Origin of the sequence: Crocosphaera chwakensis CCY0110 (genome assembly GCF_000169335.1) — a bacterium.
GTDB classification, from domain to species: domain Bacteria; phylum Cyanobacteriota; class Cyanobacteriia; order Cyanobacteriales; family Microcystaceae; genus Crocosphaera; species Crocosphaera chwakensis.
The window spans coordinates 115,344-171,257 of the sequence record NZ_AAXW01000004.1 but is presented as its reverse complement, the minus strand read 5'-3'; the positions used below and the strand labels follow the sequence as shown (position 1 = coordinate 171,257).

At 39.0% G+C, this 55,914-nt stretch carries 66 protein-coding genes (2 of these 66 running past the window's edge); 26 read left to right on the top strand and 40 right to left on the bottom strand.

Annotated elements, in window-relative coordinates; all coding sequences use genetic code 11:
• The 5 genes from CY0110_RS04290 to CY0110_RS31330 all read left to right on the top strand — a co-directional run.
• Positions 1-1,937, top strand: the 3' portion of a protein-coding gene (locus CY0110_RS04290) for a transglycosylase SLT domain-containing protein (protein ID WP_008274074.1). 247 nt of this gene lie to the left of the window's left edge; the window shows 1,937 of its 2,184 coding nt (coding positions 248-2,184); its start codon lies off the left edge, out of view; the stop codon is at positions 1,935-1,937.
• Between the two features lie 105 nt (positions 1,938-2,042).
• Positions 2,043-2,240, top strand: coding sequence for a hypothetical protein (locus CY0110_RS28355; protein WP_198139093.1), 198 nt, complete (start codon positions 2,043-2,045; stop codon positions 2,238-2,240).
• Between the two features lie 121 nt (positions 2,241-2,361).
• Complete coding sequence (locus CY0110_RS04285; protein ID WP_008274072.1) at positions 2,362-3,279, top strand: hypothetical protein; 918 nt, start codon at positions 2,362-2,364, stop codon at positions 3,277-3,279.
• A gap of 30 nt (positions 3,280-3,309) precedes the next feature.
• The gene (locus CY0110_RS04280; protein ID WP_008274071.1) at positions 3,310-4,035 is read left to right on the top strand and encodes a TspO/MBR family protein; all 726 of its coding nucleotides are present in this window, start codon (positions 3,310-3,312) and stop codon (positions 4,033-4,035) included.
• A 139-nt stretch (positions 4,036-4,174) separates the two neighbouring features.
• Entirely contained in the window at positions 4,175-4,306 is a 132-nt protein-coding gene (locus tag CY0110_RS31330) for a hypothetical protein (RefSeq protein ID WP_269719898.1), read from the top strand.
• 157 nt (positions 4,307-4,463) lie between these two features.
• Here CY0110_RS31330 and CY0110_RS04275 read toward each other — a convergent pair whose 3' ends face one another.
• The 3 genes from CY0110_RS04275 to CY0110_RS04265 form a co-directional block, all read right to left on the bottom strand.
• Entirely contained in the window at positions 4,464-5,549 is a 1,086-nt protein-coding gene (locus tag CY0110_RS04275) for an AI-2E family transporter (RefSeq protein ID WP_008274069.1), read from the bottom strand.
• A 145-nt stretch (positions 5,550-5,694) separates the two neighbouring features.
• A complete protein-coding gene (locus CY0110_RS04270) occupies positions 5,695-6,987 on the bottom strand; it encodes a Glu/Leu/Phe/Val family dehydrogenase (RefSeq protein ID WP_008274068.1) in 1,293 nt (430 codons plus the stop codon).
• Between the two features lie 313 nt (positions 6,988-7,300).
• On the bottom strand, positions 7,301-7,933 hold the full coding sequence (locus tag CY0110_RS04265; RefSeq protein WP_008274067.1) for a phosphoribosylanthranilate isomerase: 633 nt from the start codon (positions 7,931-7,933) through the stop codon (positions 7,301-7,303).
• A gap of 112 nt (positions 7,934-8,045) precedes the next feature.
• Here CY0110_RS04265 and psaK point away from each other — a divergent pair, with 112 nt between their 5' ends.
• The gene (gene psaK, locus CY0110_RS04260; RefSeq protein ID WP_008274066.1) at positions 8,046-8,321 is read left to right on the top strand and encodes a photosystem I reaction center subunit PsaK; all 276 of its coding nucleotides are present in this window, start codon (positions 8,046-8,048) and stop codon (positions 8,319-8,321) included.
• A gap of 242 nt (positions 8,322-8,563) precedes the next feature.
• A complete protein-coding gene (locus CY0110_RS04255; RefSeq protein ID WP_008274065.1) occupies positions 8,564-9,001 on the top strand; it encodes an FHA domain-containing protein in 438 nt (145 codons plus the stop codon).
• A 156-nt stretch (positions 9,002-9,157) separates the two neighbouring features.
• Here the strand turns inward: CY0110_RS04255 and fdxB are convergent, their stop codons facing one another.
• The 26 genes from fdxB to nifB form a co-directional block, all read right to left on the bottom strand.
• On the bottom strand, positions 9,158-9,454 hold the full coding sequence (gene fdxB / locus CY0110_RS04250) for a ferredoxin III, nif-specific (RefSeq protein ID WP_008274064.1): 297 nt from the start codon (positions 9,452-9,454) through the stop codon (positions 9,158-9,160).
• An 18-nt stretch (positions 9,455-9,472) separates the two neighbouring features.
• Complete coding sequence (modB, locus tag CY0110_RS04245) at positions 9,473-11,428, bottom strand: molybdate ABC transporter permease subunit (protein WP_008274063.1); 1,956 nt, start codon at positions 11,426-11,428, stop codon at positions 9,473-9,475.
• A 29-nt stretch (positions 11,429-11,457) separates the two neighbouring features.
• Positions 11,458-12,270: a sulfite exporter TauE/SafE family protein gene (locus CY0110_RS04240; protein WP_035798480.1), complete on the bottom strand. Its 813-nt coding sequence runs from the start codon at positions 12,268-12,270 to the stop codon at positions 11,458-11,460.
• Between the two features lie 46 nt (positions 12,271-12,316).
• Positions 12,317-12,571 (bottom strand): FeoA family protein, encoded by a 255-nt coding sequence (locus tag CY0110_RS04235; RefSeq protein ID WP_008274061.1) that lies wholly within the window; start codon positions 12,569-12,571, stop codon positions 12,317-12,319.
• Positions 12,571-14,034, bottom strand: a complete 1,464-nt coding sequence (locus tag CY0110_RS04230; protein ID WP_008274060.1) for a nucleoside recognition domain-containing protein — start codon at positions 14,032-14,034, stop codon at positions 12,571-12,573. Before CY0110_RS04230 ends, CY0110_RS04235 begins: the two co-directional genes overlap by 1 nt.
• Positions 14,000-14,626 carry a FeoB small GTPase domain-containing protein gene (locus tag CY0110_RS04225; protein ID WP_008274059.1) on the bottom strand — a complete coding sequence of 209 codons (627 nt, stop codon included), beginning with the start codon at positions 14,624-14,626 and terminating at the stop codon, positions 14,000-14,002. Before CY0110_RS04225 ends, CY0110_RS04230 begins: the two co-directional genes overlap by 35 nt.
• A 253-nt stretch (positions 14,627-14,879) precedes the next feature.
• Positions 14,880-15,233 (bottom strand): hypothetical protein, encoded by a 354-nt coding sequence (locus tag CY0110_RS04220; protein ID WP_008274058.1) that lies wholly within the window; start codon positions 15,231-15,233, stop codon positions 14,880-14,882.
• Positions 15,223-15,651 carry a hypothetical protein gene (locus tag CY0110_RS04215; RefSeq protein WP_008274057.1) on the bottom strand — a complete coding sequence of 143 codons (429 nt, stop codon included), beginning with the start codon at positions 15,649-15,651 and terminating at the stop codon, positions 15,223-15,225. Before CY0110_RS04215 ends, CY0110_RS04220 begins: the two co-directional genes overlap by 11 nt.
• 96 nt (positions 15,652-15,747) lie before the next feature.
• Complete coding sequence (locus CY0110_RS04210) at positions 15,748-16,089, bottom strand: 2Fe-2S iron-sulfur cluster-binding protein (protein WP_008274056.1); 342 nt, start codon at positions 16,087-16,089, stop codon at positions 15,748-15,750.
• A 99-nt stretch (positions 16,090-16,188) separates the two neighbouring features.
• Positions 16,189-16,548, bottom strand: coding sequence for a HesB/IscA family protein (locus CY0110_RS04205; protein ID WP_008274055.1), 360 nt, complete (start codon positions 16,546-16,548; stop codon positions 16,189-16,191).
• A 46-nt stretch (positions 16,549-16,594) separates the two neighbouring features.
• A complete protein-coding gene (locus tag CY0110_RS04200) occupies positions 16,595-17,410 on the bottom strand; it encodes a HesA/MoeB/ThiF family protein (protein ID WP_008274054.1) in 816 nt (271 codons plus the stop codon).
• A gap of 93 nt (positions 17,411-17,503) precedes the next feature.
• A complete protein-coding gene (gene nifW, locus CY0110_RS04195) occupies positions 17,504-17,854 on the bottom strand; it encodes a nitrogenase-stabilizing/protective protein NifW (protein WP_008274053.1) in 351 nt (116 codons plus the stop codon).
• Positions 17,851-18,087, bottom strand: coding sequence for a CCE_0567 family metalloprotein (locus tag CY0110_RS04190; RefSeq protein WP_008274052.1), 237 nt, complete (start codon positions 18,085-18,087; stop codon positions 17,851-17,853). Before CY0110_RS04190 ends, nifW begins: the two co-directional genes overlap by 4 nt.
• A gap of 76 nt (positions 18,088-18,163) precedes the next feature.
• Positions 18,164-18,637, bottom strand: coding sequence for a NifX-associated nitrogen fixation protein (locus CY0110_RS04185; protein WP_008274051.1), 474 nt, complete (start codon positions 18,635-18,637; stop codon positions 18,164-18,166).
• Between the two features lie 187 nt (positions 18,638-18,824).
• A complete protein-coding gene (gene nifX, locus CY0110_RS04180; protein WP_008274050.1) occupies positions 18,825-19,238 on the bottom strand; it encodes a nitrogen fixation protein NifX in 414 nt (137 codons plus the stop codon).
• Between the two features lie 54 nt (positions 19,239-19,292).
• Positions 19,293-20,657, bottom strand: coding sequence for a nitrogenase iron-molybdenum cofactor biosynthesis protein NifN (gene nifN / locus CY0110_RS04175; RefSeq protein ID WP_008274049.1), 1,365 nt, complete (start codon positions 20,655-20,657; stop codon positions 19,293-19,295).
• Positions 20,658-20,766: 109 nt separating this feature from the next.
• Complete coding sequence (nifE, locus tag CY0110_RS04170) at positions 20,767-22,185, bottom strand: nitrogenase iron-molybdenum cofactor biosynthesis protein NifE (RefSeq protein WP_008274047.1); 1,419 nt, start codon at positions 22,183-22,185, stop codon at positions 20,767-20,769.
• Between the two features lie 62 nt (positions 22,186-22,247).
• Positions 22,248-22,547, bottom strand: a complete 300-nt coding sequence (locus CY0110_RS04165) for a Mo-dependent nitrogenase C-terminal domain-containing protein (RefSeq protein ID WP_035798442.1) — start codon at positions 22,545-22,547, stop codon at positions 22,248-22,250.
• A gap of 234 nt (positions 22,548-22,781) precedes the next feature.
• Complete coding sequence (gene nifK / locus CY0110_RS04160; protein WP_008274045.1) at positions 22,782-24,317, bottom strand: nitrogenase molybdenum-iron protein subunit beta; 1,536 nt, start codon at positions 24,315-24,317, stop codon at positions 22,782-22,784.
• Positions 24,318-24,498: 181 nt separating this feature from the next.
• Positions 24,499-25,941, bottom strand: a complete 1,443-nt coding sequence (gene nifD, locus CY0110_RS04155) for a nitrogenase molybdenum-iron protein alpha chain (RefSeq protein ID WP_008274043.1) — start codon at positions 25,939-25,941, stop codon at positions 24,499-24,501.
• Positions 25,942-26,098: 157 nt separating this feature from the next.
• Entirely contained in the window at positions 26,099-26,971 is an 873-nt protein-coding gene (nifH, locus tag CY0110_RS04150) for a nitrogenase iron protein (protein WP_008274042.1), read from the bottom strand.
• A 316-nt stretch (positions 26,972-27,287) separates the two neighbouring features.
• On the bottom strand, positions 27,288-28,169 hold the full coding sequence (gene nifU, locus CY0110_RS04145; protein ID WP_008274041.1) for a Fe-S cluster assembly protein NifU: 882 nt from the start codon (positions 28,167-28,169) through the stop codon (positions 27,288-27,290).
• Positions 28,170-28,336: 167 nt separating this feature from the next.
• Positions 28,337-29,539: a cysteine desulfurase NifS gene (gene nifS, locus CY0110_RS04140; protein WP_035798440.1), complete on the bottom strand. Its 1,203-nt coding sequence runs from the start codon at positions 29,537-29,539 to the stop codon at positions 28,337-28,339.
• Between the two features lie 90 nt (positions 29,540-29,629).
• Positions 29,630-29,992: a 4Fe-4S binding protein gene (locus CY0110_RS04135; protein WP_008274039.1), complete on the bottom strand. Its 363-nt coding sequence runs from the start codon at positions 29,990-29,992 to the stop codon at positions 29,630-29,632.
• An 18-nt stretch (positions 29,993-30,010) separates the two neighbouring features.
• Positions 30,011-30,211 carry a hypothetical protein gene (locus CY0110_RS04130; protein WP_008274038.1) on the bottom strand — a complete coding sequence of 67 codons (201 nt, stop codon included), beginning with the start codon at positions 30,209-30,211 and terminating at the stop codon, positions 30,011-30,013.
• A gap of 3 nt (positions 30,212-30,214) precedes the next feature.
• Positions 30,215-31,690 carry a nitrogenase cofactor biosynthesis protein NifB gene (gene nifB, locus CY0110_RS04125; RefSeq protein WP_008274037.1) on the bottom strand — a complete coding sequence of 492 codons (1,476 nt, stop codon included), beginning with the start codon at positions 31,688-31,690 and terminating at the stop codon, positions 30,215-30,217.
• A gap of 954 nt (positions 31,691-32,644) precedes the next feature.
• Here nifB and cysE point away from each other — a divergent pair.
• The 8 genes from cysE (at position 32,645) to CY0110_RS04080 (ending at position 37,346) form a co-directional block, all read left to right on the top strand.
• Positions 32,645-33,355: a serine O-acetyltransferase gene (gene cysE / locus CY0110_RS04115; RefSeq protein ID WP_008274035.1), complete on the top strand. Its 711-nt coding sequence runs from the start codon at positions 32,645-32,647 to the stop codon at positions 33,353-33,355.
• A gap of 16 nt (positions 33,356-33,371) precedes the next feature.
• Complete coding sequence (locus tag CY0110_RS04110; protein WP_035798437.1) at positions 33,372-33,656, top strand: Asr1405/Asl0597 family protein; 285 nt, start codon at positions 33,372-33,374, stop codon at positions 33,654-33,656.
• Between the two features lie 306 nt (positions 33,657-33,962).
• A complete protein-coding gene (locus CY0110_RS04105) occupies positions 33,963-34,175 on the top strand; it encodes a DUF2949 domain-containing protein (RefSeq protein WP_008274033.1) in 213 nt (70 codons plus the stop codon).
• 28 nt (positions 34,176-34,203) lie between these two features.
• A complete protein-coding gene (gene nifV / locus CY0110_RS04100) occupies positions 34,204-35,337 on the top strand; it encodes a homocitrate synthase (RefSeq protein ID WP_008274032.1) in 1,134 nt (377 codons plus the stop codon).
• Positions 35,324-35,668, top strand: coding sequence for a nitrogen fixation protein NifZ (locus tag CY0110_RS04095; RefSeq protein WP_008274031.1), 345 nt, complete (start codon positions 35,324-35,326; stop codon positions 35,666-35,668). Before nifV ends, CY0110_RS04095 begins: the two co-directional genes overlap by 14 nt.
• Before the next feature lie 124 nt (positions 35,669-35,792).
• Positions 35,793-35,993, top strand: a complete 201-nt coding sequence (gene nifT, locus CY0110_RS04090) for a putative nitrogen fixation protein NifT (protein WP_008274029.1) — start codon at positions 35,793-35,795, stop codon at positions 35,991-35,993.
• Positions 35,994-36,321: 328 nt separating this feature from the next.
• Positions 36,322-36,918 (top strand): (2Fe-2S) ferredoxin domain-containing protein, encoded by a 597-nt coding sequence (locus CY0110_RS04085; RefSeq protein ID WP_008274028.1) that lies wholly within the window; start codon positions 36,322-36,324, stop codon positions 36,916-36,918.
• On the top strand, positions 36,918-37,346 hold the full coding sequence (locus CY0110_RS04080; protein ID WP_008274027.1) for an ArsC/Spx/MgsR family protein: 429 nt from the start codon (positions 36,918-36,920) through the stop codon (positions 37,344-37,346). Before CY0110_RS04085 ends, CY0110_RS04080 begins: the two co-directional genes overlap by 1 nt.
• Positions 37,347-37,575: 229 nt before the next feature.
• Here CY0110_RS04080 and aroF read toward each other — a convergent pair whose 3' ends face one another.
• The 4 genes from aroF to CY0110_RS04060 all read right to left on the bottom strand — a co-directional run bounded on the left by aroF (position 37,576) and on the right by CY0110_RS04060 (position 40,426).
• The gene (gene aroF / locus CY0110_RS04075) at positions 37,576-38,634 is read right to left on the bottom strand and encodes a 3-deoxy-7-phosphoheptulonate synthase (RefSeq protein ID WP_008274026.1); all 1,059 of its coding nucleotides are present in this window, start codon (positions 38,632-38,634) and stop codon (positions 37,576-37,578) included.
• A gap of 225 nt (positions 38,635-38,859) precedes the next feature.
• Positions 38,860-39,333, bottom strand: coding sequence for an SRPBCC family protein (locus CY0110_RS04070; RefSeq protein WP_008274025.1), 474 nt, complete (start codon positions 39,331-39,333; stop codon positions 38,860-38,862).
• Between the two features lie 41 nt (positions 39,334-39,374).
• Entirely contained in the window at positions 39,375-39,914 is a 540-nt protein-coding gene (locus CY0110_RS04065; RefSeq protein WP_008274024.1) for a helix-hairpin-helix domain-containing protein, read from the bottom strand.
• A gap of 101 nt (positions 39,915-40,015) precedes the next feature.
• Positions 40,016-40,426, bottom strand: coding sequence for an NINE protein (locus CY0110_RS04060; RefSeq protein WP_008274023.1), 411 nt, complete (start codon positions 40,424-40,426; stop codon positions 40,016-40,018).
• A 195-nt stretch (positions 40,427-40,621) separates the two neighbouring features.
• On the opposite strand from CY0110_RS04060, the gene CY0110_RS04055 reads away from it, so the two are divergent.
• The gene (locus CY0110_RS04055) at positions 40,622-40,939 is read left to right on the top strand and encodes a DUF1825 family protein (protein ID WP_008274022.1); all 318 of its coding nucleotides are present in this window, start codon (positions 40,622-40,624) and stop codon (positions 40,937-40,939) included.
• A gap of 200 nt (positions 40,940-41,139) precedes the next feature.
• The gene (lhgO, locus tag CY0110_RS04050) at positions 41,140-42,330 is read left to right on the top strand and encodes an L-2-hydroxyglutarate oxidase (RefSeq protein WP_008274021.1); all 1,191 of its coding nucleotides are present in this window, start codon (positions 41,140-41,142) and stop codon (positions 42,328-42,330) included.
• A gap of 223 nt (positions 42,331-42,553) precedes the next feature.
• Here lhgO and CY0110_RS04045 read toward each other — a convergent pair whose 3' ends face one another.
• A complete protein-coding gene (locus CY0110_RS04045; RefSeq protein ID WP_408605568.1) occupies positions 42,554-43,030 on the bottom strand; it encodes a hypothetical protein in 477 nt (158 codons plus the stop codon).
• A 43-nt stretch (positions 43,031-43,073) separates the two neighbouring features.
• Here CY0110_RS04045 and CY0110_RS04040 point away from each other — a divergent pair, with 43 nt between their 5' ends.
• The 4 genes from CY0110_RS04040 to atpC all read left to right on the top strand — a co-directional run bounded on the left by CY0110_RS04040 (position 43,074) and on the right by atpC (position 46,432).
• Complete coding sequence (locus CY0110_RS04040) at positions 43,074-43,700, top strand: low-complexity tail membrane protein (RefSeq protein WP_008274019.1); 627 nt, start codon at positions 43,074-43,076, stop codon at positions 43,698-43,700.
• Positions 43,701-43,791: 91 nt separating this feature from the next.
• Positions 43,792-43,983 carry a hypothetical protein gene (locus CY0110_RS04035; protein WP_008274018.1) on the top strand — a complete coding sequence of 64 codons (192 nt, stop codon included), beginning with the start codon at positions 43,792-43,794 and terminating at the stop codon, positions 43,981-43,983.
• A gap of 502 nt (positions 43,984-44,485) precedes the next feature.
• Positions 44,486-45,937: a F0F1 ATP synthase subunit beta gene (gene atpD, locus CY0110_RS04030; RefSeq protein ID WP_008274017.1), complete on the top strand. Its 1,452-nt coding sequence runs from the start codon at positions 44,486-44,488 to the stop codon at positions 45,935-45,937.
• A gap of 84 nt (positions 45,938-46,021) precedes the next feature.
• Positions 46,022-46,432, top strand: a complete 411-nt coding sequence (gene atpC, locus CY0110_RS04025; protein ID WP_008274016.1) for an ATP synthase F1 subunit epsilon — start codon at positions 46,022-46,024, stop codon at positions 46,430-46,432.
• Positions 46,433-46,547: 115 nt separating this feature from the next.
• Here atpC and CY0110_RS04020 read toward each other — a convergent pair whose 3' ends face one another.
• Positions 46,548-46,931, bottom strand: a complete 384-nt coding sequence (locus tag CY0110_RS04020; protein WP_083794049.1) for a carboxymuconolactone decarboxylase family protein — start codon at positions 46,929-46,931, stop codon at positions 46,548-46,550.
• A 94-nt stretch (positions 46,932-47,025) separates the two neighbouring features.
• Between CY0110_RS04020 and CY0110_RS04015 the strand changes: the two genes are divergently transcribed.
• Complete coding sequence (locus tag CY0110_RS04015) at positions 47,026-47,646, top strand: DUF1003 domain-containing protein (RefSeq protein ID WP_008274014.1); 621 nt, start codon at positions 47,026-47,028, stop codon at positions 47,644-47,646.
• Entirely contained in the window at positions 47,639-47,812 is a 174-nt protein-coding gene (locus CY0110_RS29810; RefSeq protein WP_008274013.1) for a hypothetical protein, read from the top strand. Before CY0110_RS04015 ends, CY0110_RS29810 begins: the two co-directional genes overlap by 8 nt.
• Before the next feature lie 3 nt (positions 47,813-47,815).
• Here the strand turns inward: CY0110_RS29810 and CY0110_RS04010 are convergent, their stop codons facing one another.
• The 5 genes from CY0110_RS04010 to CY0110_RS03990 all read right to left on the bottom strand — a co-directional run bounded on the left by CY0110_RS04010 (position 47,816) and on the right by CY0110_RS03990 (position 52,543).
• The gene (locus CY0110_RS04010) at positions 47,816-48,445 is read right to left on the bottom strand and encodes a precorrin-8X methylmutase (protein ID WP_008274012.1); all 630 of its coding nucleotides are present in this window, start codon (positions 48,443-48,445) and stop codon (positions 47,816-47,818) included.
• 21 nt (positions 48,446-48,466) lie between these two features.
• A complete protein-coding gene (locus CY0110_RS04005) occupies positions 48,467-49,279 on the bottom strand; it encodes a TPM domain-containing protein (RefSeq protein ID WP_008274011.1) in 813 nt (270 codons plus the stop codon).
• 83 nt (positions 49,280-49,362) lie between these two features.
• Positions 49,363-49,761 carry a hypothetical protein gene (locus tag CY0110_RS04000; protein WP_008274010.1) on the bottom strand — a complete coding sequence of 133 codons (399 nt, stop codon included), beginning with the start codon at positions 49,759-49,761 and terminating at the stop codon, positions 49,363-49,365.
• Between the two features lie 8 nt (positions 49,762-49,769).
• Positions 49,770-50,114, bottom strand: coding sequence for a YtxH domain-containing protein (locus CY0110_RS03995; RefSeq protein ID WP_008274009.1), 345 nt, complete (start codon positions 50,112-50,114; stop codon positions 49,770-49,772).
• Positions 50,115-50,599: 485 nt separating this feature from the next.
• Positions 50,600-52,543, bottom strand: coding sequence for a hypothetical protein (locus tag CY0110_RS03990; RefSeq protein ID WP_008274008.1), 1,944 nt, complete (start codon positions 52,541-52,543; stop codon positions 50,600-50,602).
• 474 nt (positions 52,544-53,017) lie between these two features.
• Here CY0110_RS03990 and CY0110_RS03985 point away from each other — a divergent pair, with 474 nt between their 5' ends.
• From CY0110_RS03985 to CY0110_RS03975, 3 genes are all read left to right on the top strand, one after another.
• Positions 53,018-54,040, top strand: coding sequence for a glycosyltransferase (locus CY0110_RS03985; protein WP_008274007.1), 1,023 nt, complete (start codon positions 53,018-53,020; stop codon positions 54,038-54,040).
• 52 nt (positions 54,041-54,092) lie between these two features.
• The gene (locus CY0110_RS03980) at positions 54,093-55,610 is read left to right on the top strand and encodes an NAD(P)/FAD-dependent oxidoreductase (protein WP_008274006.1); all 1,518 of its coding nucleotides are present in this window, start codon (positions 54,093-54,095) and stop codon (positions 55,608-55,610) included.
• A gap of 97 nt (positions 55,611-55,707) precedes the next feature.
• A protein-coding gene (locus tag CY0110_RS03975; RefSeq protein WP_008274005.1) for a glycosyltransferase crosses the window boundary here: on the top strand, positions 55,708-55,914 show its start. 711 nt of this gene lie beyond the right edge of the window; 207 of the gene's 918 nt are visible here — the first part of the coding sequence; the start codon lies at positions 55,708-55,710; its stop codon lies beyond the right edge, outside the window.

Sequence of the window (55,914 nt, the reverse complement as noted above, 5' to 3'; positions counted from 1 at the left end):
CCCTCGAAAGAAGTCGGGCCCGTTATTTACTGGCTAATGATCTCCTCGAAGAATACGAAGGCGGCCCAGCATTAAGGCAACTAGAAGGCTTAGAAAATGAATATCCGACCTTAGTTCCCTATATTCTCCTCAAACGGGGTAGAGGCTATGAATTAACCAATGAGACGGAATTAGCTCAAGAAACTTGGCAAGAATTGATAGAAACCTATCCCGACTCTTTAGCTTCTGCTGAAGCTTTATATCAACTGGGAAAATATGACGCAAGTTACTGGGATCAAGCCATAGAAAAATTTCCCCAACATCCCAGTATTCAAACGGTGATTCGTGAACAGTTAAAAGAAAACCCGAAACAACCAAAATTATTATTATTGTTAGCTAAATATGCAGCCAATGAACCCCAAACCAATGCTATCCGCGATCGCTTAGTAGACGAATATGCAGGCGAACTTACCCCCGAAGACTGGCAAGTGATCGCCGACGGTTACTGGGAAGTTAATGACTTTTATAAAGGGGCTATAGCTTACAAAAAAGCGGACAAAACCCCCCAAAATTACTATCGCATTGCTAGGGGACAACAAGTCCAACCCCCAGGGGAAAATAAAGAAACGGTGATTGCTGCCTATCGCCAGTTAATGTTCGGTTTCCCCAAAGCAGAAGAAACCGCCCTAGGTTTAAAACGATTGGCTCAATTATCTCCACCACAGACCGCAATTACTTATTTTGACGAAATTATCCAAAAATTCCCCGAACAAGCTCCAGAAGCCCTTCTAGATAAAGCTGCGTTGCTTGATAAGTTGAATAGGAAAGCAGAAGCAGCTAAGGTACGTCAAACCCTTTTATCCAAATATCCCAACTCGGATGCAACGGCGGAATATCGTTGGCAAGTTGCCCAAGAAGCAGCCGAAAAAGGAGACGCGCTAAAAGCCTGGACTTGGGCCCAACCCATCACCACCAATAACCCTGAGAGTTCCATTGCCCCGAAAGCAGCTTTTTGGGTCGGAAAATGGGCGCAAAAGTTAGGGAGAATAGAAGATTCTCAATCCGCTTTTGAACACGTGGTGGCCAGTCATCCTGAATCATACTATGCTTGGCGATCGGCCGTACAGTTAGGCTGGAATGTGGGAAACTTTAACAATATTCGTCAAATGTTACCCCAAGTGAACAAATCTAATACTCGTCCTCTTCCCCCTGCGGGTTCAGAAATGTTTAAGGAGTTGTATCGTTTGGGAGAAGATGAAGATGCGATTACTTTATTTCAAGCAGAAATGGGCGATCGCGAAACTTTAACCGTTAATGAAGGGTTTACGGATGCGTTATTAAAGTTAGTTCAAGGTAAAAATCTTCAAGGCATTAATCAAGTTTGGTATCTTCAGAATAAAGATGATCCTAACCAAGAAAAAGAATGGGAACAACTCAGACAAACAGAAAAATATTGGCACGCTTTATTCCCTTTTCCTTTCTATAACACTATCATCGAATGGTCGGGTCGTCGTCAATTAAATCCCCTTTTAGTGACCTCTTTAATGCGTCAAGAATCCCGTTTTGAACCAGAAATAAAGTCGCCGGTTGGAGCAACAGGATTAATGCAGGTGATGCCAGCAACAGGGGAATGGGTAGCTGATAAAATTAATTTAAAAGACTATTCTTTAACTAATCCTAACGATAACATTAATCTAGGAACTTGGTACTTAAATTATACCCATTCTGAATATAGTAATAACTCTTTATTAGCGATCGCCAGTTACAACGCAGGACCAGGTAATGTATCAAAATGGATGAAACAATATCGAGTCAGTGATCCTGATGTGTTTGTAGAAAAAATACCCTTTCGAGAAACCAAAGGTTATGTAGAATCAGTATTTGGCAATTATTGGAATTACTTACGAATCTATAACCCAGAAATTTCTCAATTATTACAAAAATATGCTGATAAATAAGACTTATTAAATTTTATTGGAGAGCAGTTTCGGGAGTTTTGAATTACTTGTTATCGTAGTGATCTCCCCAAATATCTCCGCTGTGAGTTTAACCCCTAAATGCTAATGAGTAAATCAACTTCGTCCAAACTTTCCCCTATTACCTTAGCTATGATGATAGCTGTGCTAATCACCCTAACCACCTATATTTTGAGGGGACTAGGTATCTTAGGTTTTATTCCAGGAAGCGTTATTTTACTTTTGATGACCATTTCGATTTTCTTGGGGATTTTTTATGGTATTTCTGCCACACGCCGTTTCTAGGATAAAAAGACCAAATCCTGATAATATAGAGTTCTTTGACAATAATATATTTATAAATGGTGAAGCAGTAGTGCATAATAACATCAGTTTTACCAATTATTTCTAGAGAACACCAGAAATTATGACTGGAAAAGTATTCGATGGTAATCCAACCCCGGCCGCCTTTTTAATCCTAATCCTTCCCCTTGCTGCGGTGATCGTCCTTCTGTACAAGGCTTGGATGTGGGTATTAGGATTTATTGCCTTGATTATTGTCTGGAAACTGGTGGACAATTATCAATGGCAACAGTGGAGTGCAAAGATTAACCCAATTTTTAATCAGTTACTCAAAGAAAATCAGGGACAAATCACTGCAATGGACTTATCCCTCAAAGCCAATTTAAGTGCAGGTAGTGCGAAACGTTTTTTGGCTAGAAAGGCTGAAGAATTTAGTGCAACTTCTAGGGAGTTACCAGAACAGGGAAAGGTATATTATTTCATTACAGCCAGCACATTAGGTAGTATTCTAGACGATAGTGAACCACTGGCAGCAGAACCAGAAGAACCTGAAGCGTTTGATATGGATGATGATGATGAGGATGATATTGATATTCCTCAAAGCAATAAGGTTGAATCTTCATCTTCGGAAGTTTCTTCCTCCCCCTCTAACTCGTCTCTATCTAGTCCTTTTGCTCAATTAGCTGCTATTAAAGAAGAACGAGAACAGCACAATCAACCAAGTCAGGAACCTTCTGCTTCTTCCCCCTCACCAACATCATCAACTCCTGCGTCTCCCACTGACAAAACTCTATCAGTAACGGATACCAAAGATCAAAGTCAAGACACCTCTACTGATACCGAGAAAAAAGAGCAATTTACCCTTATTCAATCCGATTTAGCCAAGCGACTCGATATAACACCCAGCACCATTGGCCGTCGTAAAAGGGATGCCAGTTTTGCAGAATGGAGTCAGAGTAAAGATCCTGATGGTATTGCCTGGAAATATCTACGGAAGTCTAAGGTATTTATTCCTGTTGATCCGAATAAACGTTACTTATAAAGTGATAAAACAAAGAAGTTACGGAGGAAAATGAGTCAATCAAAGTCAACCAATAGACTTAACAATGTGGTCAATTCTGTGATGGGAATAAAAAACCCATCACCATCAAATGCTTTAAATATCAATACTCAAGAATTTGATAGTAAAGCTTTATTAATTTATCTAGGTGGTACAGTCGTACAAATTGGCTTAATGGTGTTGGCTTTGTCTGGAATGGAATGGGTGGTTAGCCAACTGGTACTAGATAATATTCCAAGTTGGTTGCCAACAGCGATCGCCAGTGTCTTTTTCGCAGTGCTGACCCTCCGTTCTCGGCTGTTTTCTCCCTTAGACAATACTCGCAGTAGTGGAAGATATCAGCAAGTCATTCGACCCAACTGGGCCCCTCCTCCCTTGGCATTTCCTATTATTTGGATGACCATTGGCGTGTTACGGGTAATTTCTTCTGTCTTAGTTTGGCAAGCCGTTGGTGAAAATTTTCTAGCTGTTCCCTTAATTGTCTTTGTCATTCACTTAGCACTGGGAGACACTTGGAATACTATTTTCACAGTTGAAGGAAGATTAGGCGTAGCTGTTCCAGTGGTGATTATGGGACCTTGGTTATCAGCTATTGTTGTCACTGTTTTTTATTGGCAAACTGTTTTATTAGCTGGTTTATTACTGGTTCCGTCGGTTATTTGGATTACTGTTGCTTGTGTTCTCGTTTATAGTATTTGGCGGTTAAATGGGTGTGAACCTTGGTATCCGTTAAAGTAAGAAATTGAATGATTATCCTCGAAACTTTATTCACACTCAGTTTTCTTCAATAGTTATCGAAGTTTAACCCTATTAGGTGAAGATCATAAGGTCATATTCCTGAGATAGTATAAAAATAGCTAAGTTGGAACTTATTATTATGACTGTTTTTGTTAGATTCATGCTGGCTGCTGCGATTGTTTTTATTATTGCTGATATTGTCCCTTTTCCTAACTATCCTTCCGGATATATTGCAACAACTATTAATGAACAAAATCAGAAAACAAAATAAGTTGACGGGGTGACAAGAATTAGGAAAAGCTGGTAAGATCAAGCTTTGAGAATCTGAGTTGACTAAAAAATCAACATTTTTAATAAGTGGTGATGATGATTAAGTCGTTTCTGAGTTTATATTCGCTTATTTTATGCCAATTTAATTTCATCAACTATTAGCTAGACTGAGAGAAAATCTTTTCTAACTCTTGTGTGTTTGATTGACTCCAATGATTAAATAAACTTTTTGTCGTTGCAGCAATGGGAACAGCAGTAATTAACCCGACAAAATCTCCTAACGTTGCCCCTACCATAACAGAAAAGAGAATGATAATAGGATTAAGTCCAGTGAGTTTACCCAATAAACGAGGGGGTAAAATATTTTCAATAATCTGGTCAATTATGATTAAAACCAATAATACTCTTAAACCAATCCAAATATTACCTAAAAATAAAATAATACTCACTGCTAAAATGCTTAAAGTTGCCCCAAATGGAACTAAACCAAATGCGCCAATAGTTAACCCAAATAATAATGCAAAAGGAGCTTTTAATAGATATAAAGTAGGAATCATAACAATAGTTAACACAGTAGATAAGACCACTTGATTGAGAAGATAACTATTAAAATTACGATAAAGGGTTTTATGTATCATTTCCCCAACATCAGAAGAAAACCAAGAATGCAAACAATTTTTCAAAAATGAATTACCATAAAATAAGAAAAAAATTGTTAAAACTGCTATCAAAAAAATACTTAATAAGTTACCAATTGTCCCAAAAATAAAGTTAGGAAATCCTTGAATAAAATTTTGTAGTTGATCCTGAAAACTATCAGTTAATTTAGTGATAATTGTCTGACTATCAACGAGAGAATTGTTACTATTAAACCAATAACTTATATTATTAATTTTAATGCTAGTGGATTGAATCCAATCAGGTAAGATACTTAACAATGCAGAAAATTTTATGACAATAATAGGAACTAAAATAATTCCGATTACAGAAAATATCAACGTAAAGCTTAAAAAAACTAATAAAATGGCATACAGTTTACTTAAACCTAACTTCTTTTCTAAGAAAATAATAGGATGATGTAATAATAAAGCTAAGAAACTGGCAATAGTAAAAGAATAAAAAACACTTTTAAACTGTTGAAATACGAAAATAAAAACGATAATATTTAAGACAACAATAGGAAAAATTAAACCATAAAATAACCAAGAAGAATTTTTTATTTGATTAGGATAATGACTAGACATAATTTTTGTAACTGTATTTGATCTATTTGATCACTATCATATTAACATTTTAGATAAAAGACTCCAAAAATGATAAAAATCTCCTTATGGATGATAAGGAGACTGATAAATTATTTTTGGGTTAAGACAAATTGATCTCAATCACTTAATGAGGGGAACCATTCACATAATAATCTCTCGTTCCTTTTGCATCCAATGCGTCCCCTAAACGATTTAAAGCATGAATATAAGCAGCGGTTCGCATGGAAACGCCATCTTTCTGTGCGATCGCCCAAACTTGTTCCGCTTCTGTCATCATTTTGTCTTTCATTCGTTCATTAACTTCAGTTCTTGTCCAATACAAACCACTGCGATTTTGTACCCATTCAAAATAACTAACTGTTACCCCTCCAGCATTAATCAAAATATCAGGAAAAACATAAATTCCTTTCTTATCTAAAATAGAATCAGCAGCAGAAGTAATCGGACCATTAGCAACTTCAAAAATAAATTTTGCTTTGATATTATTAGAATTTTCTGCTGTTATTTGATTTTCTAAAGCAGCCGGAATCAAAACATCAACATCCAATTCTAATAACTGCTCATTCGTAATATTTTCATGTTCTCCAATATCGCAGACGGTATCTTCACAATAAATAGCTGTAATACCTCGATGTTCTTTTTTATAATTACGGATGCTGAGAATATCTAAGCCATTTTCTGTATAAATTCCTCCTTTTGAGTCACTGACTGCTACTACTTTATAACCTGATTTAGCTAATAATTCCGCTACAACAGAACCAGCTTTTCCAAACCCTTGTACCGCAACTGTTGTCTTTTCTGGTATTAATTCAAACTTAGGAAGAATGGTTTGTATCACATAATAAGCACCCGTTCCCGTTGCTGTATCTCTTCCTTGACTACCTCCCATAGTTAAAGGTTTACCAGTGACAACACCTGGGCTAATTTTTCGCTGAATAATACTATATTGGTCCATCATCCAACCCATAATCATTTGATTGGTATAAACATCAGGTGCAAGGATGTCAATATCAGGGCCAATAAAATCGGCGATCGCTTCAATATAACCGCGACTCAACCGTTCTAATTCTTGTTTTGATAACTCCTTTGGGTTAAGGGTAATTCCCCCTTTTGCTCCCCCAAAAGGTAAGTTTAATAAAGCACATTTAAACGTCATCCAAAAGGCTAAAGATTGTACTTCATCCATGCTCACATTGGGATGATAACGAACCCCCCCTTTTCCCGGCCCTCTTGTGTCGTCGTAACGCACTCGATACCCTTGAAAAATCCGTAAAGAACCATCATCCATTCTTACAGGAATCGAAACACTTAAACTAGATTTAGGATGCTTTAACCGTTCACTGGCATCCTCAGAAATTGATGTATATTTTAAAGCTTTTTCCAGCCTCGTACTAGCATCAGCAAGTAGTCCATTCATAATTGTTTTATTCCTTTTATTGGAGAGACGTTTGTAAGACAAATATAATAGTTATTAACAAATTAAAAGCAACAGTATTTAGATATTCTTTGAGTAATTAGATTTTAGATTAAGGAACAAAACCCAGACAATAAGACATGGAAACTGTTGCCAATTATCTTTGGTAAGTTTTTGTTAACTAACTAGATACAATAGAATTTTTATTTTTAATTAAATTTTAATATACTTAGATGAATTTTGTTAACCCAACTTAGTAATTATTTAATATTTGAAGTTTTTTGTAACAAACAAGAGAAGTGATTAAGGTAGTTTCTCAGTTTATCTTACTTAAATTGTTTAATAATTGAGTTACTTTAGGAATATCTTTATCCCCAGGCGATCGCTCAACCCCACTGGATAAATCAATACCATCCGGCGTTAAACTATCGAGAGCTTGTAAAATATTATCAGCAGTTAATCCGCCGGCCAAAAACCAAGGTTGAGCAGGGCGAAATTTGTCCAACATATCCCAATTTAAAGTTTTACCTGTTCCTCCTAACTGTTGAGGATGATAAGCATCTAAAAGCAATGTATCAATCATCTCCACATATTCAGAGATAGGGGACAAAGATTCTACCGTGTTAACTCTAAATGCCTTAATAATTTCCAGGTGAGGAAATAATTGTTTGACTTGAGCGCAAAATTCAGGGGGTTCGTCTCCATGAAGTTGTATTCCCGTTAATTGAGCTATCCCTAAAACCCCTTCAATATCTGTTAAACTAGCATTAGCAAAAACGCCGATGCGATCAACTGTTGTTGGTAGGGTTTGAATAATTTGCTGAATGTGTTGAGCATCCACGTAACGAGGCGATCGCTCCACACAAATAAACCCTAAAGCAGTAGCTCCCAAGGCTGCGATCGCTTGCCCTTGCTGAGCTTGAGTTATCCCACAAATTTTAACTCGCATTCTCCCTAACTCCTAATAATTGTTAAGTATTCAAACAAAGTGAATTTTTTTCAACAGAGATCCTTATAATGCCTCTTGTTTACAGTCATACATTCAAACAGGAGTTTAACCCATGCTCTCCCATATCATCATACTTGCTCAGGCTAACTCTGCGGCCACTACCCCCTGGAACTTATCTATCGGGATGATTATGATTACAGCTAATCTATTTAGCTTTGTTCTGGGTTATTTTGCCATCCAAAAAACCGGCGCAGGTCCTGAACTTCCTTTACCTCAGTTAGCATCAAAGAAAAAATTTGGACTCCCAGAACTTTTGGCAACTGCTAGTTTTGGCCATATTCTAGGAGCAGGAATTATCTTAGGGTTATCCAATGCTGGCGTTCTCTAATTTGAGCTTGATATTGAGCCAAAGATAATGGGAACGGCTTCAGCGAACTTAGCATTAAACAGTGAACAGTGACCGATAAAATTAACTGTGGTCACTGTGTAACTCAATTTTTTCTAAGAATTCATTGTATAGTCTTAACAACGATTTATGATAGGAATAAGTTTCAACACTGTGTGATCCTTTTTATTGAGGCACTTGATTAACACTCAGCTATGAAACCCCCTCTATAAACTAGAATTTCGGTGATTACTCTAACTTTACTCCATCCCACCAATACCAAACCTATCCAAAGTTGGACATTTAAGACAACAGCGACCATTCGCATTGGTCGTTCTACGAATAATGAGGTAGTTCTTTACAGTGCTGTAGTTTCTCGTCATCATTTAGAAATTCGCTATGAAGACAACCACTGGCAAGTCGTTAATTTGGGAACGAATGGCACTTATATAAATGGAGAATTAATTAGTCAAAAACAAGCTATAGATGGCATGATAATTCGTTTAGCTAGTTCTGGTCCTACGATTCAAATTCATCTCTCACCAGAAACGTCATCACTTCAACGTCAATTGACTCCAATTAATCAATCTGATTCAGTGTCTTCTACTCAACAAAAAAAGTCATCGGTAGAAGATGCCATTACCAATGAATCGAGTCATGATTATAAGTCGTCAAGACAGTAATTCTGATCAAGAACCAGAGCCAAATTTCTTTAAGTTTAGGAAACCAATAATAGTTAAAACAGATGAAAGTTAAAAATATCAGAACGTTCCTGAAACGTTGCTTTCCCAAAAGGTAAGAGGGTGCGCCGAAGCGCAACCCAACTTAACCTAAGAGACTTACGCAGGTAAAGGGGCGTGAGTGTAGCAATTTTTGGGACAAATTCGGGCGCAAGCTTCACAACCGATGCAGTTGGCTTTGTTAGCAATGGTCATGACTTGACGCTCGATATCGTCGTCATCTTCATCTTCGTCTACAAACTCACCGTCTTCGTTAACCCCCATTAAGGTTAAGACGTTTTGACCACAGACTTTGAAACAACGTCCGCAACCAAGACAAGTATCTTTGTTGATAGCATCAACAAATTTAGGAATCCAATCGAGTTTACCAAAAGTTAGGCCAGTTAAACTTGCCATATAAGTGTCCTCCTTGTATTAGGATGGTTGTTGGTTAGAGTGATCATCCCTAGTCATTCTTGACGAGTGGCTAGGTTGATATTCAAGAGATATAGAACCGCTTGAATTCTGTAGTAGCATGAGGCGCAGGGGATGAAGTTGTATCCGCCAGGGTTGAGGATGTTCTTTTAACTCATTCCACTTGTCTTTGAATACTTCGGCCTGTAGGTGATAGTCGAAGGGACTGGTGGGGGCAGAATTTAACTTCAGGTATAAAGTTGTTCGGTGTTGGGTTTCACTTTGACTGGTGAGCCAACAGGTGAAAATATTGTCGCTGTAGTCGTCTTTAAGACCATCAATCTCTGGAAAGGTTAATTGATGGGCGCGAATACCGAGATGGGCTAATTTGGGGGGAATGGGTTCATAAATTTTTAGGGTACATCCCCAGTCAAGGGCAGTAATCTCATTTTCTGAGGCAACTAGGGTACGGGAGAAGTTTTTACATCCAGTGAGTTGCGCGACTCGGAAGTCATGGGGATAGTCAAAAATTTCTTGTTTTGGTCCTTGGGCAATGATCTGTCCTTCGTCTAAGATTAAGAGGTTAGGACAAATACGATAGGCTTCTTCTAGGTTATGGGAAACAAAGAGAGTAGCCCCTGGAAAATGGGTTAAACTGAGTCTTAGGAGTTTTTCGAGTTGATCTCGTAAATAGGTGTCCAGGGCTGAAAATGGCTCATCGAGCAGTAAAATGTCCGGTTCACTGGCTAAGGCTCTGGCTAAAGCGACTCGTTGCTGTTGTCCTCCTGATAGTTCTTGTGGATAGCGATCGCCTAATCCTTGTAATTGGATAGCAATTAGTTGTTTTTCGACCCGTTGACGAATGGCTATAGAGGATAACCCTTTCGGTAGACCAAAGGCGATATTTTGAGCAACGGTAAGGTGGGGAAATAGGGCATAATTTTGGAATAAGAAGCCAACTCGGCGATCGCGGATGGGTAGATTAATTCCTCGGCGAGAGTCGAATAAGACACGACCATTGAGAATAATACAACCCTGGTCTGGGGTTTCTAAACCAGCAATACAGCGTAAAATGAAGCTTTTACCAGCACCAGAGCCTCCTAAGAGTCCTAGGGGCAGTTGATTGGTGGAAAAGGAAACATTGATCTTAATACCAGGTAATTGTTTCTGGATATCGACAATTAATTCGATAGGTGTCGGTAAAACATTCGTACGAGTATATTCCCAGGTTAAGGGGGTAACGGGATGATCCCAAGGGAGTAAGCTTTCGTCCACTAAGCTAAGATGACTTTCTTTAGCACGTTTCCTGATGCGTTTTTCGGGACGGCGATCGCTCCAGTAGTTTACTGCGACTACAATGGAGAGGGATAACCCTAACATCACACTTACCCAGAGCATGGCTTCTGCCATATCCCCACTTTCGGCCGCAAAGAAGATAGCAATGGGGATGGTTTGGGTTCTGCCTGGAATACTCCCAGCTAACATCAGAGTCGCTCCAAACTCCCCTAACGCGCGAGCAAAGGCGAGTAATACCCCGGCAATTAATCCGGGTCTAGCTAAGGGTAAGAGAACTTTCCAGAATACCTGTAATTCTGTAGCTCCTAACGTTCTCGCAGAGGACAAAAGAGTGGTATCGATCTGTTGAAAGGCTCCCAAGGCTGTCTTATACATCAAGGGAAAGGCTACAACAGTGGCTGCAATTACTGCAGCATACCATGTAAAAATGATTGTAACATCAAACAATCTTAAAAGTCGACCAATAGGTCCATATTTTCCTAACAATAATAATAGGAAAAAGCCGACGACAGTGGGGGGAAGTACCAGGGGAGCGGTAAAAATACCATCGATTAAACCTTTTGCTTTTCCCCGATATTTGAACATACTTCTAGCAGCGATCGCACCTAGAAAAAAGGCGATCAGGGTGGCTAAGGCTGCGGTTTTTAAGGATATCCAAACAGGAGAAAAATCTAAGGTCATGACACTTCCTTACATAGATAAATAAACAATTAAGCTTTGCTGTGTAGAAACACTTTTAAGGCTGCAATATTTAAGATAATACCTAGGACAATTTTTAGCAGGTTAGAGGGGATAATCCCCACTAATAAGGCACCAATAATAGCACCAATAAACGATCCTAAACTCATGGGTAAAACGGTTTCTTTGAGGGGTTCTTTATTGATAAAAGAGCCTTGATGATGATACCTGAGTAACCCGACAATTACGGTGGGTAAACTAATCAGTAAACTGCTAGTTCCTGCAATTTTTATGTCCACTCCAAAGGCAAAGATTAAGGTAGGAATAATTAATTCTCCCCCGGCGACTCCTAACACACTACTGACTAAACCAATGATTAAGCCACAACTTAAAGCGACAATTATTTGTAACCCAGGAATAGGAGGAACTAAAGCTGGTAAACTTTCGGGTAAACAGCCTTCAATAATTAAGGCGCAACCAATAATAATTAAAAAAACTAAGATAATTCTTTCTAGTTTTTCATTGGATAAATGTTTAGCCCAACTTGCTCCAATAAACGCCATAATCATTGCACCGATAATAAGAAAAATAATGACTTGGCCGTAGGGAATAACCGTTGACAAAGATAAAATTTTTCCTCTAACTAATAAAGAAATTAGAATAGTAATGAGACTAATGGCTAAGTTGAGAGGAACGACTTGCCGAGCAGAATATCCTAGAGGTCCAGCTAAAATAGGGAGACGAAACTCTGCGCCACCTAATCCCATCAATCCCCCTAAAATAGCGATAGGAATAGAAACAATAAATGCAAATTGTGAGTGACTTTGTTTCGTAGCTAACTTCATTGTTATTGAAATAAATGGTTGAACAACCGATAATTCTGAGAAAAGCTTACTTTGTTTTTCTGACATAAATTGCCTTCGCAATAGAACGATCTAAAGCAATCCTTGTGCCCTCGACTTTAACCACATAGGAAGGCGTTTTTTGTTCTAAAGTAATAGACAGTCCTGGCATAATTCCAATCGCAATGAGTTTTCTTAGTAAGGTTTCATCGCTTTTCCTAAACTGTGTAATAATGCCTTTTTCTTTTTCTTTCATCAGGTTTAAGGCTGAGGATTCAATGGTAAAGGTTTGAGTAAACATCATTAGATTATCTCCAAAATTAGTAATACTTTGTTCAAACAATAGCCCATAGAAAAAGCAAAAACAATCACTAAACTACTTAAAGCAATGGTTGTTTTTAGCCCTCGCTCCCTCACCATAAACAAGAATTGAGATAAACAAGGAATAAATAAAGTTAAGGTAACAGCAGAAACCACTAATTGTCTCCCCATTAATACCCCAGAATGGTGTAAATCGAACATTCCTGCTGCTCCATAATCTCGTCGAAAAAAGCCGTAAATAAAGACTATTGAAGCTTCCGGTGGAAGTTCTAGTTTTAACATTATCGGTTCTATTCCTTTTGTTAACAAAGATAATAATCCTGTTAATTTTCCTAACCAAATGAGAACAGATGCTAAAATAAACCAAGGGATAATTTCGCTTAAATACCAGCGAACTCTACTATAGGTTTTTGTTAGAATAGAACGAAGATGAGGTAAACGTAAGGGAGGTATTTCCATATAAAAATAGGACAAACTCCCTGGTAATGCTTTAGTGGTTAATGAACCAATAATAGCGAAAATAAAAGTAATACAAATTACCCAGATAACTAAGGCCATAAAATTTTGAGAAAGCAGTCCGATAAAAATTCCCAATTGTGCTGAACAGGGAATAACCAAAGCTAAGAGTAAAGAAACAATAAAACGTTCTCGTTTACTTTCAATGGTACGGGTGACTAATGACCCCATGCTGCCACAACTTAAGCCTAAAATTAAGGGAATAATGGAACGACCCGATAACCCAATCATTTTAAATAAATGATCAACTAATAGGGAAATTCTCGGTAAATAACCACTATCTTCAAGAATAGAAAAAAGCAAAAAGAAAGTAGTCGTAATGGGAAAAATAATAGCAATAACGTAACGCATTCCTAAGGTAAAAATACCTTGATCATTGGCTACTAAATCTTGAAGAATTGTCCAAGGTAATAACCAACTTGCGATCGCATTGATTAGGGGATCAATTTGTTGAATAAAAGCCGTTTCCAAGTTATACACTAAAACCCCTGAACCAAAGCCACCTACAAACTGATAAATTCCGATATAAGCAATCAAAAAGAGTAAGGGAAATCCGGTGATAGGATTAACGGTTAAACGATGAAAAAATTCTTCGCTTTCTGTTGCTTTTTTCTTAATATTTACAATGGCAGATTCTTCAATTTTTTTAGCAGCTTGATGTCGGGTTTTGGCTATCACTAACACCAAGGGATCACTAAATTGAGATTGTACCGATACTATCACCCTTTCAATTGCTTCAAATTTAGGTTCTTTTTGACGAACTTTTTCCCATAATAAGGGATCTTTTTGCAGTAATAAGAGAGCTAAGGAACGGCGAGAAACTAACGGTTCAATGGCCGCTTTAACAACATTATGATCGCTGGTGAGAAGGCACTCTATTTTAGTAATTCCTTCTTCAATAGCTGTAGGATAGCGTAGGAATGTGGACATAATTAGCCATCTTAGCGGTTAAACTTTTGATGCCTCGTTGTTGGGCAGCAGATAAGGTGATAACAGGGATACCCAGAGATGCTTCTAATTGTTTTTCATTGACCCAAATCCCTAATTTTTCAGCTTCATCAATCATATTGACAGCAAGTACAATAGGCACTTGAGTTTCCATCAGTTGAAAGGTTAAATTTAACATTCGACTGAGGTTTTTGGCATCAATGACATGAATGGCTAAATCTAAGGATTCTGTAAATAATAACTCCCTAGAAAAGCGTTCTTCTTCTGTCATGGGAATCAGAGAATACATCCCTGGTGTATCAATAAGAGTGATAGTTTTTCCTGCAATGGTGATATAGTTACGAGAGACTTCTACAGTGGTTCCGGGATAGTTAGAAACGGTGGTATAAGCCCCAGTTAAAACATTAAATAAAAGGCTTTTACCGACGTTAGGAGAACCCACTAAAGCAATGGTTCCTTGAGAAACAATTTGTGAGGATTTACCTTGAAAGCGTTTCGGTAAGAAACTTTGCAAAAATTTGTTAGAAGCTTGAGGATTTTTTTGACAACTATCAGGACATTGATTACACTTCATAGGTCTTTTTTGTACCTTGTTATCAGTTTAATTTTTTCACTTATTTTAAACAGTAACTAGAGATACATAACCTTGAAAAACTATAGTTTTGTTGTCAATATTTATTGATTAAAATGTTTTTATCATAACTTCTTTTTCTTGTCATCATCCAGTTGGGCTAGGGTAATTGGTGATAATTATAATTCACATCTTTTAGTGTCGATAAAATTAGCTAGTTTAGAGAGGCAATAGGCATATTTATTATAATATTTAATTAGTCTAAATTAGGTGTTACTTTACTAGCAACCCAATAAAGTTCTAACCAAAGACGAGGATTTTCTTTTTTTAAAGTTGATGCAGGATCACGGATAATTCTTTTGGCATTAATAAAAACGATATCAATCATGCTAAAACGATTAGCAATTTTTCGTAATTCATTTTTATATAAAGTAACTTCTTTTCCATTTCTTCCTGCATAATAAATTCCCAAATAATAATAAGGAGAAGAAATAGGGTTAAGACAACCATCAATAATTTTAAGATAACAATTATTCAATAACGAGTGAATATAAGGATATGAAGCATTAACAAAATGACGATATTCGTGGACTAATTTTTCACGAATCACGGCGATAGTCCTCCCATTTCAAATTGTAAGATAAGTCAGAGAATAGAGAGGCTTTAATACAATAATGCTTAATTTTAGTGCATTTCTTGAAAAAGATTTGATGATTAGTAATACAATTCTCTAGAGGAGAATCTGAAAATTGTAAAGCCACTTCATCCACTGGACAATTTTCATTAATTTTGTCGCAAAACTTTGGCTTTAAACAAGACAGTTTTACGGTGCGATGATTCTTTTTAGATAACTCTAGTTCGTGACCAAAAAGAAACTCACTATAATCAGCAACATTATCGAGACCTAGGATATTGAGAACAATTTCTCCAGTCATCCAAAATGCTGTTTTATATACAAATGTTTTCCACTTTAAATTCATCGAGAACCTCAGAGAAAGCACGTCATTTTGTTGGTTAATATGATCCATATAATGTCTCACATAAAAAGCTTACATTAGGGATAGGAAGTCGTAGCATTGGCCACGACTTCCCCAGCAGTTGGATACGGAAAATTAGTCAAGAATTTATGCCAAATAAGCTTCTTGATGGGTTTTAATGGTGCAGTTAGAACGAGGATAAGCAGCACAAAGTAACACCCATCCTTTTTCGAGTTGTTCATCATCAAGAAAGCTTTGATCTTCTTGATCAACTTCTCCTTCAACGATGCGTCCAACACAACTAGAACAAGCCCCGGAACGACAGGAAGAGGGAAGTTCAACTCCTTCTTCTTCAGCAATATCGAAGATATATTCGTCTTCAGGAACCTCTAAGGTTACATCGACTTCAGCAAACTCTTCTTTTTTGCCTGTCTCTTTGTTCTTTTTCTTGTAAGTTTTCATCAAACGAACTTGATAGGTCGCAGTCATGAGTGTTCTCCTTAAAATATAGGAACGTTTCCCATTGATTTTTAACCATTTATTCCATCTTGAAACAGAAGAAATAACGATTAAAAATCAAAACTTTATTTAGCTACAAGGAGTAGCTTGGCCACCGCAGTTTGCTGTAGAGAAAGACTTACCGCAGCCACAAGTATCGGTTGCATTGGGGTTAGTAAAAGTGAAACCACTTTGAGTTAAACTATCCACAAAATCGATAACCACCCCATCTAATAAAGACACACTGGTAGGGTCAACATAGATAGGAACATTATCTTGTTCAAAGCGGACATCTTCGCTGTTGGTTTCCTTAACTAAATTTAAAGCGTATTCGTAGCCATTACAGCCACCATCTTTAACACCAACACGAATACCAGCAATATTGTTTGAGTTCCCGTATAAGACAGTACGGAGTTTCAAGGCAGCTTTTTCAGTAAGGGTGACAGTCATTTTTTTAGAGTGAAGAGGTAATGTGGTATGCAAATAAGGAAATCACTTAACTTAGGACTTGTGCCTGTTGTCTGTTGCCTGTTGCCTCTTGGCTTCCCATATAACTACTTAACCGTTGCTTGGTAAAGTTACCACAAACAGGACAGTTGGGATCGTGGTAGGGACGACGTTTGGCAAAGGTAGCAGTCCCTAACTCCATAGTCAACAGTTGACCCGTTAGGGGTTCTCCGAGTCCGGTTAAGAGTTTGATGCCTTCTAAGGCTGCTAAACAGGCTAAACTGCCAGAAACTGCCCCTAATACCCCAAACCCCCAACGATCCCATTCAGGGGTTTCTGGGAAAATACAGGACAAGCAAGGGGTTTCTCCAGGAATAATGGTGGTTAAGTACGCATCCATGCCACTCATGGCCGCTTCAACCATGGGAACACCCCAACGGACACAAGCTTTGTTTAACAGCGTCCTTTCTTTGAAGTCAAAGGCGCAGTCAAAAGCAATATCGGCCTTTTGTACTAAACCATCAATATTCTCTGCTGTGACAAACTCATTCACCGCTTCTATTTCGATGTCAGGGTTGATGTTGAGAAGGGTTTCTCTGGCTTTATAAACCCTCGGTTGACCGACCCAACTATTGGTCATCAGTATTTGACGGTTGAGATCATCAAGACGGAGTTCACCCCCCCGAACCAGAATGATTTTACCCACACCTGCAACGGCTAGGTATAGGGCAACTGTACCACCGAGTCCACCGACTCCTGTTACAACAGCAGTGGAGTCCTTGAGGCGTTTTTGTCCTTCCTCGCCAAAACCAGGGAGTTGTATTTGTCTTGAATAACGTTCTAGTTCAGTAGGGGTAAAGTTCATGACACATTAGGGAGTAGGATGTGGGGTGTGGGGTGTAGGGAGTAGCGTGTAGGGTACAATCTTTTTCTCTCTGCTCCCTACTCCCTGCTTCTTCTACTGTATAATTCCTGCTTCTTTAGTTAAATCATCCAATAAAACTACATTACTAGGAACATCTTTGAAGACTTTAAAAAGTTTGGTTTCTAGAGGACTAGAGGTTTTAAAGACTTCGTAAGCTTCTGAAAAAGCTAATTTATATTTTTCTAATTTTTCACTTTCACTGAGATCGGGGAAGGCTTTATCGACTTGCGCGATAAGTAAAGAGAACTGCTTAAGAATATGGAGACGGTTAACGTTAACAAAAGTAGGGTCATAACTAATACCAAAGAAGTTTAAATAGTCTTCTGTGTCGATCAGGTTGGTGAACTCAGCCAGGGTTCTTGGGGTATCAGTAGCAATAGTCATTTTAGGGTTTCCTCCCAGATGATAAGTTTTTTCTTTAGTTGATCTAACTCACGGAACACTTCGTAAGTTTTATGTGCCTCTTCGACTAATTTTTCGTAGTCGGTAGGCAATCCTTCAGCCAAATCATGTAAATCCATCTTCATTTGACCAGCTTTAGAATTGAGTTTACGAACCTTTTTTTTGAGATCCGCAACGGCTTCTGGAGTGGGATTATTATCGGTAGCGACTGTCATCTTTTTACCTCAGTTTTAGTGTTTACTATTAGGAATAATCAGAAATAAACGATTCCCTATTTTCCATTCCCTTAAATTAAAGTCTCGAAACTTCAGGAAACTTTTTAGCTAATTCAATGCCAGCATTGGCTAATTTTGTTCCTTGGTCGTTTAACTTTTCTAAGGTGTCAAAACCGAAGCGATGAGCATCCCGTAAACTACGAGAAACTACCATTAATTTTCCGCCCCAAACTAAAGCCCAGCCAAAACCTTCATGGTTAAGGTCAACAACAACTTGACATAATAACCCTGTTTCTTTTTCTACTAAAGCTGCGATCGCCCGAAAATAACACAGGATTCTTAATTTTGTCGTCGGATCAATATCCCCTTCTAATGAAATTTCTCGTCTTTTCTTCTTAGCAATAACATAAGGTGCAATAACAAGTTCATCAGTCCAAGTACGATACACTCCATAATGATCGTAAGCCCGAATTTGCTGAACTAATGATTGTAGAAAAGGACTTTGTTCGACTAAGAGAGTATTGGTTTCCGAATTTGTTGTTGTTGTCATAATAACAATTACAATGAGAGCATTTCCGTTATCTATGAACAATTTTACACTATTTTGTTGTTAATTGTTCATAGATTTTTTAGTTAATTAAGAAGAGAAAAATAGGATAATTAGCAAGTCAGAAAGCAGCTATCAATTTTGAAAATTATTGGTTACTGATAACTATTAACTATTCACTGATTAACACTTATTCATCTTCTGCCAAAAAGTTAGGAGTTGGCTCAAGTCCAGCTTCTTTTTGTAGAACTTTTCGTAACCAAGGAGGAGGATTTCCTTTGAGAGTTTTGACTAATTCATTGAGAATTTCATCAATTTTATCTTGGTCAGTTCTAGCTTTAATAGGGGTAACATTTTGACGAATTAAACGGGCTGCTGCACTGCCACCAATAGCAGAAACATAAAGTAAAGTACAGCCATCTAATGCGTCTAATTTGGGTACTAATTTGTCTTCGTTTCCATCTTCTTTTAAGTCGCCACCGAACTCTAGGGTATTGACAAAATTGAAGCCATCGGGAGACACATCATATAAGTCGATGTTTTTAGCCCAACCGAAGTGAGCGTTGACATGGACATTATCGCTAGTTGTAAATGCAACTTTCATGTTTTTCCTCTCAGATGAATGAAATAAGGGAAAAGTTTAAACAGTAAACCCGTTTTAATGTAGGGCAACGGGACTGTGTTTGGCTTCTTCTTCTAGGAGAATATTGCCAACATCAAATAAAAACTTCATGGTGCCACGATAACCGACTAAACAGCGTTGTCCTAATCCTAATTGATCAAAGACAGGATAACCCATTCTGTATAAGGGTGTTTTCAGCCGTTTAGCTAAGGAAGTGCCGTGGGAATTGGTAATAATCAAATCTGAACCAACAGCCAATTCTTCCAAGTCTTCTAAGTCACCAATGGTCACCGTATCGATGGGTAAATCTTCCAAAATTGGAGACTTAGTGGTAGTAACAGCTGCTTGAATATTTGCACCCATTTCTGTTAATAACCAAGCGGTTTGATAAAGTAAATCTGGTTCTAAAGCTAAGGAAACTTTCTTACCACCAAAATAGAAATGAGTGTCGAGAATAACATCTTGTAACTGACGACGTTGCCGTTGTAAATGAGCCGGAACATTTGGCACAATGGGGAAGTGATGATCACAACGAGACGTTAAAATTTGAGACAATTCCCATAAAAATGAATCAACCGCATCTAAACCAGCTAAACGAGGAAACACTTTATATTTTGTGCCAAAACGTTCCTGCAAAATAGTACCCGCCTTACGCATACTTTCCCCAATGGCTAACGTTAAACAAGAACGGTTTAACTGTTTTAATTGAGTTAAGCTAGTGCCTCCTGTTGTTACCGTGTGATAATCATCTTCTAAATGACCATCTAAAGAACGGGATAAGTCAGGAATCATAATAGGGGTAATACCAAACCCTTCAATGACAGTTTTAAGCTCTTCTACGTCCCCAGGAGACAAGTGAGACGCACACAGTACCGTAACTTGGGGTTTCATTCCCACGGTGGGGGGTTCATCATCGGCCACATTACCGTAGTCGGTAGAAACGATACTTTCGACGGCCGCAGTATAACCATCCTGTAACGATCCCTTATAATCAGGAGTAGAAACAGAAATAATGGGAAAAGAATCTAATTGTGGGTATTTATCCCGAAACGTCTTTAAAATACGCTTCATATCATCTCCTCTCGTCTCAGTTAACCCAGTGGTCAACAAACCAATAACTTGAGGATTATATTTTTCGAGAATGGTTAAGATCGCCTGTTCTATATTATCTTCTCCCCCTAAAATGGTGCTAACTTCTGTCATTGCAGTAGTAGACAGGGGGATAGACTCACGAAAATGACGCACGAGGACAACTTTAGCAAAGGCTGTGCATCCTTGGGAACCATGAAACAGAGGCATCATTTTCCGCAACCCTAGAAACGCTAACGCTGCGCCAAGGGGTTGACTCATTTTTAACGGATTAACTGATAGGGACTTGTTGGGGTTTAGTATAGTGGTCATTGCTTTCTTGGGGTGATGGGTTGTCTTGTATAGGGTGTGGGGTGTAGGGTGTGGGGTGTAGGGTATAATCTGTTTCTCCCTGTTCCCTACTCCCTGCTCCCTCTGCTCTCTATTCCCCTTCTGCTTCTAAGTTCAATAAGCTTTCGTGTTCCTGTTGCCATATTTCCCAAGGGGAGGGTTTACGAACTTGTGTCCAGATGGGACTATAAACTGCTTCACTTAACTCCCTGGCCATTTCCACTAACCCGATATAACCGGCATAGGGATGATGACGTTCTTGGTTAATATCTAAGAAAGGAATTTTCGCTTTGAGTGCCGTATATTGGTTACGTCCCCCTGCCACCAAGAGGTCAGCCTTTGTCTTCTGAACCACCCGCAAAAGCTCCTCTGGGCTGCCTTTTTCGAGCATAATGCCATCTTTGCCCAAAAGTTTCTTAATACGTCCTTTATCCTCTTCTGTGCTTTTCTTGGTGCTAGTAGCTACCACTTCCATCCCCAAGTCTTGGGCCGCCGAAACGATAGACCAACTCTTAACACCGCCGGTGTACAATACCATGCGCTTACCTTTGAGACGTTCCCGATAAGAGGCTAAAGCAAGGTCTAACTGGGTGGTTTCTTCTGCAATTATTTCCTCAACTCTTTCTATTAATACTTTATCTCCAAAAAATTGAGCGATATTCCGTAAACAACGGTTCATGTCTGCAATGCCGTAAAAAGACTCTTCAATGTAAGGAATATTGTAGCGTTCCTTCATAGCAGAAGCCATATTAATTAGTGCTTTTGAGCAGATCATTACATTTAGTTTTGCCCGATGAGCATGACAGACTTCATCATAACGAGCATCCCCTGTAATTTTTGCTAAAACACGAATACCCGCTTTTTTGAACAGAGGAAGAACCCCCCACATTTCACCGGCAACATTATATTCACCAATTAAATTAATGTCGTAAGCAGTAGTATATTCAGGTTCTTTTGTACCGACTACATGATCTAATAAAGCCTCGCCTCCGAGACGATTTCCTAAATTTTTGCTGCCCACAAAACCAGGAGAATGAACAGGAATAATCGGCGTTCCATACTTATCAGTAGCAGCCTTACAAACTGCATCTAAATCATCACCAATCAGAGCAGTAACACAAGTAGAATAAACAAAGACTGCTGCTGGATTATACTTTTTTATTAATTGAGCGATCGCCTTATAAAGCTTTTTTTCCCCACCAAAAATAATATCATTTTCTGATAGGTCAGTGGTCAAACCCATCTTATAGGTCATTGGACCACTAGAGAGACTACCGCGACTATTCCAACTATTACCAGAACAGCCAATCGGACCATGAACTAAATGAGCAGCATCGGTGATAGGAACTAAAGCAATAGAAGCCCCATCAAACGCACATCCTCCTTGAGCAGAACCAGGGTTAGCTGTTTGAGTACAAGACTTATTTTTACCTTGGCCTTCTTTATTATGATTATGTTCACAACCCGGCTGTGTCAACAAATCGTTGATCTTGCTCTTAGTTAGTTTCATGACTGAATTCCCTAATAATTACCAATGACCTGAATAATTAATAACTCATCATTATTAATTATTTAACAAATATAATGATCGACATTTTCACCACAAACATCAGCCAGATAACTTAATGCTTTGAGTCGTAAAGCCACAAATTCGTGATAAAAAGGATTTAATTTACATAGAGGAGGAATATGGATTAACTTGCGTCCTAATACCGTAATGGTTCTTTCAAAAGGACAAGAACAAGGAATCATCCGACAAATAAAATGAGCAAAAGAGGTGCTTGTTACCTCTATACTATTAAGCCAGCGTTTGAGGGGGAAAAGGGGATCAAGAGTGAATCTTTTCTGGGTAGAATGAGTAGGACTCGTCATAACCATATCCTCATCTTGATTAAAAATATAGTGGCAGAGAGTTTTTGAGAGCAGAGGAAGCAGAGGGTGCAGAGGAGGAAATTCTATGCAATAACTTTAGAACTCCTTGAAAAAACTTCTGACTTCAAACTTCTGACTTCTGACTTCAAAAAGAGAGGGGAGAGGAGAGGAGAGGGGGGGAGTAAGATACTCCCTGAATCTTCCTAGTCTCCCTCGTATTCAGATTTCCTTGGATTAACGAACTAAGTCAAAAGAAATATCCGTTACAGAAGGAGTATCTGTCTTGCGATCTAACTCATCCATTAGTCCATTAGCGATCCAGGTTAGTAGGTTGATAGCACCTTCATAACCAATGGTGGAGTAACGGTGTAAGTGATGGCGATCAAAGATAGGATAGCCAATACGGATTAAAGGAGTCTTGGTATCACGCTCTAGATACTTACCGTAGGAATTACCAACGATGAAGTCAACGGGTTCGGTGAAGAGTAAAGAACGCATATGCCATAAGTCCTTACCACCCCAAACGGTAGCTTGTTGTCCGTAGGGACTGGCTTCTAATAAAGCTTTAGCTTCAGCTTCAAATTCCTTGGTGCTATTGTTAACCAAGACGTGAACAGGTTCGATACCCATTTCTAACATGAACTGTAATACGCCCATTACAAGATCAGGATCACCGTAAACAGCAGCACGCTTACCGTGTACCCAAGCTTGAGTATCGGTCATCGCATCAACAGCACGTCCACGAGCGATTTCAAACTCTTTAGGAATAGGTTTGCCAGTTAACTCAGATAAGCCCATTAAGAACTCATCAGTTCCTTTAACACCCCAAGGACGATAGGTGAAAGTTTTTTGTCCCCACTCTTTCTCGATGTATTCACGAGTTTTGGGAGTGGTGTAGGTTTGTAGAGTAACAGTCGCTTCAGCGTTGATAGAATCAGCAGCGTCTTCTAAGGAAGTTCCTTCATGGTACATTTTGAATTCCCCTAAGTTGGGAGAATCTAAGTACATTTCGGTGTCGCTTAAAAGAGTACCTTCTAAATCAAACGCAGAGATGATTTTCTTCAACTCACGGACGTTACCAATGTAGGTTTCAAAGCCAGCGATGAAGTTGATTTTACCGTTGGTGGTTTCTTTCTTGTTGTCTTTGGTTAAGGTAGAAAGAATAGATTTCATCATGCTGTCATAACCAGTGATGTGAGAACCCACAAAACTAGGTGTATGAGCAAAAGGAACGGGTAAATCTTCAGGAATAACTCCGTCTTGACGAGCATTTCCTAAGAACGCACCTAAGTCATCCCCAATAACCTCAGCCATACAAGTGGTACAGACAGCGATCATTTTGGGCTTGTAAAGGGCGTAGGAGTTTTGAAGTCCATCAACCATGTTCTTTAATCCACCGAAAACAGCAGCGTTTTCAGTCATGGAAGAAGAAACAGCACTAACAGGCTCTTTGAAGTGACGGGTTAAGTGGGTACGGAAGTAAGCCACACAACCTTGAGAACCGTGAACGAAGGGTAAGGTTCCTTCAAACCCAATAGCCGCAAGTAGCGCACCTAAAGGTTGACAAGCTTTAGCAGGGTTAACGGTTAACGCTTCACGAGCGAAGTTCTTTTCCCGATATTCCCAGGTTTTGGTCCATTCAGCCACTTCTTGAACTTTCTCAGCAGAAGGCATTCCTTCAAACTGTTTCTTATTTTCAAAAAGTTCTTGGTATTCAGGCTGATGGAATAGATCAACGTGATCCTTAATATTGTTTACGTTTTGAGCCATTGGTAGTAACTCCAGTATAGGATGGATATCTCAGACAAACAAACTTGGAAAAGAGAGAGGGGGGATAGCAGAAGTCAGAAGTTTGAAGTCAGAAGTCAGAAGTTAGATTACTTCTTTTGCCTTTTGCCTTTTGCCTTTTGCCTTCCGCGTAGCGTTATGTCCCCCATGATCATCCTCCCTCTTATTTATTCCAAGGGGTGCCAATTAATCCCCAGGTGGGACTATTGAGGGCTAAGTCCATGTCACGGGCGAAGATAGCGAAGCCATCATAACCGTGGTAAGGTCCGGAGTAATCCCAAGAGTGCATTTGACGGAAGGGAAGAGCCATCTTTTGGAAGACATACTTCTCTTTAATACCAGCAGCCACTAAGTCAGGCTTAAGTTCTTTAACGAACTCTTCAAACTCATAACCGGTTACGTCATCATAGATGAGGGTAGCATCTTCAACGTAGTTGGTGGTACGTTTGTAGTCATCACCGTGGGCGAATTCATATCCAGTACCGACGATTTCCATTCCTAAGTCTTTGAAAGCAGGAACAACGTGACGGGGACGTAAACCACCCACCATCATCATTACGGACTTGCCTTCTAAACGAGGACGGTACTTAGCAATAACTTCTTCAGATTGCTTTCTGTACTTCTCGATGACTTCTTCAGCTTTCGCTTGGATTTTCTCATCGAAGCGTGAAGCGATTTCTCTTAAAGAAGCAGCAATCTTGCTGGGTCCAAAGAAGTTGTATTCTAACCAGGGAATACCATACTTTTCTTCCATGTGACGACTGATATAGTTCATGGAACGATAACAGTGGATGAGGTTCAACTTCACGTTGGGGGTTGCCTTCATCTCGGTTAAGGTACCATCACCAGACCATTGTGCTACCACACGAAGACCGATTTCTTCAAGTAAGATACGGCTAGACCAAGCATCTCCACCGATGTTGTAGTCACCGATGATGGCTACGTCATAAGGAGTGCCTTCAAATCCTTTTTCTGCGTTCTCTTTATCCGCAGTGGGGAAAACCCAGTCACGAATCATGTCGTTAGCGATGTGGTGTCCTAAGGACTGTGAAACCCCACGGAACCCTTCACAACGAACAGGAACAACGGATTTACCGGTTTCTTTGCTCTTGGTACGAGCAACGGATTCGATGTCATCTCCGATTAAACCAACGGGACATTCTGACTGAACAGAAACACCACCGTTTAAGGGGAATAATTCTTCGATTTCATCAATGATTTTAGCGAGTTTTTTGTCTCCACCAAAAACGATGTCACGTTCTTGGAAATCGGAGGTAAACTGCATGGTACCGAAGGAGTCAACCCCTGTGGTTCCAATGTAGTAGTTACGACGACCAGACCAGGAGTAGTAACCACAACCCACAGGACCGTGGGAGATATGAACCATGTCCTTAATGGGACCCCAAACAACCCCTTTTGATCCTGCATAAGCACAACCACGAGCGGTCATAACCCCAGGTAAGGATTGTTTATTGGATTTTACGCCGCAATCAGCTTCGCCTTCTTCGTAAACACCGAGGTGTTTTGCGCGTTTTTTAGCAGCTTTTTCGGGATAAGTCGACAGAACGTCGGCAATGAGCTTCTTATTGTCTTCAACTGTTGCCATGGTGTTCCTCTCAAAGTTGGTGTAGAAGAAAAATTATCGAAAAGGGAAAGAGGGGAAGGCAAAAGTATTAGTTTAAAGTTAATAGTTGATAGTTGGCACTATTTTCTATTCACTTTTGCCTTAGAATGATCCTCAATCCTACTAAGCGAGATTCAGTCTAAGCTTTGCCTGCGGCTTTATCAGCTTGAATAACTTTCTCGTACTCGTCTTCACCACCGAGGATACCGAAGTCAACTAAGAGTTCTTCGAGTTCTTCCATCGTGATAGGAGTAGGAATGACCAAGTTGGTGTTATTCTCGATTTTGCGAGATAACTCACGGTATTCCTGAGCTTGAGGGTGATCAGGAGAGTATTCAATAACAGTCATACGACGTAATTCAGCTTCTTGTACCTGCTTAGAACGGGGTACGAAGTGAATCATTTGGGTACCGAGACGACGAGCTAATTCTTCGATTAACTCAGCTTCACAGTTAACGTTACGGCTGTTACAAATTAAACCACCTAAACGAACACCACCAGTGTGAGCGTATTTTAAAATACCACGAGCAATGTTGTTAGCAGCGTACATCGCCATCATTTCCCCGGAGGTTACGATGTAGATTTCTTGTGCTTTTCCTTCACGGATAGGCATTGCGAAACCACCACATACAACGTCTCCTAATACGTCATAGGATACGAAGTCTAGGTCTTCATAAGCACCTTCTTCTTCTAAGAAGTTAATGGCGGTGATGATACCACGACCAGCACATCCAACTCCAGGCTCAGGACCACCGGACTCAACACACTTGACTCCTTGGTATCCTTCGAGTAATACTTCTTCGAGTTCGATGTCTTCAACGGTTCCCCGTTCTGCTGCTAAGTGCAGAATGGTGGTTTGTGCTTTGGTGTGAAGCATTAAGCGGGTAGAATCAGCTTTAGGGTCACAACCTACAATCATGATGCGGTTGTTTTCAGCTAACGCAGCAATGGTATTCTGAGAAGTGGTAGATTTACCAATACCGCCTTTTCCGTAAAATGCAATCTGACGCATAGTTGATTCTCGCTTGTTAGACAGTGAGTGTATAAGGTTGGAAGATTGATCTATTGCTGACGTAAAGATGATTCGTTGTTTGGTTAGGAAACAGGGGGATTTTCATCCCATTAGAACCCTCGATCTCTACGTCAGTCGATGTCTTCCGAGGTAAGAAAATGAGTAAAGGCTGTGAAACTTTACTTTTTCTTGGGTCAAGAGGTGACGTTTTAATTAACGTCCGGTGAGAAGCGATACTTATGGTGGAGATCGCTCTCGACCCTTCTTTTGAGTTAACATAGTGTTCTCCTTGTTATTAGTTTTCAGTGATTGTCTCTTACACTGCAATCACGGTTAAATCTGGGGAAACTCGATCCCGTAGTCTGGCTTCGATCGCCATTTTCAAGGTGGCGGTACTACTAGGACAAGAATCACACGCTCCTTTGAGGATCACTTTAACTAAGTCTCCATCCACATCAAATAAGTCCACGTCTCCCCCATCTTGAGCTAAGGCAGGTCTGACTTCTTCTTCTAGGACTTGTTGAATGAGGGTAATTTTTTGTAAGTTAGTTAGGGGTAAGCTTTCTGATTTGGCTTTAACAACTTCTGTGGCAACGGCAACGGCGGTAGCTTTTTCTTGCACAATCTCTGCAATGAGATCATCAATATCGGCTAAACAAGACCCACATCCACCACCAGCTTTAACATAGTTAGTGACTTGTTCTGCAGTGGTTAAGTCGTTTTCTAAGATGATGCGACGAATACGACTATCGGTAACACCGAAGCAACGACAAATTAATGCACCTTCATCCTCTTCATGGTTATCGAGGGGAATGCCTCTGTAGTTAAAGATAGCCGCTTCTAAAGCTTCTTGTCCCATCACGGAACAGTGCATTTTTTCTTCCGGTAAACCTCCTAAGAAGTCAGCGATCTCTTTATTGGTAAGACTGAGAGCTTCATCTAAGGTTTTACCAACCAGTAACTCAGTTAATGCAGAAGAAGAAGCGATCGCAGAAGCACACCCGAAGGTTTGAAACCGTGCATCTAAGATAATCTCTGTTTTTTCTTCGACTTTTAAATGTAATCTGAGGGCATCGCCACAAGCAATACTTCCTACTTCTCCAGTTGTTATGGCTTGTCCTTCTTCTTTTTCCGTAATCGTTCCTTGATTACGAGGATTATAGAAGAGATCCATCACTTTGTCTGTATATTCCCACATGATCAGTTACCAGATATTAGTTAATAGTTGAATTAAGGGTGGGGAGTGTGGGAGGGGTGGGGAGACATCAAACTCCTGCCTTCCTCGCGCGTTCCCTTGCGCCGTAAGACGACGCGGGTTCCGACCTCCGTTCGACGGCGCGGGGTCGCTCGTCTGCCTCCTACCTCCTATTTAGCTAAAGTTGCTTTTTCTTGTTCTTGTAACCAGGTTGCGTCATCATTACTAAAGGGGGACATGGCGCGTAAACGGGCTATAGTATCGGGTAAAACTTCAATGACACGCTGAATCTCATCCTGGGTAGTATAACGAGAGAGACTAAAGCGAATAGATCCATGCAATACACTATAAGGAAGTCCCATTGCTCTCAAGACATGAGAGGGCTCAAGGGAACCAGAGGTACAAGCCGAACCAGAAGAGGCACAGATGCCAAACTGATTCATGGAGAGTAAAATGGCTTCGCCCTCGATATATTTAAAACCAATATTAGTTGTATTAGGTAATCTTTCTTTTGTGCTTCCATTTACTACTGTATCAGGAATCAGGGTGAGGATGCTGGTTTCTAAATAATCTCTTAATTGTCTTTCGTGGGAGATATTAGCTAGGTGAGATTCTGCTAATTCGCAGGCTTTTCCTAGAGCAACGATACCGGGTACATTTTCTGTTCCCCCACGGCGGCCTCTTTCTTGATGACCTCCTACCATAAAGGGACGGAAACGGGTTCCTTTACGCACATATAAAGCACCAATACCTTTAGGAGCATGAAGTTTATGACCAGAAAGGGTAAGCATATCGATGGTGCTACTGCTCATGTCTAGGGGAATTTTACCGACAGCTTGCACTGCATCAACATGGAATAAAGCTCCATATTCTTTGGCCATGGCTCCCACTTGTTCGATGGGGAAGACGACACCGGTTTCGTTATTGGCGTACATGATGGTAACGAGAGCCGTGCTGCCAGTTAAGGATGCTTGCACTTCATCGAGATCCAATCTGCCTTGACTATCAACTCCGAGATAAGTGACCGTATATCCTTGTTTTTCTAAATGTCTGCAAAGGTTTAAAATCGCAGGATGTTCTACTTCTGTTGTAATAATATGACGTTTATTGGGTTGAGCGGTAAGGGCTGCACGGATGGCTGCATTATCCCCTTCTGTCCCGCAACTGGTAAAAATAATTTCTGAAGGTTCAGCACCGAGTAAAGAAGCGACTTGTTCTCTTGCGGTTTTAACGGCTTTTCCGACTTGTCCACCGAAGGTGTGCATACTCGAAGGGTTGCCATAATAGAGGGTAAGATAGGGCATCATTGTGCCTAATACTTCCTCATCTATTTGGGTAGTTGCATTATTATCTAGATATATACAGTCTCTCATCAGTTTGTACCAGAAGTCTTGGAGTCAGGAGTCAGGAGTCAGAAGTCAGGACTCAGGAAAGGTTTAACACTATTGCCTGTCGCCTTGTTCTTAACTATTGGCTGTCATTAAGGTCGAAATTTCTTGGGAGTAAGCATCAAACCACTGTTCCCAGTAAGGACTTGTTTGTTTTCCTTTGAGGTTGCCGACTAATTTGTTATAACGGTTAAACCAAATATCCCAATAATCAGCCATTTGGTTTTTACTGCCCCCAGTGACTTGATAGGACGGTAAGCAAGCAGAGTTGGTAGGACATACCGAGGCACACTGGGGGGTTCCATAATAACCGTGACAATCATTACACAGCGTCGCATCGATCAGAAATACATTATCTTGTATGGTAATAGCACCCGTCGGGCAAGCACTCCGACAACGATGACAGTTAATACATTCATTGGTGATAGTGTAACTCATGATGCGATCGCTCCAATACTAATTGTTTAGGTTAGGAAAACAACTGTAGTCTTTGGAAAACCCTGTACAGGGAGGAATAGAATAGTCATCAACGCAAGTATTACAGTTATTTTCCGTTTGGGTTGAGGTTGAACCGGAAGGGTTGATGACGCTTGTTTGAGAACTTCGGGTTGAGGAAACTGAAGAAGATTGAGGACGATAGCTAAGGGTATCAATCATTCATTAGGCTCCTAATGCTTGTTTTTGCATATAATCTTTGTAGAAGTTGATGGCAACGTTATCGATGACATCGTAAGCTTCGTAAGGTTCTAAACCAGCTTTACGTAGTTCTTCTTGAGGACAATGGCCAATCTTAGAAGCGAGTACCCCTTTACAGTCGGAGATAGACTTAATAATGTTGTCGAGGGTTGCTTCTTCACCGTAGCCACTTTGACAGTAGTGATCCACTTTGCGGTGTGCTACAAAGGTAACGTCAGTGCCGTCCACTTCAAAGATTTGGAATTCTTTAGCATGGCCGAAATGTTGATTAACTAAGCGGTTGCCTTTGGTTGCCACTGCCACTAGTATTTTAGGTGCATTGGCTTTCTTGTTTTGTGCTTTTTGTTGCACTTTTGCTGCTTTAACTTCAGCATTAAATTTTTCGATGTTGGCGTGAACTTCTTGACGTTGGGCAACATCGTATTCAGGAGCCATTTCTAAGAATTTCTCTTTGGTAAATTCTTGAGAACGATCTTCTCCTAATAACCCGACAGCATCGGCACGACATTGACGACAGTGACGCATCATTTTCATGTTGCCAGAACACTTATCCTGTAAAGCTTTTAGCTCTTTAGGGGTAGGTCCTCTTTGTCCGATTAGCCCAAAGTGAGTCCCGTGTTCAGGAGCAGAGATTAAGGGCATAATATTGTGGAGGAATGCACCTTTAGAACGAATGACTTCGTTAACTTCTGCTAAATGGTCATCATTGATCCCTGGGATCATTACGGAGTTCACTTTGCAGAGAATATCTGCTTCTCTAAGGGCATCGAGGGATTCCATTTGTTTTTCATGGAGTATTTTAACCCCTTCTACGCCTTTGTAGCGTTTACGATTATATCGTACCCAAGGATAGATTTTTTCCCCAATTTCGGGGTCGATCATATTAATGGTTAGGGTAACGTGATCAATATTAAGTTCTTTGATGCGATCAACGTATTCGGGTAACATCAATCCGTTACTGGATAAGCAGAGTTTAATATCAGGGGCTTTATCTGCTACTAATTCAAAGGTGCGAAAGGTTTGCTTCGGGTTGGCTAAAGGATCACCAGGACCTGCAATACCTAATACGGTCATTTGGGGAATTTTTCCACCAATTACTAATGCTTTATGTGCTGCTTCTTCTGGGGTTAAAACTTCACTAACAACGCCTGGCCGACTTTCGTTGGCACAGTCGTATTTGCGGTTACAATAGTTGCATTGAATGTTACAAGCAGGGGCAACAGCGACGTGCATCCGTGCATAGTGATGATGAGCATCTTCACTGTAACAAGGGTGTTTGGCAATTCTTTCTTGAATCTTTGCATCTATGGTTTGTGTACTATCCCCACTTGAAGGGCAAGCACAATCTCCTTTTGCTTGGGGAATAAATGAGGTTCCCGGTGCAGTTGTCGGATTAGCCGTAGATGCGTCAGTATTAATGAGACCAGTAGATTGTAACATTGAATTCCGTAAGTTAGAGGGTGAGCTAAAGCCTGACTAAAAGAGGAATTGTCAGAGGCTTAGTAAGAGCAAAGGGTAAAACAATGAACTGTATGTCTTCGGCGTTATGTCATTTATACCACCCCCCTCCTTTTGGGTCAGGTTAGGATGAGTAGGTTGGGATTGATTGAATTACTTAAGCTGTACTCATAGACTCAAAACCTTTATGTTGCGAGGGTTTGAGTCTAACTAATTTTTTTTAGGGGTACGGGGTACGGGTATTTATTAGGGGAGGCTTCTGTATTTTTACGGGGGGACTCTGGCTTTTTTGTACTCAGGGTCTAAGTCTTATTACGTAAGGCTTTGGCTGTGTTCTGGGTTTGTTTTTCCTCCTTGAATTTTACACTCAGGATAGGAGTAAAGGGGGTAAGGAAGTTAAGAAGATATATGTACTTCTGCCTCCTGCCTCCTGCCTTTAAAAGAAACACCGAGTTAGCTTCCTCTTGCCTCCCCAGTGCTGTCACGGAATTCAATTCTGTATCCAATGTAACATTTTCTAGTTAATAGGTTTGCTATGAACTTTTGCGTTCGAGTTTTTTAGGGATAACATAGCTCAATTGTAAAGCTGATGAGACTTGTAGCCCTTTTATAGTTTTTTAATTTTGAGTGGTCAGTCCTCTACGCTATGATAGGGGAAAAAAATGCTTCAAAGTCTTTCAGGATGGTAATTCCGACTGAGTACATAAATACAAAACCCTCACCCTAAAAATACTCTATCCCCCATCAAAAAATACTTGTCCCCCGACCCAAAAAAAAGTTTTAAAAGCTCTGAAAGGTTGAATCTATCTAACTTTGATTGATCCACTTAAACCATTAATAAACTTGATCAATTTGACTCACCGTCTTTCGACGTGGGTAAGATAGGGGACTTGGTATAAGCATAACAACTAAGTCTATGCGCAAGCACGGAATTTAATGTTTGGATCACTCCCTGTCAGAGAGCGTCGTGGAAGTCCGTCAGAAAGCTCTATTTCTGAACCGCGCACTTCTCAGACTAACCTATTAAGTTTTTTGCGGAAAGATTTTCAAATCATTTTTGAAAGAGATCCCGCAGCCCGTAATTGGTTAGAAGTGGTGTGTTGCTATCCAGGTTTACACGCTTTGGCGATCCATCGTCTTTCCCATGAATTATGGCATCGCAATTTGCCCTTTTTTCCCCGTTTTTTATCCCATGTTGCCCGTTTTCTTACGGGAATCGAAATTCATCCAGGGGCTACCCTTGGTCAAGGAGTTTTTATCGATCATGGTATGGGTATTGTGATTGGGGAAACGGCAATTATTGGTGATTATTGCCTCATTTACCAAAATGTCACTCTAGGAGGGACAGGTAAAGAAAGTGGTAAACGCCATCCTACCCTCGGTGATTCGGTCATTGTAGGGGCTGGGGCAAAAGTATTAGGCAACATCGAAATTGGCAATCATGTCCGTATAGGAGCCGGATCAATCGTTTTAGGCGATGTTCCCCATGATTGCACTGTGGTAGGCGTTCCTGGTCGTATTATCTCCCGTAGTGGTCGGGGTTGCCCCTTAGAACATGGCAAATTACCCGATGTTGAGGGCCAAGTCATTCGGACATTATTAGACCGAATTGAAGAATTGGAACAAAAGATACAAAAACTACCTTGACCTTTACTTTACAATTATGATGCAACCTTACCACCCTGATGCTTTAATCAGTCAAGTTGAGAAAGTTTCTCGTTGCGATCGTTGGAGTGTTTACCAACGTCTTCAAGAATTAACAATTCCCTGCTGGTGTCCTGAAGATGGCTCATTGTGGGTAGAAATAGAACATGGGCTTCATGCTATTTTACTTCGTAGTGCTATCTATGGGGCGATCGCTCCTCGTCAAGAGTTGGTAGACTGGCTAGAGCGATGTTGGGATACCGTTGATTCTGAGTCTATTAAGTCTTATCAAAATAGGCAATAGCAGTGAAACCCCGCGCTATCGTAGGCGCACCGGGTAGCTCACCAAGAAAGACAAGAGGTAAAAGGCAATAGTAGGACTGTTATGCTTTGCCTTATCTCTTAATCTAAACGACTTGTACCATCTGGGAAAACTGAGTAATCAATTATCGTTATCTGGGGTTTTGCCCTCAATTAAGGTTAATTATTATTATTCCGTAAAGTTTGCTTTTTTATTCCTCTTGAGCCTCTTTATAGTTTTCTCAGTAATAAATTCTCTTTAGTGCCATCGCACGAAACACTGTTGATAACGAAACTTGTCAGTGCTGTCATGGAAAACAATTCAATTTCTACAGAATTCAGTCAATTTTTACAACAAGAAATGGCCTTATCACGGGACGATCTCGCGGTTGTTATCAATAACCAAAGACAGCCTGGCGATCCCATCCCGATGCTCTTATGGCAATATGGCTTAATCTCGGTAACCCAATTACAAAGAATTTGGGATTGGTTAGATGCTCAAATTTATTTCCAGTTTCCCTAATTATTGGTTAATTTGAGGAGTTTAAGCCATGAATCATGTCCATATTAATGATACAACCCTACGAGATGGAGAACAAGCAGCCGGCATTGTGTTTACTGCCATCGAAAAAATTGCGATCGCGGTGTTAATGGATGCCATCGGTATTCCTGAGTTGGAAGTCGGTATTCCTGCTATGGGAGGCTCAGAAGCCGAAGCCATCACCGCCATTGTCCACAAAGGATTAAAAACCGCTCTATTAGGCTGGAATCGTGCGGTACGTTCGGATATTGAAGCCTCCATTGCCTGTGGCTTAACCAGGGTTCATGTCTCAGTTCCTGTATCAGATATACAAATTAAGGCAAAATTTAAAGGAAAAACTAATCTTGTTTGGGATCGGTTACGAGATAGTATTAATTTTGCGCTAGATAACGATTTATTTGTTTCTGTGGGGGCTGAAGACGCTTCACGGGCTGATGAGTCCTTTTTAGTGGAAGTGGCTCAATTTGCCGAAAGTTTAGGGGCTTCTCGGTTCCGTTTCTGCGATACGGTAGGCATTCTTCACCCTTTAACCACGGCTCAAAAGGTGGGAAAATTGGTAAAGTCTATCAAGATCCCCATCGAAATGCACACCCATAATGATTTTGGCTTAGCCACAGCCAATGCTTTAGCCGGGTTGCAAGCCGGGGCGGTTTCGGTGAATACCACTGTTAATGGGTTGGGAGAAAGGGCAGGTAATGCAGCCTTAGAAGAGATGATCATGGCTCTAAAACGACTCTATCAGGTTGATTTAGGGATGGATACTTCTCGTCTGCGAGAATTATCTCAAATGGTAGTTAAGGCTTCTGGTATCCCCCTTCCGCCTTGGAAAGCGATCGTCGGGGACAATGTATTTGCTCATGAATCTGGTATTCATGCTCATGGTGTTTTACAGAACCCCCAAACCTATGAACCCTTTTCTCCGGATGAGGTGGGTTGGAAACGTCGTTTAGTGGTAGGTAAACATTCGGGACGACATTTATTGACCAATTTATTGAGTCAACATGGTATTAGCTTAAACCATGAAGAGTCCCAAGTGGTGTTAGACTCGGTGCGTCATTTATCGGTACAGATGAAACGAAGTCTGACAGTTGAGGAGTTGCTTGATGTTGTAACTAATAGGAGTATGTCTCATGGGATTGTATAATCCAGGTGAAATTGAACTCAATGATCCCCCTGCTTTTGAAATGGAGGCAAAGGTTCGTCTTCGGAGAATGATTCGCAATGATGGGACGTTTCCTGGTAAAGAAGTTGGCGAAACTTTAGCGAAAAAAGGTGATGTGGGCTATGTTGTCGGCATTGGAACCTATCTGCAAAGTTATTACATCTACGCAGTTCATTTTCTCGAAAAGGGTTACGTTGTCGGTTGTCGTCGCAAGGAATTAATTCCAGCAGACGATACATTTATCGATGATACCGATGACGAGGATATTGAAGAATTGATCGAAGAACCTTCTCTACAAGAGTCTCAGGTTTAATTTGAGGAGTTCCTCACTCCCTTCCGACACTATCGCACAGGAGTCAGGAGTTTAAGAGAACAACTATTCCTTATCCTCTATTTCTTATTCCCTCTCAACTATCAACTAATTTAGGAGTTACGCCATGAAAGTGATCTTAAGCAGAGAAGATGCAGGAAATTTATCCGTTTACGTTCCTAAGAAAGATTTAGAGGAAGCAGTGGTGAATGAAACCATTGAAGGAGACGGCAAAATTTTAACCTTAGCGAATGGTTGGGAATTACAATTTCCTAACCTTAATGACGATACCAAGTTACCCCAAACCTTGGACGCAAAACGTCTCTAGTCTTCCTCCAATTTTTCGGGCTTAATCGGTAACATTAGAAATAAGGATAACCAGAAAAATGAGTTCTCTGAACTTCTGACTTCTATTAAGCCCTTTTCTTCAAGTTTTTTCCTACTATTTTTCTTACTTATTGAGAAGGTTTATAGTTTGAGTACAGGTTAAGTCATATCCCTAAACCTGACAGGAACTTTATTGTCATTTTAGTTGATAAAATATCTCATCAATAAAAAAAAATGGTAATCGAATCAGCGAACAGTGAACAGTGAACAGTGAACGATAACTGGTAACTGGTAACTGATAATTCCCCTATCATTTCAGGAAAGTTGTCATGAGTTCAGTTAATCCTAGTCAAACAATTCCCTTTCAACTACAAGGCAAATTTGTCGGCTTTGTTTATAAATCTAATGGTCAATCAAAAGCTTTAATTTTAGCAGTTGGAGAGCGACAATTAAAGATTAAAATTGATAAAAGTTTGCGAGATACTCAAGCTTTGAATATATTACCTGAGGAGTGGATTTCTATTGCAGGAGAACAGGAATTTAAGGGTAATTTTACTAAGTTAAAATTAAAAGCTTATGAGATTACTCGTCTTACTTGTAATGTGAAATGTGATGAAGAAAAAGCTAATGATGCAACAGTAAATCCTCAAGGAAAAACTTGTCCTAAAAAGGGTAAGATTTTACTCTGTGGTAAATCTGATTGTGCAAAAAGAGGTGGCCGCAAATTACATCAACTCCTTGAGCAAACCCTCTGTAATTTAGGGCTTCAAGATCATGTTACGATTGAAAAAACCAGTTGCCAAAAACGCTGTGGAAAAGCTCCTAATTTAATTTTAATGCCAGGAAAAGCTAAACACAGTAAAGCTGATCCCAAAAACATTGCAGAATTGCTCGAAGAACACTATATTACTTCCTTAAATAAATAATGGCTAACGTTACGTTTTACGAAAAACCAGGGTGTAAAAATAACACCAAACAGAAAAACTTGCTAATAGCAGCAGGTCACACTTTAGAGGCAAAAAGTCTCTTGACTGAATCGTGGACAGCCGAAAAATTACGCCCGTTTTTTGGCGACTTATCAGTTAGTTTATGGTTCAACAAAAGCGCACCCAGAATCAAGTCTGGTGAGGTACTTCCTGATAATTTAAGCGAGGAAAAAGCCTTAGAGTTAATGATTGCTGATCCTTTATTAATTCGTCGTCCTTTAATTCAAGTTGAGGCGGTTTATCGGGTAGGTTTTGATCCTGAAATTATTGATGCTTGGATCGGTTTAAATCCAGAAAATCCAGTTACTGAGGACTTAGAAACTTGTCCTCGTAGTCATGAGCAGAAACCCTGTGCAACGGTTCAATAAATAATGGGTAGGGTGGGCAACACTAAGATTTATTCTTAACTATTTGAGAATGATTAGACACTTTGCCTACCTGATCATTTAATCAAAATATATCCCTAAGCTCTCAAAAAGAGGGCATTCTGTCTTTGATTATGAAGTAGCCGTTACTTCTACAGGGAAACCCTATAAAAATAACGACTAGACTTACTGTAATGAGGTGAGGGTTCATGACACTTAAACCCCCATTTTTCTAGGCTAAAGCGACTTTTGCTTGAGGCCAACGATTAACGGTTTTACCGATGATGGATAACTCTTGCATCACACGGTCAAATTTATCAGGGGTCAAAGACTGAGGCCCGTCGGATAAAGCTTTGGCCGGGTTGGGATGAACTTCAATCATTAATGAATCGGTTCCAGCAGCGATCGCAGCAGCGGCCATAGCAGGAACATAATCAGATTTTCCAGTGCCATGACTGGGGTCAATCATGATAGGTAAGTGCGTTAAAGACCGTAATACAGGTAAGACAGATAAATCTAAAGTATTACGAGTGTATTTACCATCAAAGGTACGGATGCCTCTTTCGCAGAGAATGACACGGGGATTTCCTGCGGCCAAAACGTATTCAGCAGCCATTAACCATTCGTCTATGGTGGCTGACATTCCTCGCTTCAGTAACACGGGTTTATCTTGCGCGCCTACTTTTTTGAGGAGAGAAAAGTTTTGCATATTTCTAGCACCAACTTGGATCACATCGGCCACTTCTCCGATTTTGTCTAAGTCAGCAGCATCCATTACTTCTGTAATAATACCTAAGCCACTGGCTTCTCTGGCAGCAGCGAGTAATTCTAAGGCACTTTCTCCGTGGCCTTGGAAAGCATAAGGGGAGGTTCGGGGTTTATAGGCCCCACCGCGCAAAAATTTCGCTCCGGCTGCTTTAACCCGTTTTGCGGTTTCAACAATCATGGCTTCATTTTCCACTGAACAAGGCCCTGCTACCACCGCAACGGGATGATTTTTCCCCACAGTAACAGGTCCATCTGGCGTATCAATAATCACTTCGCTGTATTCTCCGTGACGGTATTCCAAACTTGCCCGTTTAAAGGGTTGTTCGACCCGTAGTACAGTCTCGATCCAGGGACTAATTTCTTGTATTTGTAAGGGATCTAGGGAAGCGGTTTCCCCTACCAGGCCGATAACGACTTTGTGTTTACCGACGATTTTCTCAGGACTTAAGCCCCAGTCTGTAAATTCTTGGCTAATGCGTTCAATTTCATCAGCCGGTGATCCAACTTTCATCACAATGATCATAATTTATTTTCCTCTAGGGTCAATGATAGGGGTTTATTTGGATTTTGTTCTCTTTGTTTCCCTGTAGTTAACTTTTGAGTAAATTAAAGAACCCATAGGTATATTCACCTTATGGGTCACTGCTAATAATATAATGATAATTGATTTTAGCTTCGTTCATTAACTAATTCTTTAACAACCTGTTATGGGTCATCAGTTACCAGTGATCAGTTATTAATTATTCGGTTACTGTTCGCCGTTCACCTCTTGCGGCTCACTCTCCACTATTTTTGTAGTAATTTCATGACGATAAGTAAACATATCTTGTAAACGAAAATCAACCCACCAACCAATTAAAATTTCTACAATTCTACCCCCAGGAATTTCGTATTTAATTTCGTCAGTGAGTTCTGTTTTTCCATTTTTGGGTGTAAATTGATGGCGATGTTCCCAAGATTTCAAGGGGCCAATTTCTTGAATGTCGACAAATAAATAGGGCTGATTACATTCAGTATGACGGGCTAACCAGCGAATGGGAATAAACCCTAACATTAGTTGAAATTCTGTGATTGCACCGATATCTAACCCTCCTTCTCGTTTAATAACTTTCACAGGTTGCCACGGCGGGGTTAATTTATCTAAAATGTCAGGACGTTCATGAAATTCCCAAACTTTTTCTATGGGGGCATCAATTAGGCTTGTTTTTTTAAAGGTTAACATTTTTGAGTTAGAAGTATCTACAACTTAGTTTAAACCTGAATTTAAAAAGTTATATAGTGCATCAATTCTGATATGATTGTAGCATTTAATCTCAATCTTTTTTGTAAATCAACTAAATTTTTATAATTTCCTTTTGTTGAGCGATCGCTGATTATTTCTTTTTTTATCTGTTCTGAAATACCATAAATTTCTTCTAATTCTTTTAAGTTTGCTGTATTTATATTTATTTTTTTCGGGGTTACTAAACTTTCGGGATCGTAATAAGAAAAGGTTAAAATTGGGTTGAAGGGTTTGAGACGAGATAAGGGGATATTTAAAGCTGCTGCCATATCTTCAATTGATAATATTTCTACCCCTGTTTGCATTAATTCTACTAAATTTCTAGCTTGATGAATTGAGATTCCAGGTAATCTTAATAAGTCATCAATAGTGGCCTGAGTTACATCAATTTTGATCCCTAATTCTTCTGCGATCGCAATTTCTTCTAATGATTGAAAGCGGTAATAAGGATCATTTTCTATTTGTTGACGCAGTTTTCTTTTTCGGAGATTTAATTGTTTAGAAAAGGAAGAAAAGACCATTTTTTTGAAGTCAGAAATTGTAAAATTTTATTATTTTAATATAGCTTTTTCAAAACTAAAAAAATACACTTGGATTTATAACTGTTCCCTGTTCCCTGAATTTAATTAATTTTATCCAAAAGATTACGGCGTTTTTGTTCAAATTCATAGTCAGAAACTAACCCTTCTTCTCGTAGTTTATCTAATTCTCGTAACCCTTGAGAAATCACATTCACTTGTAAGGGTTCTATTTGTTTACGATACACTGTATGAGGGTCACTTTCTATGTTGTTAAATTGAGCATTAAATTGTTCTTCTCCCTGTACAAAATACCATACTGCGTCAATAGCACAAGCAATACTTGGTATTGGTGTATTCCATAATAGTAGATATATCACCCCCCATACAGGTTGGCCTAAGTAAAATTTATGCACACCAGCGATCGGCCAAGGTACAATAGTAGAGAGTAAAGCGAGAATGATACCTACTTTACGACTTTTTGGGTGACTCAGTAGCTTTTCCAATTGTTGCATTGGGGTTAAGCATAAGGGTTGACAAAATCATTCTACTGAAAAAGACGGTTTTAAGCAGAGAAGAGTTCCCCAGGGTTCTGGGTTAAACTTATCTAAGATACGGTAAACCGTAGTTTGAAATCTGTTTCAACTGCTTTACAATTAAAAGTGTTTGTTTTATAGTCAATTGTAATTATTAACATAGGGAATATAATCATGGGATTTTTTGATTCAGATGTCGTTCAAGAAGAAGCCAAAAAATTATTTGAAGATTATCAATCTTTGATACAACTAGGAGGCGAATACGGTAAATTTGATCGTGAAGGTAAAAAGATTTTTATCGATCAAATGGAATCACTCATGGAACGTTATAAAATTTTCATGAAACGCTTTGAGTTATCAGAAGATTTTATGGCACAAATGACGGTTCAACAGTTAAAAACTCAGTTGGGACAGTTTGGGATGACTCCTCAACAAATGTTTGATCAAATGAATATGACTTTAGAAAGGATGAAGTCGGAAATTGAAAGTTAATTTTAATTTTTAGTAAGATAAAACATCATTTAAAAGACAAAATAGAAAGATGATAAGAGTAGGTTAGGTTGAGAAAGTAAACCCAAAAACTACCCGTCATAACATACAAAAATGGTGGGTGACCACGGATTATTATATTTTTGCCATAATCTAATAATAGCTTTCTAACCCACCCTATTGATTAAAAACCCTAGAAAACTATGTATGATTTTGCTGTTATCGGTGGAGGTATTGTCGGACTTTCAACAGCGATGATGTTAGGAAAAAAGTTTCCTGCTGCGTCGTTAGTTGTCATTGAAAAAGAAAGTCAAGTGGCCTATCATCAAACGGGTCATAATAGTGGTGTAATACATTCAGGCATCTATTATAAACCCGGCAGTTTTAAGGCGAAGTTTACCCGCGCCGGTAGTCAGTCAATGGTGGAATTTTGTCAACAGCATAACTTACCTCATGAGGTCTGTGGTAAGGTGATTGTTGCCACGAAAGATAAGGAGTTACCTTTATTAGATAATTTGTATAAGCGGGGTTTAGAGAATGGTTTGAAAGTTAAAAAAATATCCCCCGAAGCAGTAAAAGAAAAAGAACCCTATGTTAGTTGTTTAGCAGGAATCTATGTTCCGACTTCTGGCATCGCTGACTATAAAAAAGTCTGTAAAAAATATGCCGAAATTATTGAACAACAAGGGGGAGAAATTAAACTCAATACTAAAGTTTTGCAGATTAAAAATGAAGGGAATTATAAGCTATTAGAAACCAGTCAAGGAGACATTAAAGCTAAACTGATTATAAATTGTGGGGGGTTATATAGCGATCGCCTGGCCCAGTTGGATGGAGTGAACCCCCAGGCGAAAATTGTCCCTTTTCGCGGTGAATATTATCAATTAACCCCCGAAAAACGATATTTAGTCAAAAGTCTCATTTATCCCGTTCCTAACCCAGAATTTCCCTTTTTGGGGGTGCATTTTACCAAAATGATCGATGGAAGTATTCACGCAGGGCCCAATGCGGTATTAAGTTTGAAGCGAGAAGGGTATAAAAAAACAGATTTTGATCTCAAAGAGTTTGCTGAAGTGATGGCCTATCCTGGGTTTTGGAAACTGGCAGCGAAACACGCAGATGAAGGGATAAAAGAAATAGTGCGATCGTTTAGTAAAGCTGCTTTTGTTAAGAGTTTACAGCAATTAATCCCAGAGGTGACGGATAACGATATACTCCCTTGTGAGGCAGGGGTACGGGCCCAAGCGTTAAGGATGGATGGTAAGTTAGTGGAAGATTTCTTAATTATCCAAGATGAACACGCTTTGCACGTTTGTAATGCACCTTCGCCGGCTGCGACTGCATCCTTAGAAATTGGTAAGTATATCGTAGCGCAAATTCCGGAAAGAAATTAAACTGTCATTGCGAGGGGTAAAATAAACAGTTACGATACAGCCAAATCAGTACAATAGGATCTCTGTTCTCAAACAAAGTAACTGCTCACTTCACAGTGATACTAGATCCGCTTTAGATAGTATAGTATTAACTTTTGGAGCAGGGAGCAGGGAGTGGGGAGAAAAAACGTTACTCTACTAAAATAAGCGGATTTGGTATGATATTTGTTTCCCAATATTTTTCTTAAGAGTTAACAATTAAATAGCTTTTCCAGGTAGATTTTTGATGAGACGTTTTATTGTCTTTACTTAAAAGTCGCCAGGTTTTTCCCTCTGCTTGTCGTTGAAGATAAACTTCAAACTTATTGTTATTTTGTTTGACTTCTTGACTGGGGAGAATTAACTTTAAATTATAGGTTCCTGTAAGATGATAACTTGGGAGGTTGCTAATAGTAACAGGGTCTATTTTCTTGACATTGATATTACTAATATATAACTGAGGTTTCTGAGTATTTAACTGTTGACTTAAGGGATTTAAACGTTGACTCAGTTGGAGAGTAATCGCTTGCTTGACAATATTACCATCAGGAGCAAATTCTAAAGGAACTGTCTTACTTTGACAAGCAGTCAAAAGTAAAGAAAAAAAGATAACTAATAATCCCTTAATTAAGTCTTGTTTCCGAAAGGATACAAATGAATAAAGATTTGGTATCATAAACATCAGAATTAATAACGATTGTTTAGTTTATCAAGAAACGAAACCCATGAGTAATTTTCGTCTTGAACCCTTTTTATGGATTCATTTAGCCGGTTTAGCCGTCGCTCCTTTATTATTAGTTATTATGTGGGTAGGATTAGCCGTGAGTGATCCTTGGCCATTTTATTGGCTAGAATTAGTAATGCTTGGAGTAATTGGAGTGGTTCCTATTCTCTGGATGCAATGGACAAAACCATTTGACTTTTTTAGCCTTCTTTTCTTGGCCGTAAGACCCAGTAGTTTAACAGAAGAACAAAGAAAACTATTGCGTCTTTTAACAACCAGAAAAAACAAATTTTTTCATAGCATAACAGCTATAGGATTACTGGGAATAGGTTGGTTACTCTATCAATTAGCACCCTTCGCAGCCGTGACCGCATCCATATTACCACAATGGCGTATTTTAGGATTAGCGATCGCAGCGATCGCCTTTTTTTTGTGTAACCTATTTGTACAAGTTCCTGTGAGTGTTTTGGGAATATTATCCACCTCAGAAAAAACATGGTTAGCAACCGAACCGATTCCCTTAGATAAAGTTACCAGTAATTTTACTGTTTTAGGGTTACGAGTGAATAAAATCTTTTTAATTCCTGTCTTTCCCCCATCATCAAATGTGAATGAAAAAACTTCATAATTTCTTCAGAATGGTGTAATACATATCAGCAGGGATAAAATTATCTGAGTTATGCTAGAAACAGTGATGTTAATAAGATAGAAAAAAACTGATGACAAACTCAACCATGACAGCAAACCATCAAGCAGAAACAGAAGTTTGGGAAACTTTGCAACAAGCGATCGCTGAGTGTTCAGGGTTTCAACAATGGCAAGCACAACAACAAGAAGAGGCTGATATTGAATCCCTTGATGAACAAGTACGCTCCTATCTCAGAGAAACCTTAGAAACCCTAGCCTATTAATCCTGTGAGGGAGGGCTTTTGCCCTCAAGTATTTTTTTAATTAATAATAATCAATAATTTTATCATTAATAACAATTAATTATTAATCATAGCAATAGAAAAAGATTCATGAGATATTTTGTTTGTCTTTTGCCTTTGACTCAGATGTAATTCTCACAACAGACGACTAATTCCTAATTATTGCCATATTTAATCTAGTTTTTCTCTTCAAAAATGCTTTACATATTAAAGGAAAAAGGGATTGGAAGGGGTCACAATCTTTTTCCAATACACTTATTATTGCCTGTTACCTCTTGCCTCTTGCCTTGAAAAAACCAAACAACCCCATTTCCCCAATGACCCAGAAGTGGTAATGTATAGGGTGGCAAAAATAACATAAACATCTCGACTTCGCTCGATGTTAACCCTGAGCTTCGACAGGCTCAGTTTCCGCGTAGCCAAAGGGTTCAACATTATCGCTCAGCCAAATTAATAAGTTAATCCCCAAACATCAAAGATAAGCATGGTAGCTACACAACAAGAAACAAGCGTTGGTAAAATCACTCAAGTCATCGGTCCTGTGGTCGATGCTGAATTTCCCAGTGGTAAATTACCTCGTATTTATAACGCTCTCAAAGTAGAAGGTAAGAACTCTGCAGGAAACACCGTTTCCGTTACCTGTGAAGTACAACAATTACTCGGTGATAACCAAGTCCGCGCCGTTGCCATGAGTGGGACTGATGGTTTAGTCAGAGGCATGGAAATTGTTGATACAGGCGCACCTATCAGTGTTCCTGTAGGTAAAGCCACCCTAGGCCGTATTTTTAACGTATTAGGGGAACCGGTAGACGAAATGGGAGACGTGGGTAACGAAGAAACCTCCCCCATTCACCGTCCTGCCCCTAAACTAACGGAATTATCAACCAAACCCAAAGTCTTTGAAACTGGGATTAAGGTTATCGACCTTCTCACCCCATATCGTCAAGGTGGAAAAATCGGATTGTTTGGCGGAGCAGGTGTGGGCAAAACCGTTATTATGATGGAGTTAATTAACAACATCGCTATCCAACACGGGGGAGTATCCGTGTTCGCTGGAGTAGGGGAACGTACCCGCGAAGGAAATGACCTCTACAACGAAATGATCGAATCTAAGGTAATTAACCCCGATAACCTCTCAGAATCGAAAATTGCCCTAGTGTACGGACAAATGAACGAACCCCCCGGAGCTAGAATGCGAGTGGGTTTATCTGGTTTGACCATGGCGGAATACTTCCGTGATGTCAACAAGCAAGACGTATTATTATTTGTTGATAATATTTTCCGTTTTGTACAAGCCGGTTCTGAGGTATCTGCACTTTTAGGACGGATGCCTTCTGCGGTAGGATATCAGCCCACCCTAGGGACTGATGTAGGGGACTTACAAGAACGGATTACCTCTACAAAAGAAGGGTCTATCACCTCTATTCAAGCGGTTTATGTCCCTGCGGATGACTTAACAGACCCGGCTCCTGCTACTACCTTCGCCCACTTAGACGGAACCACTGTATTATCCCGTGCCTTAGCCTCTAAAGGGATTTATCCTGCGGTTGATCCCCTAGATTCGACTAGCACCATGTTACAGCCTAACATCGTTGGAGATGAACACTACGATACCGCTCGTGCTGTTCAATCTACCCTACAACGCTATAAGGAATTACAGGATATTATCGCTATTTTAGGGTTAGATGAATTATCAGAAGATGATCGTCGTACCGTAGATAGAGCGCGTAAAATTGAGCGTTTCTTATCTCAACCCTTCTTTGTAGCAGAAGTGTTTACTGGCGCACCGGGTAAATATGTATCTTTAGATGACACCATCAAAGGTTTCCAAATGATTCTCAGTGGTGAATTAGATGATCTTCCCGAACAAGCTTTTTACTTAGTGGGAGATATTAGCGAAGCTAAAGCTAAGGCCGAAAAACTCAAAGAAGGTTAAGTTTAATAACCTTTGTCTAACTCGTAGGGGTGTGCTATGGTTCGCCCCTATTCAGCACTAATCATTAGATAACCTATTACTGATATGCCATTAACCGTTCGTGTCATTACCCCTGATAAAACCGTTTGGGACGGCGATGTACAAGAAATCATTCTACCCAGTACCTCTGGACAACTGGGGATTTTAAGTGGTCACGCTCCCCTATTAACCGCTTTAGATACCGGTGTCATTCGTGTCCGTCCCGATAAAGACTGGAAGAGTATTGCTGTGATGGGAGGATTTGCTGAAGTTGAACAAGATGAGATTAAAGTCTTAGTTAACTCAGCCGAAGCCGGAGATAACATCGATAAAGATGCTGCTAAAGAAGAGTACAATGCTGCTCAGAGCCGTTTAGAAGAAGCGAATAAGGGTGGAGAACCTCGTGAACAAATGAAGGCATCTAATGCCTATAAACGAGCAAGGGCCCGTCTTCAAGCAGCCGGTGGAATGGTTTAAAAATATCTCAAACTTACTAATATCATTTTAGGGACAGATTGATTAATCTGTCCCTACTCAATTTCAAGAAGATATTTTTAAGAGAGTATTTGATTGAATAAGAAATTTCAGGACTTTACAAACTTTCTTTAGAAGACCAAATATTAGGTTGAAATTGTTCGTCTAAAGGAGTTTTAGCAATGTGATTAGTGTAATTGTGCATGACTTTGATTGCAATGCCTAAAATTACCTCTAGTACCTGTTGTTTACTATATCCTGCTGTCAAAAATGCTTCTATTTCACTGTCTTCTACCCAACCGCGAGCTTTTACCATTTGTTGAGTAAAGTGACGTAATGCTTGTAATTTAGCATCAGCTATGGGTGTTCCATTTCTTAAAGCTTTAATGTTTTCTGGAGACATTCCAATCGCTTTAGCTAATCCTGAATGGGCTGCCATACAGTAATCGCAAGAGTTTTCATAGTTTACTGTTAGATAAATTATTGATAGAATTATTATCAACTTTAATCGATTTCATGATGAGATAAAATCTCTTGTAATTGATTGTATCTTGTTGATCATGAGTATAATAACAAACTAAAAGGATTTTGAGCTAATGAGTTCTGATTCTCCACAGTCATCTGGTGTCATTCATCCCTCTCGAAAAGTTGTTTATATTGATGGCAAAAAGTATCCTCTTTCTGAACAAGTTATTAAAAATATTGAAACCATTATTGGATTTCAAGTCAAACAAGAAAAAAGGCTACCTATTCACGAGCGTGTTATAGAAAAGATTGCCGCTTTTTTGAGTAAATCTACATTCTTGTATTTGCAGTTATTTTTTTTTGTTATCTGGGCTTTGGGAACTTATTTGGCACCTCAACTATTACCTTTAGGTTTGCCCCCGTTGGATTTGCCTAATATGGGAATAGATATTGCAGCATTGCTTATAGCTACCGGCGTATTAGTACAACAAACTCGTCAAGATAAACTAGCTGAAGAGCGATCTCATTTAATTTTGCAAATTAATCTGCTGACAGAACAAAAAATCGCCAAATTAATCGATTTGATGGAAGAATTGCGAAGTGATTTACCTACAATTCGCCAACGTTATGATTGGGAAGCCCAAATGATGAAAGAAGCCACTGATCCTCAAGCTGTTTTAGACATCTTGCAAGAAAACTTAGAGCAGTCGCTCATAAAGCCTGAAAAAAATTTAGCAAACTCTGATGAATAACTTTCCCTTTTTTTATCGATTGCTTCTTATTTTATCTTCGTTAGCTTTGATTAAAGGTCCTTTTGCCGATGAATACAAATTTGCCCACGAAGTAAAGGTTGCCGATGAAACAGGGGAACATAAGCTTAATTTTTCAGGGGGACTATTAGAAGTAGCTAATTTTTAGATTTTAACTTGCGCCACTTTCAGACTGACCATAAGCTTGCCAAGCTAAATCTAATAACCCATTAAGAATAGCCACCGCAACCACGGCACTTCCTTTACGTCCATTAACCGTTATCTGGGGAATCTGAGCATCGTGTAACCGTTCTTTAGCTACATCTGCCCCAATAAACCCCGCAGGAGTTCCAATCACTAAAGCAGGTTTAATTTCTTCTTCTTCAACTAACTCCACTAAAGCGGTTAAAGCCGTTTGGGATTCCCCAATGACAAAAATGGCTTCAGGATAGCGTTTTGCTAAGGTTTCGATGCCCCAAGCTGTCGTTGTTTTCCCTTTCTGGGGACGGGTAATGGTTTGGGTACTACAATAAACTGGATTGGCAAAAGTATCCTGAAGATTTGGCACAATACCCACTTGCACCATTGGTACATCAACAACAATGGTACTACGGGCTGCTAAAGCAGCAGCCCCAGATTGTAAAGCTCTCTCAGAAAAACGCAATAAAGAAAGATAGTCAAAGTCAGCAGTTTGATAAATAACTCGCCGTACAATTTCATACTCAGCAGGAGAGATAACCGTTTCGCCGATTTCCCTATCGATCATTGCTAAACTTTGAGCATCAGTAACGTGCCATTCCATAATTAGCACAAATAATAAAAGTTAAGTATTAGGATTAGAAGCAGGGGGTTGATTCAACAGAGGAGACAAATAAGCCACTAAAACCCCTAAGGCGAAGCCCATGACATTACGGAATAAGGGTAACCATTCAGAGGTTCTCGTTACCACTGGACCGATGCCAAAGGCAATAAAGAGGATACCCCATAAGGGCGAAATGATAAGAACCCATTGCCAAGCAAACACTTGATCCGATTTGCGAGGAGTTCCTGCAAATCCAAAGACTAAACCACCAACAATAGAAGTAATCAAGGTGAGAATCCATTGTTCTCTGGGTAAACCTGGCACAACGCCACAACCACCTTTAACTAAACACCCTTTAACTGTATCAAGAGCATTCATAATGGAGGTATTCTCCCCGTTTTCTCGCACATAATACATATTACCAAAACGAGCTTGTAATTCGATCCAGAAAGTTCTGGGTAATAACTCATAAACGTCGTCTCCAATACTAAAAGAGAGAATATTACCCCCACGGGAATCAGCAACTAAGAGGATACTTTTATCATCTAAACCCCAAAAATTAATCACCGCACGACCCGGAGAGCGATCGTATTGGGTTAAAACACGAATTCTCCATCCTGTATCGAATTCAAAGTTTTCTATCTCTTGAATTAAGGATTCTTCTTGTATATCGGGAAGAAAATTGGCTAAATCTACCACAGGCGTAACTTTATCAGGTAACAATTCAGGATTATTAACCGCTAAAGCTGGTGAAGGAGAAAATACAAAAATGGTAATGCTGAGAAAACAAGCTAGCAAGGAACTGAAAAAAGATTTGAAACCACGTTGTTGCATAGTATTTTGCTATTTAACCGATTGTCAACACTTAAATAAATATTAATCAATTTTATATTTCTTTACACTTTTTTACACATAGATTAAAATTTATTCTTGTCTTTGGTTTTCAAATCAGAACGATTCCAAGTTTTCCAAGCTACCTGAAACCCCTTAGTTAAGCGACGGGTTCCGATTTGTACCTTTTTGAGTTGGGTTTGAGTTATATTGAGGCTATTATCTACTTGCTTAACGATATCAGAAGCACTTTTGACTCCGCTATCGATGTCATCGGTTAACTCGGTAATTTCTAAGCCTGTGAGGCGAATAGAGTGTAACGTAGGCGGGAATTCTCTATGCAAGGTATCAAACAATTTTTCAGCACTACGAGCAGCCCTGGCTACCTCTTGTAAGACAGGGATCGCTACAATTAAAATTGCCGTTAGACTTAGGGCCATCAAAAACAGAGAACAACTAAGCCAAAATAAGGGATCGCTTACCATGTTTTTCCCTAATTCTTGGTAGAAGAGTTGGTTTGAGCGGTAATATCACGGGGAGATTCTGGAGGAGGGACTTCAATTTGGGTGGCTTCAATGCCGGCTGCGATCGCTTCTTTGAGTCGGCTTAAGGTTCCAGCCCAATTTTTCTGTGCTGAGTCCGAAAGGCGATCGGCTTGTAGTTGAACTGTAGTGGATAAGTCTTCGGCCATTTCTGGTAGAGCGTCGGCTGATTTTTTGATAATGCGTCGGGTTTCTCGTCCGGAACGGGGAGCTAACAATAATCCAGTTACTGTCCCTACCATACTACCCAGGACGATCCCTGCCATAAATAAACCACTGTTGTTATTTTTCGACATGATTTTGCCTCTTACTATTAATGATCATTTTAGGCAGAAATAGCTCCAGCATCACGGCTTCTTAGTTTTTTTTCCAATCCGTGCCACTCAATTTACTTTAACCTAAAATCTAAGGGTGATAGCGATCGCTCTTGGCTCCTTAATTTACTTCTATATATTTGAAATCAGCAGCGATTCCTTTTTCTGGATCTCGTAACTGAATATTTTGTTTAATTTCTAAATTAGAGCAAGGTAATTCAGCAGCCCAACATCGATTGGAAAAGTTTGCTGAATAGGTATATTCGATATTATTTATATTATCAGTTATTAATTTTGTTTCGGGTATTTTTTGAAAAAAGAATAAACGTTATCCAATGTTTTTTCTAGTAATAACTAGGAAAATTTTAGTCAAAAATATTAACAATAAATTTGCCGTGTAGTTAGATTTTTTTGAAGCTGTCTTAATCAAAAATTTATTATTTTTATTAAAGAGATTAACTCTTCTTTTAATTACGGGGAAAAGATAACAGTTTTCCTATTTTACGGGAATCATTAGAGTTACTCCATAATATTTCATAGGAAGCATTAAGATCCGTGAGATCGCATTGGACATCAAGACACAAAAGATAGTCATAAGCAGTGTAATTTTCCTTAAACTCAGGTAATGTTATTGGTTCAATTTCAACATTGGGATTAGTTAAATAAAAATGATATATCCAACTATCATCGGTCGCAATTAAGGCAACTTTAGATTGATTTGTAACTAAAGTTTTAAATTTTGTGATTCTGTCATCATTATAATAACCGTTAGCATAATATAATCGTTCTTGCCCAAAATTAGTTTTTGCCCAAATATTAGGTTTGAAAAATTCTGTAATCGAAAGTCCTCCTAAAGGCTTAGAAGAATTTAACACGCAAGAACTAATTAAGATAAAAATAGAAAGCAGAAGAAGACTTTTTTGAAAAACTGAATTTCTTTTTTGATTAATTATTAATGTTAAAAGAAAAGCGATACAAACACCTGAAGCAGTGAAAAACAGATTAAAGTAACGATTATTCCAAGGAGTCCAAAGAACTAAGTAACAGACGATAAGCATAAAGCTGATTAAACTAATACTTGTGGCTCTTAAAAAATTATTACCTTTAATCAGTGAAATAAAAAGAGAAGGCAAAACTAAGAAAAAGCCACTCATTCCATACCAGGAAAAATCTTCATGGGGAAATAAACGTATGGAAAACTTATATGGTCTATTGTTAACATATCCCATTTTTATATTCTCAAAAAAAGGTTCAAAAAGAAGCTTATATAAATTCTCTAGATGATCATCTAGATTAATATTTAATCTTCCTTTAGCAATATAGTCAAAAGGGAATAAATGAAAACTTTGGAAGAGGTATCTTACTAGATTGGCAAACATACCTTTCGTTTTACTGGGTTTAACAAAGTTATTTTTGGTTAACCCGGTGGCATCGTTTTGAGTCGCGACATTATGAAAGAATAACCAAAATTGAGACATAATTAAAGAGGGAAAAATCAAAATAACAAAATATGACCAATTGGTTCTAAGCAGATTTAAAATGTCTACAACCTTATATTTTTTCAAGATGAGATACAGCAAACACACTGAAAACGGCAGTAAAAATACTAAAAACGTGCTTTTCGCAGAAGCTCCAAATGAGGTTCCTAAAATCAGTAATGATAAATCTTGAATATTCAAGACTTGTAAAAAACGGTATGCCACTTGTAAACAAAATATTGCTGCTGCACCAGTAAAAATATCATTTTTAGTTGAAGTTGCCTGAAAACACAATTCAGGCATACCCATGATAATTATTGTGGTAATTAAACTAATATTAACAGAGGCGAAATTGCGAGACAGCGCGTAAGTTCCAAGTCCAATACTAACATAAGCTAAGAAGCTAAATAATCCGACTCCATAATCAGAATAAAATCTTAGAAAAGCATGAGTTAATATATCAGATCCCATGACAAACATTGCTTGACGAGGCGTAGTCACATTTTCTAAGAGCAAAGAATTTTCCTGCTGAAACAACAAAATCCTCGATAAATGATAAGTCATACTATCCCAATTACTTGGAGGAATAATAATAGCTAGAAAAAATAGATAAATCCAGCAAATAGCAATTATTGAACAAATTATTTTATGTTGAAAAAAGAAGTTTTTTAGAGTCAATATAATGAGTTCGATCTCAGCTTTTTTCTTGAAGGCTAATCTTAAAATAAGAATACAGAATAATGCTTCAACAGCAAAAGAAAGAGCAGGTATCTTTAATAAAAAACTAACTTGAAAAATCGTTGAAAATAAGATAAATGCCAAAATTATTCCCAATGATAATGCCTCAGAAACCCGGCGGGAAGAATTATAAACAAATAAACTACCCCCAAAACAAAACCAAAAAATTTCTAAAGTAACAACGACAAATGACATGGCTATACCTGATTTTTACGAATAATTAGAAAATTTTACAGATTTTACAGTTAGAACGCGCCATCATATCACATAATACTTGTCAAGAGATTTTAGACAAGTTTTTTACCGATCATCGTTACTCTAAGTTGTGGATAGCTTGAGGCAATTAAAAACGGTAAAAATGTACTATTTTGACATAGGGATCTATCTATAGACATATTGCTCAAATTAATTCTATCTGTTATCGTCGTGTAAACGATTATTAATATAGTTTGTGTGTTTACACTGAAACTAAAGATTAATAATAGTTGAATATTAAGGAAAATTCCCTAGAAGCCGAACTTAAGGAATAATTGTGAAAACAAGGTCATTGAATTCATCTTCGTTAACAAGGCAATTCAGGGAATCTGAATACTAAAATCACATCGCTATAAGCTATAATCCGATTCATCTAATGTGTCAAAACACAAATAACCCTAAAAGTTAAGGTTGATGCTAAATTTATCTTCCCCAAACTTACCTATTTCTATTATCATCCCTGTCTATAAGGGCGGACAGGCGTTTTATGACTGTTTAGCCAGTTTAAAAAACAGTCGATTATCCCCTGCTCAAGTGATTGTCGTTGTGGATGGAGATGATCCCCATTCCTATCAAATCGCTGAAGCATTCGGTGCTAAGGTACTACAGTTAAAAACCAATCAAGGTCCTGCTGTAGCCAGAAATCGAGGGGCTGAGATAGCAACTGGCGATATTCTCTTTTTTACAGATGCTGATGTTACTATTCATGAGGATACTCTCGAAAAGATTGCTCAAGTCTTTGAATCGAATCCTCGCGTAGCTGCCTTAATTGGGTCTTATGACGATCAACCAGGAGCATCTAATTTTCTATCCCAGTATAAAAATTTATTCCATCACTATAATCATCAAATTGGCTCAGAAGAAGCCTCAACGTTTTGGGGAGCTTGTGGAGCGATTAGACGGGATATATTCTCGAAAATGGGTGGATTTGACGAAAGTTATCGTCGTCCTTGTATTGAAGACATCGAACTTGGCTATCGCTTAAAAGCTGCAGGGTATCAGATTCGTCTTTGTAAAGATATATATGTCAAACATCTAAAACGGTGGACTCCTTACTCTTTACTTAGAGCAGACTTTTTTTATCGCGCCTTACCTTGGACAGAGTTAATTCATCGCGATCGCAATTTTGTTAACGATTTAAACTTGCAATGGTCGAGCCGTCTAAGCGTTATTTTTATCTACTTGTTGTTAATTGTGCTTCCGGCGAGCGTTTGGATACCTCCCCTACTGTTTCTCGTCGGTTTACTAATAATTGGGCTAATTGTGCTTAATTGGCCAGTTTATCAATTTTTTCTTAAAAAACGCGGTTTCATCTTTACTTTGGCAATACTTCCTTGGCATTGGTTTTACTACTTCTACAGTGGATTAGCCTTTGTTATCGGAACAGTTAAGCACAAATTGAAAAGAAATCGCTCAATTTTGCCAACCAAAGCATAGTTTCCTAAAAATACTCGAAAATTATCATTTTTTTGAACAACATCTCTCATTTATGAAAGTTACTAACACTAATCATTCTTACTCCCGCCATCAGCATAATTTTCCTTTAACCGTCGTTATTGGTGGAGGACCTGCTGGTTTAACCGCAGCTTATCAATTAGCTAAACACGGAATTAAATCAACTATCTTAGAAAAAGGCGATCGCGTTGGCGGTATTTCCCGTACCGAAACCTATAAAGATTATCGCTTTGATATTGGAGGACACCGCTTTTTTACCAAAGTCCCTCAAGTACAACATCTTTGGTATGAAGTTCTAAAAGACGATTTTATCAAAGTTCCCCGTCTATCTCGTATTTATTACAAAGGCAAATTTTTCAGTTATCCCTTAGAACCATTCAATGCGGTCAGTAATTTAGGAATTTTACACAGTTTATTAATTCTCTATAGCTATTTTAAAGTTAAAGTTAAACCCTTACCCGTTGAAGAAAACTTTGAACAATGGGTTACCAACCGCTTTGGAGAACGCTTATACAAAACCTTCTTTAAAAGTTACACCGAAAAAGTTTGGGGTATTCCCTGTACGCAAATTCGTGCAGATTGGGCAGCACAGCGAATTAAAGGATTATCTCTTAAAAAAGCAGTGATTAACGCCGTATTTGGTAGTAATGACACCAAAACTCTCATTAAAGAATTTGATTATCCCATTTTAGGTCCAGGGATGATGTGGGAACGGTTTCAAGAGAAATTAAATGCTCAAGGTTCTCCTGTTCATTTAAACACCGAAGTGATTAAAGTTGAACGGCAAGGTAAGCGTATTACCCGTATTATCGCTAAAAGAGGAGATGAAACCTTGACCCTTGAAGGGGATCAGTTTATCAATACCATGCCCGTCGCTGCATTAATGCACCGTTTAGACCCCTTACCCCCCGAAAATATCCTTAAAGCAGCCCGTAGTCTAAAATACCGTGATTTTCTCATTGTTCCTATTGTAGTCAATGAAAAAGACCTATTCCCTGATAACTGGATTTATATTCATAGTCCAGAATTCAAAGTTGGACGAATTCAGAACTTTAAGAACTGGAGTCCTGCTATGGTTCCTGATACCAATAAAACCTGCTTAGGAATGGAATATTTCTGTAGTCAAGGAGACAACTTATGGGAAATGGATAACAAAGATTTAATTAGATTAGCCAGTGAAGAAATTGTTAATCTTGGTTTAGTGGATGACATCTCTAAAGTAGAAGACGGTACCGTTATTCGCCAGAAAAAAGCTTATCCCGTTTACGACGGTGAGTATAAACAACATTTAGAGGTATTACAAGATTATGTGAGTACCTTTGAGAATTTGCAAACCGTTGGACGTAATGGAATGCACCGTTACAATAACCAAGATCATTCTATGTTATCGGCCCTTTTAGCTGCGGAGAATATCATGGGAGCAAATCATGATTTGTGGACAGTGAATACAGAGCGTTCTTATCATGAAGATTTTGTTACGGATGATAAGAAGAAAACTCCAGTTTCTCCTTCTATAAAAGCAAAATCCATCAACTCTAAAGTTGTTGTTTAATAAAAATATTCAGATAGAAACATAATTAGTCTATCTGTCTGTTCCGCTTGTCATCATTAACTAAGCTAACCATTAGCAAATTTTAGGTTCTTTTTTCATGAATGTTTTTCCGATGGTTTCTATCATCATTCCCGTTTATAATGATGGTATAAGGCTTAAAAAATGCTTAGAAGCCTTAGAAAATCAATCCTATCCTACTGACAATTATGAAGTAATTGTTATTGATAATGCTTCTGATAAAGAACAAAATATCAAAGCTATTGTTTCGCAATTTTCCCAGACTCATTATGCCTATGAAGCAAAG

Bases quoted from the DNA above. Each gene is read 5' to 3' on its own strand.
- modB (WP_008274063.1), bottom strand. From the start codon at position 11,428: ATGACCTTAGATTTTTCTCCTGTTTGGATATCCTTAAAAACCGCAGCC.
- CY0110_RS04015 (WP_008274014.1), top strand. From the start codon at position 47,026: ATGAGTTCTGATTCTCCACAGTCATCTGGTGTCATTCATCCCTCTCGA.
- CY0110_RS04135 (WP_008274039.1), bottom strand. From the start codon at position 29,992: ATGAGTTACACTATCACCAATGAATGTATTAACTGTCATCGTTGTCGG.
- nifU (WP_008274041.1), bottom strand. From the start codon at position 28,169: ATGTGGGAATATACAGACAAAGTGATGGATCTCTTCTATAATCCTCGT.
- CY0110_RS04105 (WP_008274033.1), top strand. From the start codon at position 33,963: ATGGAAAACAATTCAATTTCTACAGAATTCAGTCAATTTTTACAACAA.
- nifD (WP_008274043.1), bottom strand. From the start codon at position 25,941: ATGGCAACAGTTGAAGACAATAAGAAGCTCATTGCCGACGTTCTGTCG.
- CY0110_RS04080 (WP_008274027.1), top strand. From the start codon at position 36,918: ATGGCTAACGTTACGTTTTACGAAAAACCAGGGTGTAAAAATAACACC.
- CY0110_RS04265 (WP_008274067.1), bottom strand. From the start codon at position 7,933: ATGCGAGTTAAAATTTGTGGGATAACTCAAGCTCAGCAAGGGCAAGCG.
- CY0110_RS04070 (WP_008274025.1), bottom strand. From the start codon at position 39,333: ATGTTAACCTTTAAAAAAACAAGCCTAATTGATGCCCCCATAGAAAAA.
- CY0110_RS04110 (WP_035798437.1), top strand. From the start codon at position 33,372: ATGATGCAACCTTACCACCCTGATGCTTTAATCAGTCAAGTTGAGAAA.
- nifW (WP_008274053.1), bottom strand. From the start codon at position 17,854: ATGACTATTGCTACTGATACCCCAAGAACCCTGGCTGAGTTCACCAAC.
- CY0110_RS04210 (WP_008274056.1), bottom strand. From the start codon at position 16,089: ATGACTGCGACCTATCAAGTTCGTTTGATGAAAACTTACAAGAAAAAG.
- CY0110_RS04235 (WP_008274061.1), bottom strand. From the start codon at position 12,571: ATGATGTTTACTCAAACCTTTACCATTGAATCCTCAGCCTTAAACCTG.
- CY0110_RS04165 (WP_035798442.1), bottom strand. From the start codon at position 22,547: ATGACGAGTCCTACTCATTCTACCCAGAAAAGATTCACTCTTGATCCC.
- CY0110_RS04060 (WP_008274023.1), bottom strand. From the start codon at position 40,426: ATGCAACAATTGGAAAAGCTACTGAGTCACCCAAAAAGTCGTAAAGTA.
- CY0110_RS04200 (WP_008274054.1), bottom strand. From the start codon at position 17,410: ATGAACTTTACCCCTACTGAACTAGAACGTTATTCAAGACAAATACAA.
- CY0110_RS04240 (WP_035798480.1), bottom strand. From the start codon at position 12,270: ATGAAGTTAGCTACGAAACAAAGTCACTCACAATTTGCATTTATTGTT.
- CY0110_RS04010 (WP_008274012.1), bottom strand. From the start codon at position 48,445: ATGGAATGGCACGTTACTGATGCTCAAAGTTTAGCAATGATCGATAGG.
- CY0110_RS04190 (WP_008274052.1), bottom strand. From the start codon at position 18,087: ATGACAGTCGCTACCGATAATAATCCCACTCCAGAAGCCGTTGCGGAT.
- CY0110_RS04130 (WP_008274038.1), bottom strand. From the start codon at position 30,211: ATGATTGATACCCTTAGCTATCGTCCTCAATCTTCTTCAGTTTCCTCA.
- CY0110_RS29810 (WP_008274013.1), top strand. From the start codon at position 47,639: ATGAATAACTTTCCCTTTTTTTATCGATTGCTTCTTATTTTATCTTCG.
- CY0110_RS04065 (WP_008274024.1), bottom strand. From the start codon at position 39,914: ATGGTCTTTTCTTCCTTTTCTAAACAATTAAATCTCCGAAAAAGAAAA.
- nifK (WP_008274045.1), bottom strand. From the start codon at position 24,317: ATGGCTCAAAACGTAAACAATATTAAGGATCACGTTGATCTATTCCAT.
- nifN (WP_008274049.1), bottom strand. From the start codon at position 20,657: ATGACCACTATACTAAACCCCAACAAGTCCCTATCAGTTAATCCGTTA.
- CY0110_RS04040 (WP_008274019.1), top strand. From the start codon at position 43,074: ATGAGTAATTTTCGTCTTGAACCCTTTTTATGGATTCATTTAGCCGGT.
- CY0110_RS04045 (WP_408605568.1), bottom strand. From the start codon at position 43,030: ATGTTTATGATACCAAATCTTTATTCATTTGTATCCTTTCGGAAACAA.
- cysE (WP_008274035.1), top strand. From the start codon at position 32,645: ATGTTTGGATCACTCCCTGTCAGAGAGCGTCGTGGAAGTCCGTCAGAA.
- aroF (WP_008274026.1), bottom strand. From the start codon at position 38,634: ATGATCATTGTGATGAAAGTTGGATCACCGGCTGATGAAATTGAACGC.
- nifB (WP_008274037.1), bottom strand. From the start codon at position 31,690: ATGTTACAATCTACTGGTCTCATTAATACTGACGCATCTACGGCTAAT.
- CY0110_RS28355 (WP_198139093.1), top strand. From the start codon at position 2,043: ATGAGTAAATCAACTTCGTCCAAACTTTCCCCTATTACCTTAGCTATG.
- CY0110_RS04230 (WP_008274060.1), bottom strand. From the start codon at position 14,034: ATGTCCACATTCCTACGCTATCCTACAGCTATTGAAGAAGGAATTACT.
- CY0110_RS04035 (WP_008274018.1), top strand. From the start codon at position 43,792: ATGACAAACTCAACCATGACAGCAAACCATCAAGCAGAAACAGAAGTT.
- CY0110_RS04275 (WP_008274069.1), bottom strand. From the start codon at position 5,549: ATGTCTAGTCATTATCCTAATCAAATAAAAAATTCTTCTTGGTTATTT.
- nifX (WP_008274050.1), bottom strand. From the start codon at position 19,238: ATGAAAGTTGCATTTACAACTAGCGATAATGTCCATGTCAACGCTCAC.
- CY0110_RS04285 (WP_008274072.1), top strand. From the start codon at position 2,362: ATGACTGGAAAAGTATTCGATGGTAATCCAACCCCGGCCGCCTTTTTA.
- CY0110_RS03980 (WP_008274006.1), top strand. From the start codon at position 54,093: ATGAAAGTTACTAACACTAATCATTCTTACTCCCGCCATCAGCATAAT.
- CY0110_RS04055 (WP_008274022.1), top strand. From the start codon at position 40,622: ATGGGATTTTTTGATTCAGATGTCGTTCAAGAAGAAGCCAAAAAATTA.
- CY0110_RS04085 (WP_008274028.1), top strand. From the start codon at position 36,322: ATGAGTTCAGTTAATCCTAGTCAAACAATTCCCTTTCAACTACAAGGC.
- CY0110_RS04005 (WP_008274011.1), bottom strand. From the start codon at position 49,279: ATGCAACAACGTGGTTTCAAATCTTTTTTCAGTTCCTTGCTAGCTTGT.
- nifH (WP_008274042.1), bottom strand. From the start codon at position 26,971: ATGCGTCAGATTGCATTTTACGGAAAAGGCGGTATTGGTAAATCTACC.
- atpC (WP_008274016.1), top strand. From the start codon at position 46,022: ATGCCATTAACCGTTCGTGTCATTACCCCTGATAAAACCGTTTGGGAC.
- fdxB (WP_008274064.1), bottom strand. From the start codon at position 9,454: ATGGCAAGTTTAACTGGCCTAACTTTTGGTAAACTCGATTGGATTCCT.
- CY0110_RS04270 (WP_008274068.1), bottom strand. From the start codon at position 6,987: ATGAATGGACTACTTGCTGATGCTAGTACGAGGCTGGAAAAAGCTTTA.
- CY0110_RS04000 (WP_008274010.1), bottom strand. From the start codon at position 49,761: ATGGTAAGCGATCCCTTATTTTGGCTTAGTTGTTCTCTGTTTTTGATG.
- CY0110_RS03995 (WP_008274009.1), bottom strand. From the start codon at position 50,114: ATGTCGAAAAATAACAACAGTGGTTTATTTATGGCAGGGATCGTCCTG.
- nifT (WP_008274029.1), top strand. From the start codon at position 35,793: ATGAAAGTGATCTTAAGCAGAGAAGATGCAGGAAATTTATCCGTTTAC.
- CY0110_RS04095 (WP_008274031.1), top strand. From the start codon at position 35,324: ATGGGATTGTATAATCCAGGTGAAATTGAACTCAATGATCCCCCTGCT.
- psaK (WP_008274066.1), top strand. From the start codon at position 8,046: ATGCTCTCCCATATCATCATACTTGCTCAGGCTAACTCTGCGGCCACT.
- CY0110_RS04185 (WP_008274051.1), bottom strand. From the start codon at position 18,637: ATGACAACAACAACAAATTCGGAAACCAATACTCTCTTAGTCGAACAA.
- nifV (WP_008274032.1), top strand. From the start codon at position 34,204: ATGAATCATGTCCATATTAATGATACAACCCTACGAGATGGAGAACAA.
- CY0110_RS03985 (WP_008274007.1), top strand. From the start codon at position 53,018: ATGCTAAATTTATCTTCCCCAAACTTACCTATTTCTATTATCATCCCT.
- CY0110_RS31330 (WP_269719898.1), top strand. From the start codon at position 4,175: ATGACTGTTTTTGTTAGATTCATGCTGGCTGCTGCGATTGTTTTTATT.
- CY0110_RS04225 (WP_008274059.1), bottom strand. From the start codon at position 14,626: ATGAAGTGTAATCAATGTCCTGATAGTTGTCAAAAAAATCCTCAAGCT.
- atpD (WP_008274017.1), top strand. From the start codon at position 44,486: ATGGTAGCTACACAACAAGAAACAAGCGTTGGTAAAATCACTCAAGTC.
- nifS (WP_035798440.1), bottom strand. From the start codon at position 29,539: ATGAGAGACTGTATATATCTAGATAATAATGCAACTACCCAAATAGAT.
- CY0110_RS03990 (WP_008274008.1), bottom strand. From the start codon at position 52,543: ATGTCATTTGTCGTTGTTACTTTAGAAATTTTTTGGTTTTGTTTTGGG.
- CY0110_RS04215 (WP_008274057.1), bottom strand. From the start codon at position 15,651: ATGGATCATATTAACCAACAAAATGACGTGCTTTCTCTGAGGTTCTCG.
- lhgO (WP_008274021.1), top strand. From the start codon at position 41,140: ATGTATGATTTTGCTGTTATCGGTGGAGGTATTGTCGGACTTTCAACA.
- nifE (WP_008274047.1), bottom strand. From the start codon at position 22,185: ATGAAACTAACTAAGAGCAAGATCAACGATTTGTTGACACAGCCGGGT.
- CY0110_RS04205 (WP_008274055.1), bottom strand. From the start codon at position 16,548: ATGACTGTCACCCTTACTGAAAAAGCTGCCTTGAAACTCCGTACTGTC.
- CY0110_RS04280 (WP_008274071.1), top strand. From the start codon at position 3,310: ATGAGTCAATCAAAGTCAACCAATAGACTTAACAATGTGGTCAATTCT.